Source organism: Peteryoungia aggregata LMG 23059, assembly GCF_030814435.1.
Lineage (GTDB): Bacteria > Pseudomonadota > Alphaproteobacteria > Rhizobiales > Rhizobiaceae > Allorhizobium > Allorhizobium aggregatum.
Genome location: NZ_JAUSUW010000011.1, coordinates 1 through 57,383, shown reverse-complemented (window position 1 = coordinate 57,383; position 57,383 = coordinate 1). Strand labels below are relative to the sequence as shown.

Sequence of the window (57,383 nt, the reverse complement as noted above, 5' to 3'; positions counted from 1 at the left end):
GCGAGCGCGTTGACGAAGCCGGTGATGACCGAGCGCGAGACGAAGCGCATGACCCGCCCGAGCTTCAGGAAGCCGGCGAGGATCTGGATGAGACCCATCAGGATGGTGGCGGCGAAGAGATATTGCAGCCCGTGTTCCTTGACCAGCGTCACCATGATGACGGCGGTGGCAGCGGTGGCGGCCGAGATCATGCCGGGACGCCCGCCGACAAAGGCGGCGACGCAGGCAATCGCAAAGGAGGCATAGAGGCCGACCTTGGGGTCAACGCCGGCGATGACCGAGAAGCCGATCGCCTCTGGGATGAGGGCGAGCGCCACGACGATGCCAGACAGGATATCCCCACGGATGTTGGAGAACCACTCGCGGCGGTAGTTGATGAAGGTTTGCATTGTTGATTTTTCACAGTTGTTGCAACGGTCCGAGCAGGTCTCGGTCCTGGAAGGGGCAATGGGTTGCGTTGCTGTGTTGTCTGGCGGATCGGCGGCCAGAAGAGCCACCCGGGGTTTCACCGGGTCCTTGTGGATGGCTTTCGTGTAGCCGAAAGCCTGCGGCGGCGCAACAATAGCGGGCTGCCTTGCAGACACCGCTGCTCGCCAGAGGCGGTGCAAAACAAGAAAGGCGGCCCTTGCGGAGCCGCCTTTCTGCCTCGGGAGGAGCCGCCCGTCAGGGGCGGTAGATCTGGTCGAAGACACCGCCCTCGCCAAAATGCTCGGCCTGCGCCCTGCTCCAGCCGCCAAACAGCGGGTCGTCGATGGTGACGAGATCGAGCTTCGGCAGCGCCGGGCCGGAGCCCGATGGCACGAGCTCGGGGCGCGACGGGCGGTAGAAGTGTTTGGCCGCGATCTGCTGGCCTTCCGGCGAATAGAGATATTGCAGATAGGCTTCGGCCTCCTTGCGTGTGCCCTTCCGGTCGACATTGTGGTCAACCACGGCGACCGGGGGTTCGGCGAGGATCGAGCGCGACGGCATGACGATCTCGAAGCTATCGGCGCCGAATTCCTCGCCGGCGAGATAGGCCTCGTTTTCCCAGGAGATCAGCACGTCGCCGATCTCGCGCTGGGCAAAGCTGGTGAGCGAACCACGGGCGCCGGTATCGAGAACCGGGACGCGGCGGTAGATCTCGGCGACATAGGCGCGGATCTTCTCCTGGTCGCCGGAAAACTCCCGGTCGGCCCAGGCCCAGGCGGCAAGATAGTTCCAGCGGGCGCCGCCTGATGTCTTGGGATTGGGGGTGACGATCTGCACGTCGCCCTTGACCAGGTCACCCCAGTCCTTGATGCCCTTCGGATTGCCCTTGCGCACCAGGAAGACGATGGTGGAGGTATAGGGGGCGGAATTGTTGGGCAAGCGCTGGCGCCAATCCGGCGCAACCAGCTTTGCACGCTCGGCGATGATGTCGATATCGCTCTGCAAAGCGAGCGTCACGACATCGGCGTCAAGCCCTTCGATGACCGCACGGGCCTGACGGCCCGAGCCGGCATGCGACTGGTCGATCGTGATGGTCTCGCCCGTCTGGGCCAACCAGTGACGGGCGAAGGCGGCGTTGTAATCCTGGTAGAATTCACGCGTCGGATCATAGGACACGTTGAGAAGCTCTGTCCCTTTTGCCGGCATCACCAGACCGGTCGACAGGCTCAGGCCAACCAGGAATGCTGCAAGATGTTTTCCCATGCCCGTCATCGTCGGTGCCTCCTCGCTGGCGTTAACGATTTTAGACTACCGAACAGGTCGTCTTAGTCAACGTGGCCGCGAAAATAGCAAAACGGTTCTCCACGCGCCCCGCATCAGCGATACGGGCATGCTCCGCCCTCGGGTCATGTCGGGCAAGCGCTTCTGCCGAAACCCGCTTCCGCAGAATTTTATGAATGAGGCCCGAGGAGGCGGACGGGCGAGACTCGCCGCTGCAGAAAAGATCGGCATATGCCTCCGCATCGCGCCTCAGAAGGAGGCAGTTTCATCCCCGCCCGGACCGCAATTCCTCCCCCGAACAGCCCCTCCGGCGATGAAACAACAGTCACAAAAGGGTGATTGCAATAAAAAACGATCGTTGTTCACCATAGTTAAATAGTAGCAAACTTCCGACCTAACCCATTGTTTTCATACACCACAAATTTCAAGTGCCAAACAGGATACCGGGTATTTTCACCGAACCAATCAGTTCGATTGCGCGCAAAGGGCTATTGCATTCCCAATCAGAATGCGCCAAATACATCTCATCGAACCGAGCAGTTCGATTTGCACGGTTCAAAAAAGGTACACGACAATGAAGTTCATCGCAGCAGCACTCCTCACATCCCTCGCAGGCGCTTCGGCCGCTTTCGCGCTGGAGCCAGTCCCGGGCTCCATCACCTATGGCGGTGCGCAGCCAAGGCTCGAACAGGCACCGGCCGGTTCGAACTTCTTCCACACCTTCTATCTCAACGGACACGAAGTCCATGAGATCTACAAGGTGAATGCAGACCGGTCCGTCGCGCTTGTCTCCCGCACAGTCGCAAACGACTGACGCGGGGCACAGGACGGCCCTCCCCCCGCCCTGAAAGACTGACCACAGACAGCATACCCCCAGACAGCAGACCATAGACAAATCACAGACAAACCACGACCAACAACACAATCATGAGCTGAATACGAAGCGTATCGCTCAATCCAGAATAAGGAAACAAGACCATGAAGACCATCATCTCTGCCGCCCTCATCGCCCTCGCTGCCGGCACGTCTGCCTTCGCCGCGATCCAGCCGATCCCGGGCTCGCTCACCTATGACAACGCAAACGTCCAGCTCGAAAAGGCTCCTGCCGGTTCGACCTTCCTCCACACCTTCGCCAATGGCGACGGCCGTGATGTCCGCGAAGTCTACAAGGTCAATGCCGACAAGTCGGTCACCCTGGTGACCCGCTCGGTCTCCAACGCTTCCTAATCGAAGCATCCCAACTCGCGCCTCCCAAGACGCAAAACCATCCAGCGGCAGGCTCGCCCCTCTCCCCCGGCTCCGAGCCGCCGCCCCAAAACGCACACAAGGAACACGATCATGAAGACCATTCTCTCTGCCGCCCTCATCGCCCTCGCTGCCGGCACTTCTGCCTTCGCCGCCATCCAGCCGATCCCGGGCTCGCTCACCTATGACAACGCCAATGTCCAGCTCGAAAAGGCACCTGCCGGCTCGACCTTCCTCCACACCTTCGCCAATGGCGACGGCCGTGATGTCCGCGAAGTCTACAAGGTCAATGCCGACAAGTCGGTGACCCTGGTGACCCGCTCGGTCTCCAACGCTTCCTAATCGAAGCATCCCAACTCGCGCCTCCCAAGACGCAAAACCCTTCGGCGGCAGGCTCGGTCCCCTCTCCCCCGCCCCACTGAGCCGCCGCCACACCCAACGCACACAAGGAACACGATCATGAAGACCATTCTCTCTGCCGCCCTCATCGCCCTCGCTGCCGGCACGTCTGCCTTCGCCGCGATCCAGCCGATCCCGGGCTCGCTCACCTATGACAACGCAAACGTCCAGCTCGAAAAGGCACCTGCCGGTTCGACCTTCCTCCACACCTTCGCCAATGGCGACGGCCGTGATGTCCGCGAAGTCTACAAGGTCAATGCCGACAAGTCGGTCACCCTGGTGACCCGCTCGGTCTCCAACGCTTCCTAATCGAAGCATCCCAACTCGCGCCTCCCAAGACGCAAAACCATCCAGCGGCAGGCTCGCCCCTCTCCCCCGGCTCCGAGCCGCCGCCCCAAAACGCACAAAAGGAAACAAGACCATGAAGACCATCATCTCTGCCGCCCTCATCGCCCTCGCTGCCGGCACGTCTGCCTTCGCTGCGATCCAGCCGATCCCGGGCTCGCTCACCTATGACAACGCAAACGTCCAGCTCGAAAAGGCTCCTGCCGGCTCGACCGTCCTGCACACCTTCGCCAATGGCGACGGCCGTGATGTCCGCGAAGTCTACAAGGTCAATGCCGACAAGTCGGTGACCCTGGTGACCCGCTCGGTCTCCAACGCTTCCTAATCGAAGCATCCCAACTCGCGCCTCCCAAGACGCAAAACCATCCAGCGGCAAACTCGCCCCTCTCCCCCGGCTCCGAGCCGCCGCCCCAAAACGCACAAAAGGAACACGATCATGAAGACCATCATCTCTGCCGCCCTCATCGCCCTCGCTGCCGGCACGTCTGCCTTCGCCGCGATCCAGCCGATCCCGGGCTCACTCACCTATGACAACGCAAACGTCCAGCTCGAAAAGGCTCCTGCCGGCTCGACCTTCCTCCACACCTTCGCCAATGGCGACGGCCGTGATGTCCGCGAAGTCTACAAGGTCAATGCCGACAAGTCGGTGACCCTGGTGACCCGCTCGGTTTCCAACGCTTCCTAATCGAAGCATCCCAACTCGCGCCTCCCAAGACGCAAAACCATCCAGCGGCAGGCTCGCCCCTCTCCCCCGGCTCCGAGCCGCCGCCCCAAAACGCACAAAAGGAACACGATCATGAAGACCATCATCTCTGCCGCCCTCATCGCCCTCGCTGCCGGCACGTCTGCCTTCGCTGCGATCCAGCCGATCCCGGGCTCGCTCACCTATGACAACGCAAACGTCCAGCTCGAAAAGGCTCCTGCCGGCTCGACCGTCCTGCACACCTTCGCCAATGGCGACGGCCGTGATGTCCGCGAAGTCTACAAGGTCAATGCCGACAAGTCGGTCACCCTGGTGACCCGCTCGGTCTCCAACGCCTCCTGATTATCCAAGGGTGCGTGGTGGGCCTCGGGGCTTCGGCCCCGGGGCCTTTTTTGTTCTCTGGAAACGTGAAAGCCCCCGGCGGGATCTCCGCTCAGTGGGGAGTATCGCCGGCATTTGCGGCGGCATCGGCCAGACTGGTCGTCAACAGCACGGCACGGGTCTCGTCGGCCACGCGGGCGAAGACGCGGCGGATCTCGCAATCGGTCTCGCCGTCGCAATCCTCGCAGGGGCGATAGGCTGTCAGCGACAGACACGGCAAGGGCGCGACGGGGCCGTCGATCAGGCGCAGCACTTCGCCATAGGTGATGTCGCTCGCCGGCCGCAGCAGCAGATAGCCGCCCTGCTTGCCGCGCCGGCTCTCGACCATGCCGCCACGTTTCAGATCGAGCATGATCTGCTCGAGAAATTTCTTCGGGATTTTCTGCTGTTCGGCAATCTCGGGGATCTGGATGGGTTCGCCCGGCTCGGCGCGAGCGAGAAGTGTCAGCGCCCGGAGCGCATATTTGGCTTTCTGCGTGATCATCCGGCTTATCCTGCGGCCTGCGGCTGCCCGCTTGCTGGGCAGGCCATAGCGCAAATCGCCGGCGCGTTCAAATGGCAAGAACGGGCAGCCCCGACAGGAATTGCCGCGAATTACTCCGCTCATGGAGATATTTGCTCACCCGCGCCGTTTGCGCGGAAGGCGTTTTCTATCCTGCCAGGCACCTTTCCGGGATAATGCCGCCAAGAGCAGGGACCTTATGATGACCATTGAACATTCCCGACACTTGGCGGCACAACTGGACCAGCAGTTGGCCTCCGTCGATCTGACAGAACGCCTGCGCATCGTCGCGGGTCTCGACGGCCGCTCCGTCTTCACCACGTCGCTCGGCATCGAGGATCAGGTGATCACAGCGGCCATCGGGCTCGCGGGGCTGCCGATCGACGTCTCCACATTGGAAACCGGACGCCTGTTCAAGGAGACGGTAGACCTGATCGCCGAGACGGAGGAACGCTTCGGCGTGGCCATCCATCGCTTTCACCCGAAGCAGGACGAAATCGACGCCTATGCGGCGAAGTATGGCGTCAACGGCTTTTATGAAAGCGTCGAGGCGCGGCATGCCTGCTGTCATGTGCGCAAGCTGGTTCCCTTGGCAGAGGCGCTTTCCGGCGCCCGCTTCTGGATCACCGGTTTGCGCCGCTCGCAGTCGGGCAACCGAGCTGCCACACCCTTTGCCGAATATGACGCCGAGCGCGATCTGATCAAGGTGAACCCGCTGGCCGACTGGTCGCTCGAGGACATCAACACTTACGTCGAGGCCGAGAGCGTGCCGGTCAATCCGCTGCATGCCCGGGGCTATCCGTCGATCGGCTGCGAGCCCTGTACGCGCGCGATCAAGCCGGGCGAGCCGGAACGCGCCGGGCGCTGGTGGTGGGAGAATGACGAGAAGCGCGAATGCGGGTTGCACGTGCCGGAGGCGGCAGCGTCTTCGGTGCCGACGCCGGCTTGAACTGGAACGAGAATTCACCCCCCTCTGTCACTTCGTGACATCTTCCCCACAAGGGGGGAGAGCGGAGCGCCAGACAGCCGCCTTCCTGCCGATATGGGGCAAGAGCAGCGGCAACCGTTCTCCCCCCTTGTGGGGGAGATGCCGGCAGGCAGAGGGGGGTGCCACGAAATGCCATCGCTAATGGCCATCAAGGCAGACAGAAGACCATGCACACACACACATCCGAATTCGATCCGCATTCCAAGGATCCCGTCACCAAGCCGCCGCTCGATCCGCATCTGAAGGCGCTGGAAAACGAGGCGATCCACATCTTCCGCGAAGTGGCGGCCGAGTTTGAAAAGCCTGTGATGCTCTATTCAATCGGCAAGGACTCGTCGGTTCTCCTGCACCTGGCGCGCAAGGCCTTCTTCCCCGGTCGCGTGCCCTTCCCGCTGATCCATATCGATACTGGCTGGAAGTTCCCGGAAATGATCGCGTTTCGTGACGCGACGGCGGAGAAGTTCGATCTTGACCTGATCGTGCATACCAATCCGCGCGGCAAGGAAGAAGGCATCGGCCCGTTCAGCCATGGCTCTTCCTATCATACCGACGTGATGAAGACGGAAGCGCTGCGCCAGGCGCTCGACGCCGGCAAGTATGACGCAGCCTTTGGCGGCGCGCGGCGCGACGAGGAAGCCTCCCGCGCCAAGGAGCGCATCTATTCCTTCCGCACGCCCGACCACAAATGGGATCCGCGCAACCAGCGTCCGGAACTGTGGAACATCTATAACGGCATGATCCGCCGGGGTGAAAGCGTGCGCGCCTTCCCGCTGTCGAACTGGACCGAAGTCGACATCTGGCGCTACATCCAGGCTGAAAATATCGAACTGCCGCCGCTCTACTATGCGAAGAAGCAGAAATACGTCGAGCGCGACGGCATGCTGATGTGGGCTGGGGATCCGCGCTTCGAGCCGCTTCCCGGCGAAGAGATCCAGGAAGGCATGTTGCGTTTCCGCACACTCGGCTGCTGGCCGCTCACCGGCGGCATCCGCTCCCATGCGACGACCCTCGACGAGGTTATCGCCGAACTCGAAATCGCCACCGTCTCCGAACGCCAGGGCCGCGCCATCGACCGCGACCAGGCCGGATCGATGGAAAAGAAGAAGCGCGAAGGATATTTCTGATGACTGCTCCTGCCACTCTCGCCGTCGTCTCCGACGCACCTCACACCGAAGCCGCACCGGTCATTCGCGACTCGCGTCCCCTTCGTCTCATCACCTGCGGCTCCGTCGATGACGGCAAGTCGACGCTGATCGGGCGTCTGCTCTGGGATACCAAGGCCGTCAAGGAAGACCAGGCGGCGACCCTGCGCCGCGATTCCGGCCAGCAGAACGATCTCGGCCTGCCGGATTTCGCGCTTCTGCTCGATGGCCTCCAGGCCGAGCGCGAACAGGGCATCACCATCGATGTCGCCTATCGCTATTTCGCCACCGACCGCCGCTCCTTCATCGTCGCCGACACGCCCGGCCATGAGCAGTATACCCGCAACATGGCAACCGGTGCCTCGACGGCGGATCTGGCGATCCTGCTGGTCGACGCCCGCGCCGGCCTGCTGGAACAGACCCGCCGCCATGCGACCATCGCCTCGCTGATGGGCATCAAGCAGTTCGTGCTGGCGGTGAACAAGTTCGACCTCGTCTCCTACGACAAGGCCGTGTTCGACCAGATCAGCACCGAATTCAAGGCACTGGCGCTGACGCTTGGCGTGCGCCAGGTGACCGCGATCCCGATGTCGGCGCTGAAGGGCGAAAATGTCGTCTATTCCGGCAAGTCGGTCATTCCGTGGTATGAAGGCCCGACGCTGGTCGAGACGCTGGAACTGGCCACGCTACGCTCCGGCCAGTCGACAGGCTTCCGCCTGCCCGTGCAGCGCGTTTCGCGTCCGGGCGAAAGCTTTCGCGGCTATCAGGGCACGGTGGCCGGCGGCGCGGTGAAGCCCGGCGACAGCGTCGCCATCCTGCCCTCCGGCCAGGTGGCCAATGTCAAGCAGATCGTCACCTTCGACCTGGTGCGCAATGCGGCCGTCGCCGGTGACGCGATCACGCTGGTGCTCGACCGTCAGGTGGATGTGGCGCGCGGCGACATGATCGTTTCGCTCGACGCCCAGCCGCAGACGGGGCTCTCCTTCGACGCGCAGCTTGTTGCGCTGCAGCCGGACGGCATCGTGCAGGGCAAGCGCTACTGGCTGAAGGCTGGTTCGCGCCGCCAGCGCGTCCAGGTGGAGCCGGTGCAGCAGCTGGAACTGAAGACCGGCAAATGGCTGCCCGCCGAGATGCTGCAAATGAATGCGATCGGCAAGGTGCATCTTTCCTTCGACGAGACCGCGATCTTTGATCCATACGAACAAAACCGCGGCACTGGCGCCTTCATCCTGATTGACCCCGACACCAACAATACGGTGGCCGGCGGCATGATCACCGCAAGGCGCAGTGAGCTTGGCGGGCTGAACGCCCATGAAGGCCGGGTAATCCTGTCGCTGCCATCAGATCTTGCCGAGCAGCTGCTGGCGACCGAGCTTCTGGCCAACCGCCGCGACGAAGTCGAGACGCGCCGCCTGACAACGGCTGCCGCCCGGCAGTTGCTGGACGACATCGACGGCTAAGGCCTGAGAAACCCGTCTCCGATCCGACGGCCCGCCTCGCGCGGGCCGTTTGTTGTTTGCCTGCAAGACACGGTGCAGTGGGTTTTCTTCTGAAAACCTTACGCTAATATGGCGATGTATCTGTGCTGGGGTTCGCATGCGTCGAGACGAGAATGGGAATGGCGAGACCCTGCTCTCTCTCGCTGACACACTGGCCGAAAGCGGGTTGTCGAAACTTGTGCTGCATGCCTGGGAGCGGCGTTACGGCTTCAAGCCGGCCAATCGCAGTGCAAGCGGACGACGTTTTTATACAGCAGGTCAAGTGGAGCGGCTGCGGCAGCTAAAGACCTGCAGCGATGCCGGTTACCGGATCGGAGCGCTGATGCCGCTGACGCCCGAGGCCCTGTTGCGGCTCCATGAGCAGGTGACCGCCACGCAGGGGATGGCGGAAATCGTCGAAGCCGCAGAGGCCCTGGACAACGACACCCTGCAGCACATGCTGCAGGCGCGAGCCGAGGCTCAGGACCCGGAAACCTTCATCCGTCGCACCGCCCTGCCGCTCATGCACGAGATCGGTGCCCGCTGGGCAGCCGGCCGCCTCTCGATCGCGGCGGAACACATGACCACGGCACAGATCAAGCGGATCCTCGGCAGCATGTTCGATCGATGCGTGCCGCCCCCCCGGGATGCCCCACGCCTGATCGCCACCACGCCCGAGCGGGAGGAGCACGACATCGGCGCGCTGATCGTGACGCTTATCGCGCGGCTGCACGGGTGGAACGCCCTGTTTCTCGGCGCCAGCCTGCCCGCCGAGGAAGTGGCAGAGGCAGCCCATCGCCGGCAGGCGCGCGTTGTCTGCCTCAGTGCGCTGACAGGACGGGGCAAAGCTCTGGAACGGCATCTGCTCGATCTCAGGACAAAGCTGACGGCAACCATCGGCATCTGGATCGGCGGCTATGCCTATAGCTCGCTGCAGCCGATTGCGGGCACAACATTCCTCGCCGATCTCGACGCCTTCACTGCAGCGCTCTCCGAGGAAGCCAGCATGCTGCCTCTGGCGGTCTGAGGATCACGCCTCACCTTACCAGACACCACATCCATCGGAGAGGCATCACGCCTGCCTTGCGGTGGAGCCGCGTTGAACAAGCTGGTAGCCAAGGTCGACCAGCTTCGGCGGCGGTGCGCCACTGCCGGCCGCACGGATGATCATATCGACGGCACGGTAGCCAATCTCGTAGCGCGGCACCCGGACCGAGGTGATCGCCGGGAAGGCGAAACCGGCATAGTCGAGATCGTTGAAGCCGCAGATACCGAAGTCCAGGGGGACGGAGAGACCACGACGCTGACATTCGAACAGCGCGCCGAGCGCAATGTCGTCATTGTGGCAGAAAGCGGCATCGGCATCCGGAAACTCAGCCTTCAGGCGGCCGAGCAGATGACAGCCAAGGCCGACGCTGCTCTGGCTGTCGATCGACAGCACCAGCGCGGGATCGAAGAGCCCGGCCTCCTCAAGCACGGCCTGATAGCCTTCGAGACGCCGGCGGGCGCGGAAATCCCAGGCCCCACCCAAGAGGGCGATCCGGCGATAGCCGCGTTCCAGCAGATGCCGCGTGGCCGTTTCGGCGGCGAGCCGATGATCGATGCCGACGGCCATGTCGGAGGGTTGACGGCTGACATCCATGATCTCGACGACCGGACAGGGCGCTCGCCGCAACAACTCATCGATGGCGAGATCACCGATCTGGCCGACATGGATCAGACCCGCAGGGTTCTGGGAGAGAAAGAAGCGCAACAGCCGGAGCTGATCCTCGGCATTGGTGTCGGAACTTGCATATTGGATGCGCAGATCTGATGGGCGTACCCGGTCCTCGATGCCGCGGATCACGGCCAGGAAGGAATGGCTCGTGAGTGCCGGCGAAACAACACCGATGAGGCCGCTGTTCTTGCTGGCAAGGGCCCTTGCCGCAAGATCCGGCACATACCCCATATCCTCGACCACCTTCAGGATGGCTTCCCGAAGCGGAGGCGACACTTTTTCCGGATCGCGTAGCGCCCGTGAGACGGTGATCGCGCTGACACCTGCATTCTGCGCAACGTCCGACAGCGTGACCTTGTCCTGACGCTGCCGACGCCTTCTCGTTCCTGGTATCATGCCCACCGAGCCCGCCGACTACAATCCATGGTGGAATATCACAAATCAGACAAATGTAACCCGCAACACTCCCATGCAAGTGAAGATAGCCTAATCTTTTTTTGTTAGCAATGATTTGCGGCGAATATTAACGGTTTGCCACAGGTGGCGGCGATGACTATTCACTACCATTGTTTGCAATCAATACAACTTGAGGCTTGAGATGCGGGTAGATCTGGCAAATCCCATAGGTGGGGGAACGCAGGGATACAATGCGCACAGATCCGCCTAGCCCAAACATCATGGTGATGAATTTCAGGAATTTTTCGGGATTTTCGGGAGACTAGACTGGTCGGAGTGGAGTGATTCGAACACTCGACCCCCACGTCCCGAACGTGGTGCGCTACCAGACTGCGCTACACTCCGTGACCAGCGGCGCCTCTATAGACCAGCGATTTTCGTTGCACAAGCGTGGAAACGCAAATTCGCGGAAGAAAGTTGAAGTTTTCGTGACGGACCGCCGCATACTACTGATTTCACTGGGGGAATGGCCGAAGCCTGATGTCGGGCCGCAATCGATCTGCAACGATCGCAGCAAGCGGAACAGGGAACAGAAGTCGGCGGTGCTCGTTGCGCAGATGTCACCCACAACAATTTTGCACGCGGATGCGCACCGGTACGTTTCTTGCATCGCGATTTCGCAGTAAAGCAGTCGCGGGACAGAGACCGCCAGGGCTGCAGACAAACGGATGCTGGCACTTCCCATTCATGGGGTTCAGGGACAATGACAATGAATTTGCGGACAAGCACCACAACGGGACTGATCGCGGCGCTTTGCCTGGCAGTTGCCGGCTGCACCACGACGGGCACACCGAAAAACGAGATCGAGACGCGCTGGAACGGCCAACAGGCAGGCGCCTTCTTCGCCAAGTTCGGCCCGCCGGTCTCGGATGCCGCCTCGGGCGCTTCGACGCTCTACACCTGGCGCGGTGGCTTCAACACCCGCGTCGTACCCGCGACCTACGAGGACCTCGGCGACGGTAAGAAAGGCAAGCTTCTGACCCGGGCACGGACGGAGTATCTGCGCTGCGAGGTACAGCTTACCGTATCGTCCGACTATATCATCCGTGGGGTGCGCACGGTGGTCGATCGCCCGGGTACGAACGGTGGCAAGAGCTATTGCGCGGAATTCCTGACGGCCAGCTGAAACCCTCCGTCAGCAAGATCAGAGCCTCCGGCCGAAAGGTACGGGGGCTTTTTCATGTCTGCAGACGGAAGATAGTCACATTAATGGCGCTCTGGGGACTGCTGTCCCTCGCCGTCCGGGCCTCATGCCCCCGGGACGCCCGGTCGAAGGCGAATACGGGAGAGCGCCGTGGATGACGCCCTCCCCGATACGCAATACAGAAACCGAGCGCTTCGCGACGCATTACCTTGGTGGAAGCGAGTTCTATATACAGAGATCAAGGTTAACAGTTGGCTTACAGCGCAAAGAATTTATGGTTAACTTTCAGTGACCTAGCCGGAGACGTCCGAATCGGTCACCCGCCCTCCACCAAAGCTCGAAAAGCCTTGAAAACCAGCGCACGCAGCGTTTCGTGATCATCTCAGCACTTGACGATGTTCTTGTTTTGTTCAAGATCGTCGCCATGACCCGGACAATCGACACACTCGGAAAAGCGCTGCGCCATAACATGCTGGTGGTCGCCACCTGTCGCGACTGCCAACGCCAGGCGCGGTTCACGGCATCCGATCTCGCCAAGTTCTACGGCCAGGGCCGCGACCCCCATTCGCTGAAGTTCCGCTGCACCCATTGCGACAACAGGAACTGCAAGGTGACGATCATGGACAATCCCTATGATCGCACGCCAGAGACGGTGGTCTGGCGACCGGTGAAGATCAGGCTGTGATACGCCCGAGGGGCCGGCAGCGAAGCCTGAGGAGCATGACCTGCCGATCAACGCAGGACCGGATAGCCGGCAGCAATCGCGACCTGCTCATGCTCAAGCAGGATGTCATAGGCCCCTTCCTCCAGCACGAGCACGTCCGTCAGCCCAAGGGTCGCGCGCGCATCGGCAAGCTCCGGGGCGGTGATTGCGGCGCGCAAGGCGGCGCGGAGGCCGGCAAGCTCTCCATCCGTGGCGGAGAGCCGGGTAATGAAGGGAAGATTGGGGCCGGACGGCGTCTCTGCGAGGATCGCGAGCCCCTCCAGACGCTCCGGGGCGTGGCGGTGCAGGAGATCGTAGGTGATGCAGTCGATGGCCGCGAGATCGGCATCGCCGCAGCGCACGGCCGCCATGCTGGCCAGGTGGCCGCCGGTCTCGAGCAGACCTGAGAAAAACGGCCGCCCACCGGCATGGGGGGCGACGGCGGCGCGCAGGAGATTGTAGCCGGAATTGCTGCCCTGCTCGTTGAGCGCGACCCTGAGACCAGCGCAGGCGGCAAGGCTCGCCGGAGCATCCTTCGCCCGCGTGACGATGACGCTGCGCATGGTTGGCCCGTCGCAGCCGGGTGCAACATAGACAGGGGTGGCAACGAGACGCACCCTGCCCCTCAGGTGCTTGACGAAGGGAAAGCCGCAGGTCTGGGCGATGAGCAGGCGCGGATCGAGCCAGGCCTCATGATGGGGCATTTCTTCATCGAGGTTCTCGGGCACGCCGGAAAGGCCCTGATCGCGCAGATGGTCGCGCAGGAAGACCCAGACTGCCCGTTGCGCCTGGAGCACCACTGATGGTGCGACATACATCGCAAGGCTTGCGAGCCTCGTCTCTGCCGCGCCGCTCAGGAGTGCCTCGGATGGGTGGGGCGGTCATGCTGGCGGAACAGAAATCGGCGGGCGACATCGAGATAGCCGCGATAGACCAGCCCGCCGTTCAGGCGCACGAGGAAATCGCGATGCCGCTCGTAGATGCCGGGCAGCATGTACCAGGGCAGTGCCGGCACACGGTGATGCAGCACATGCAGGTTGTTGTAGAGGAACAGCAGACCGAAGAGCGGGCTCCTCTCGACGATGGCCGTCCGCTCCTCGTGGTTGTCGGCAAACCGGTGCTCCGCATAGGAGCGCAGGCGCGAGAGCGCCGTGCCGCAATAGACGAAGCCGAAGAAGAAAAGCAGGAAAGGCATGTCGCAGACGACGAGCACCCACCAGAGGACTGCGGCGACGCCGAGCACGTGCCAGACCCAGAGACGACGGCTATCGCCCTCGCCGCGGATCACCTTGACGGCCTCATGCCAGAGGAAAGAGCCGAGGATGATGGCGGGTCCGACCGTCAGGCGACCGATCAGCGTCAGGTTGAATTCGCGCAGCGTGCGGCCGAACCAACCGAAGCGATCCCAGTCCTGGCTGGTGAAATAATAGGATTCCGGATCCTCGATCGGATCGGTCAGGTGCTCGTCGCGGTGATGGGCGAGATGGCTCTGCTTGTACACATGATAGGGCAGCCAGAGCGAAATCGGCGGGACGCCGATTGCATCGTTGATCCAGACATGGCGGGTCGGATGATTGTGGATGACCTCGTGCTGCAGCGAACCGTGCCAGGCAATCAACCAGGCCCCTGCTGGCACCAGGATCAGAAGCGGGATGTCGCGCCAGAAATATGTGACGGCAAGAAAGCCCCCGTAGATCAGAAAGGCCAATGCGACGGTCGGCCATTCGATGCGCGCGATGCGCGGTATTGCGATCTCACCCTCGGCAAGATGTGCCATGCAGTCCCCGTAAACGAATCCTCATGGAAGGACAGATTAGCTGATTTGTGCGCGATGCGATGGAGTAAAAGCGGCGCGGGACGGCGCGAAAACAGCAGAAAACGGCGCATATCTGCCAAAAAAGGCAGTCCCCTGGCCGGAAAGGCCGCGAGGTGGCATGCAAAGGGAGCGGGCCAGACACGCCGATCGCGACGATTGCCACTGTCGGGCTAATCGGCTAGAGCGAAAGCTTCCTCTGTCCGTCAAATTTAAACCGGTGATGTCGAACGCCCCATGGTTGCAGATGCCAAGAGCCATCTTGAGGTTTTCCTCGAGAACAGAGCGGCCCTGGTGGATTATGCTGCCCGGCTGCTGGGCTCGCGCGACCAGGCGGAAGACATCGTTCAGGACGCGTTTCTGCGGCTGAAACCGGTGGACAGCGAGGACTACACCCCGCGCCAGGTGCTCGCCTATCTCTACAGCATCGTGCGCAACCTCGTCTTCGACGCGATGAAGCGGCGCACGATCGAAGCCCGCGGGCGCGAGGTCGATCCACCCTTCTGGATCTTGCCGCAGGATCCCGGCTCGCCGGAAGAGTCGGTTCTCTTCGCTGACCAGGCACGGGTCGCCTCCCGGGCACTGGACGCGCTGCCGCCCGAGACCCGCCGCGCGATCGAGCTTTACCGGATGGAAGGATGGACACTGGAGGCAATCGCTGCCGAGTTGAAGATCTCGGTGGCGACGGCCCACCGGATGATCCGCGGCGGCATGGTGAAGATCGCGCTGTCGCTGGACAGGGCCACGCACTGAATTCATGACGGGCAAAAATACCGGGGGACGCATGAAAAAAAGCAGCGGGTCAATCGTATATCCAGCAGCCACAGATGAGTTCGCCGCAGATGCGGGCACGTCTTGCGGCCACGCCGGGTGCTGCCCCGACGCGGCGGCGCAACAACGAAGCAATCAGGGAACAGCCGGCCGGTGAGCGTCACGGATCAGCCACAACAGCAGGACGAATTGCTTCTCGAAGAGGCGATGGACTGGCTCATGCGTCTGCGCGATGCGCCGACCGACCCTGAACTCATCACCGAATGGGAGAGCTGGCTGCAGGCCTCCGATGCCCATGCGGCCGCCTGGACACGGATCTGTCGCACCTGGGCGGCGCTTGGCGAGGGGCCCACAGCATCGCCGGCCCCGGACGTACGCAGTCCAACGCATCAGGCACTGCAAAGGGCAACGGATGCGGAGCGGCACCAAAGGGCGCAGTTCCCGCGCCGCAGCTTCGGGCTCGCAGCCGCCGCCCTGCTCTCCATCGTGATCGTCGCCTCAGTCTTCGGCCCCGACCTGCGGATCCGCATGGAGGCGGATTTCCGCACCGGCACCGGCGAGACCGAGATGGTGACGCTCGCCGATGGATCGCGGGTGACGCTGGCACCTCAAACGGCGCTGGCCGACGATTTCGACGGCCTGTCCCGCCAGGTGCGGCTGCTTTCGGGCGAAGCCTATTTCGAGGTCGAACGCGATGCGGAACGGCCATTCGTGGTCGAGGCCCGGGATGCTTCGGTGCGCGTGCTCGGCACCGCCTTCAGCGTGCGCGACACGGGCCAGGGAACACGCGTCGAACTCGCCCATGGCGCCATCGCGCTCAGTGTTCAGGGTGCGGCCAACGGCGACGAGATCGTGCTTGCCCCCGGCGATGTCGTGACCGTCGACCGCCGGCAGGGCAAGGCGGAACGCAGTCATGTCGATCCCGGCGAAATCGCGCTCTGGCGGGAGGGCCGCCTGTCGGTCACCGATCAGGCATTCGCCGATGTGGTGGGCCTCATCCAGCGCCAGCACGACGCCTGGATCGTCGTGGCCGACAGCAGCGTGGCGTCGCTGCGGGTAACAGGCCTGTACGATCTCGACGATCCCGACAAGGCGCTCTCGGCGCTGGCCGCACCCTTCGGATTGAAGGTCCGGGCCGTTTCACCCTATCTGCGGGTGATCTCTCAATATTGAAATTAACATTTAATTTCATAGCCTTGATTGTTTTTTCGCGAATTGATCGCAAAAAGATGAATGTTGTCTGAAAAACTTGTCTTTTTCACTCGTATTTACCCTTGAACGCGGCCATGAGCCGGTTTCTGTATGGGGACGAGTATGACTGCTACGAGACTTTCCACGGATCGCGACGCCTTGATCAGAGCTGCGTCGCGCCGCCTTCTGACCACAACAGCCTGCGCCCTGGCGCTTCTGGCGGGGCCCTCCAGCCTGCCCGCCCTGGCGCAGACGGCGGTCGAGACCGCCGCGACGCGGACCTATGACATTCCGGCACAGCCGCTCGCCAATGCGCTGAAGGCCTTCGGCCGGCAGTCGGGTCTGCAGGTGTCGCTGGCGGCAGAGGCTGCCCGTGGTGCGAACTCGGCCGCCGTTTCCGGCAGCCTGACGGCAGATGCTGCCCTGGCCCGCCTGCTTGCCGGCACCGGCCTCACCTATCGCATCAGCAACGGCATTGTCGTGGTCGGCGACCAGTCGTCTGCCGCCACCGGTGGCGCACCGGCTGCTGACGGATCGACCACGATCGGCGAGATCACCGTGACCGGTCAGGGCGCGGCCACAAGCGTCAGTTCGGTCAATATCGGCGCCGAACAGCTCGAAGCCCGCAATCCGGCCAGCATCGCCGATGTCTTCCGCGACGAGGCGGGTGTGAGCGTCGGAAGTTCGATTCCGACCTCGCAGAAGGTCTATGTCAACGGTCTGGAAGAGACGACGCTGGCGGTCACCATCGACGGCAGCCGGCAGAACAACCGCGTCTTTCACCACAATGCCACCACCCTGATCGACCCCTCGCTGCTGAAGGCGGTTGATGTCGACGCGGGTATCGCACCCGCCGATGTCGGGCCGGGCGCCTTGGCCGGCTCGATCGCCTATGAGACGAAGGATGTGAAGGACCTGCTGACCGAAGACGGCTTCGGCGGCATGGTGTCGGAAACCTACAATTCGAACAGCCAGACATTCACCACCGGCCTCGGCGGCTGGGCGATGCAGGACGGCTTCGAATTCCTCGGTTTTGTGAACTACGGCAAGGGTGACAACTACGAAGCCGGTAATGGCGACGAGGTCCGCGGAACCGAAACGAACCTTCTGAGCGGGCTCGGCAAGTTTGCCTATGAGGCCGAGAGCGGCGACCGCTTCGAGATCAGCCACGAACGGGTCCGCGATGATGCTGAGCGACCCTATCGCGCGAACGCCAGCGTGGTCACGACGGGCCGCACCTGGGAGCCTCCCTACCGCAACTACAAGATTGACCGCGACAACACCGTCTTCACCTATACGGACACGACGCCGGAAGGCTGGTGGGACCCGACGGTGCGGCTGGCCTACAGCCATAGCTCGGTTGATACGCCGATCTTCTACGACGACTTCGATGCCAGCACCGACTACACATCCTATGACGGACAGGGCGAGAGCGGCAGCCTGAACGGCAAGTTCGAGAACAAGTTCGCGCTGGAAAACGGCAACATCGTCGCCGGTCTGGACTTCTACCGCGACAAGATCGAACTCGACACCGAACGCGATACTGAGGATGCCACCGAACGCGCCCGGAACGTCGGCATCTATACCCAGGTGCGGATCGAGCCCCTTGATGCCATGCGGCTTTCCTTCGGCGGGCGTGCCGACAAGCAGTGGTTCGAAGGCACGACCGGCGAGAAGTGGGACCACTCCGGTCTCAGCGGCAATGCCTCGGTTGAATATGACCTGACGAGCTTCCTGACGGCCAAGGCCGGCGCGAGCCATGTCTGGGCGGGTATTCCGCTTGCGGAAGCCTTCATCATGAACCCGAACTGGAACTATGGCGTAGAGGGGCCGGAGGTCACGACCGCCAACAATGCCACCGCCGGTCTGGAGTTCCACCATCAGGGCTTCACAGCCGAGGGCAGCCTCTTCCGCAGCATGATCCAGGATGCGCGCGTCGCGAAATGGGCCGCTGCTCGGTCCAACCTGAACTACGATGTCGAGACCTGGGGCTTCGAAGTGGGGGCAGGCTATGACTGGACCGACGGCTTCATCAAGGTGAAGTATGCCAGGATCAACGCCGAGATCGACGGCAAGCCTGCTGATTCCGACACGGGCAGCTATCTGACCACACCGGTTGGCGACATCATCACCGTATCGGCCGCTCACACCTTCAGCGACTGGGGCCTCACCGTCGGCGGCGACATGGAATTTGCGCCGGAATTCGAAGACGGCGCGAACACCTATGCGGCCTACGAAGTGGTCAATCTCTACACCGAGTGGAAGCCGGAACAGCTGCCGCACATGACCTTCCGCGCAGAGGTGCAGAACCTCTTCAACGAGACCTATGCGAGCCGTGCAACCTACGGCCAGGAATTCGACAACGTCGATGAGCTCTACGAGCAGGGCCGCACCTTCCTGCTCTCGGTCAAGGCGACCTTCTGATCAGACAAAACAGCCCTTCGCCGGGGAACCGGCGGAGGGCTTTTCTGTATCGAGTGACGAGGACAACCTCGATGAGCGAGTTGGAACCCAAGCGGGATTTCCGCCACGGGCTTCGCGGACCGGATATTCGGTCGACCGGAGCGTGGTCATGATGGCGCGCGCCCAGGCCCATACGCCGTGCGATCCGCATGCGATCGCAGCCGTTGCCACATTCCAGAGTTTTGCCAATTGCTACATCCGGGAAATCGATGCCGGATGCGCCGCCTGCATGGCACTCGATGGCTGCGAGCGGCGCTGCCTCGACTGGTATCTGTCGGGGCCGAGGCTGCATCTGCGGGCAGTGCTCACCAGCGAAAGCCAGGTGGGGCCCAAGGCTTTCGGGGCACTTTTCAGCCGGCATTCCGGCGAACGGGGCTGGCGGGAGATCGATCCGCTCTGGGCGGTGCAATGCCTGGTGCAGGATCTCGCCGAAAAGACCAAGCATGAGAGCCGACCAGGTGCGGGGCTGGAACTGATGCTGCGGACGCTGCAGAGCTGTGCGCGGATCGCTGACCTTGCCGCACAGTCGGCGGCACAACCTCTCGACAACCGGCCGCAGGGTTTCCTCGAAAGCGAGCAATCGCTCACCTTCGGGCACTGGATGCATCCCACGCCGAAGAGCCTCACCGGCATGAGCGACTGGCAGTCGGCGGTCTACGCTCCCGAGGGTGGCGGGCGTTTTGCGCTCACCTATTTCGCCGCACCGCGCGATAGGGTGCGGGCCTGCTCGGTCGCGGGTGATCTCAATGCGATCGTGGGCGCAATGGCGGGCGATCTGCTCCATGAGGGCGCGCTCGGCGACGACGAGATGGTCTTGCCAATGCATCCGCTCCAGGCCGAAGCGCTAATGCTTCAGCCACGCATCCAGGCGCTGATCGAGGCAGGTCTCTTGCGTCCCCTTGGCAGTGGCGGGGTCCCGTTCACCGCGACATCTTCGGTGCGCACCGTCGCCTCCGACGACTGCGACTGGATGCTGAAATTCTCGCTGCCGGTGAAGATCACCAATTCGCTCCGGCTCAACCGGGCCCATGAGCTGGAGGCCGGCGTCGTCATGGCGCGGCTGGTCGACCTGCTCGACATCAAGACCCGGCTGCCGAAGCTCGGCTTCCTCCGGGATCCCGCCTATCTCACGCTCGATCTGCCGGGATCGAGCGAAAGCGGCTTCGAGGTGATCCTGCGGGAGAACCCCTATCGCGGCGACAGGGGCGAAGGCGTGGTCAGCATCGCGGCGCTGACGGCACCGGCCCTTCCCGGTCGACGCCAGAGGCTTGCGGCACTCATCGAGCGGCTGGCGGGAGAGGCGGGACTGGCGAGGACCGAGGCCGCACATCAGTGGTTCGATCGCTATCTTGACTGCGCGGTCACCGCGCTTGTCCGGCTCTATGACGAGACGGGCATCGCGCTCGAAGCCCATCAGCAGAACATGCTGGTCGATGTCTCCCAGGGGTGGCCATCGAAGGTCGTTTACCGCGACAGCCAGGGCTTCTATCTCTCCGAGCGGCATCGCCCGACGCTGACAAAGGCTCTCCCGGAATTGGCCGAGGTCGCCGACCTCTTTTATCCCGACGCGGAGATCCGCCGGCGCTTCGGCTACTACCTTGTCGTCAACCAGGTCTTTGCTGTGATCCACCGGATGGCCGCCGAGGGGCTTGCCGACGAAGCCTGCCTGCTCACCCGGTTGCGCGGCCATCTGGCGGCGCTGAGCAGGACATTGCGCGGCAGCGGGCTCGATTTCGTCCGGCATCTTCTCGACGAAAGGACGATCACCACCAAGGCCAATCTCGGCGTGCGCATCGCCGGCATCGACGAGCTCGAAGGTGGGGCGGGAGCCTCGCTCTATCGCGAAATGCCGAACCCGCTGCATCCCGCCAACCTCAAGACCGCGAGGCTTACCGATGCCCTTGCCTCTTGATCTTCCCGGCCAGCCGGAGGAGCGCGTACTCCGGCAACTCGTTTCGGCCCTGCTTTTCGAAGGCGTGGCAGAGGTCGACGATCCCGGTTCGAACGACGGCACGACGCGGCTTGTCATCGGCAGCGGCGAGGCCCGGGCGCGGCTGCATCAGGGGCCGTTTGGACGGACGCGCATGGCGCCAGGCTCGCTGCAGCTGCGCTGCCCGCAAACGCGCGCCTGGACGGCCGGCGCGCTCGATCAATTGGTCGATCTTGTCCCGGCACCGGAGACGGCCCGGCTGACGCTGCTCAAGGAATTGCAAAGCACGATCGTCTTTCTGGCGCAGGACAGCGCCCTGCCGCAACCCGGTGACCGCCGGTCGCTGCCCTTCGACCGGCTGGATTGCGCGCTGTCCGAGGCGCATCCCTATCATCCCTGCTTCAAGTCACGCACCGGCTTCACGCTGGAGGATAACGCCCTTTTCGGCCCGGAGGCCGCCCGGCCCTTCCGGCTGCATTGGCTGGCGGTCGCACGCGCGCATGTGCGCGAGGCCCTGCCGACTGCCGTGGAAACCTTCTGGCGGAAGGAGTTGGGCGAGGCACATGCGGCCCGGCTGTTCTCGCGGATGAAGTGTAGGGGCGTTTCGCTCGACAGCCATGCGCTTGTCCCCTTGCATCCCTGGCAGTGGCGGCATCTGAAGGACGGGCTGCTGGCCGACTGGATCGCCGACGGACGGGTGGCCTCGCTTGGCGAAAACGGCGATCCCTATCGGGCGACACAATCGATCCGGACGCTCATCAACCATGCTGATCCTACCCGCGCGCATGTGAAGCTGCCGCTCGACATCGTCAACACCTCCTCGATGCGCGTGCTGGAGCCGCATTCGATCGTCACGGCACCGCATCTCAGCCGCTGGCTTGCCGGGCTCGTTGCGGGCGACGAAAGTTTCCGCAGCCGCTATCCGCTTGATATCCTGCAGGAATATGCCGGAATCCGCGTCGATGCTGATGGCGCGCTCGACGGCAAGCTCGGGCTGATGCTGCGCGAGAGCCCAACACTCCTGCCCGGTGAGCAGGCGGTGCCGTTCAACGCGCTGATGATGCTGGAGACGGACGGCAAGCCGTTCATCGCGCCCTTCATCGCGCGGCATGGTCTCCTGCCCTGGCTGCACCGGATGCTGGAGGTGGCAGTCCTGCCGGTCTGGCATCTGATGGTGCATCACGGCGTGGCGCTTGAGGCGCATGGGCAGAACATGATCCTCGTGCTGCGCCATGGCTGGCCGGAACGGCTGATCCTGCGCGATTTCCACGAGAGCGTTGAATTCTGCCCGGCACTGCTGAGGCGCCCGCAAGACCTTCCGGATTTCGCGGCCATCGACCCCGTTTACGACGGGGCGCCGTCAGATGCCTATTACTGGACCGACCATGCCAATGAGCTGCGCGAACTGGTGATGGACTGCCTGTTCATCTACTGCCTGACGGAGGTCTCGCTGTTGATCGAGACGGCCTATGGCCTTTCCGAGCAGGCCTTCTGGGACCTGGTAGGCGAACTGCTCGACAGTTACGGCGAGCAATATCCCGACAAGGGGCGACTTGCGCTCTTTGCCCATGACAGCACGGAAATTTCGACGGAATCGCTGCTGTCGCGCAAGCTTTTCCGCGACCGCAGCCTCTATCGCCACCGGGTGCCCAATCCGCTTGGGCTCAAAGAAAGGAGCGACCAGCCATGATCCTGATCGACGGGACCTTCCATAGCCAGACCGAGATCGACGCCAAGGGCGAAGCCTTCCTTGCCGCAACCGGGATCGCGGACCCGCGCCTCAGCGTCGCCGTCTGCCTAAGCGAGACGGTAGACTGGCTGTCGGCCTTCTTCGCCATCAAGCGGCTCGGGGCAAGCATCCTGCCGCTTCTGCCCGGCACGCCGCTGGCCACCGCCCGCAAGCTTGCCAAGGAGGCAGGCTGCCACCGGCTCTATCACGGCGGCACGACCGCCGAATGGCTGGGCGAGCCCGACGACGACAGCCCGCGCGGGCGGCTGTTGCAGATGAGCTCCGGCACCACGGGGGCTGCAAAATGCGTGGCGCGCGGATGGGACGATATCGAGCGGGAGCTGGAAGACTATGTCGGCTTCTTCCGCGAGCCTCAGGACATGACGCCCGTCATCGCCTGCCCGACCACCCATTCCTACGGGCTAATCTGCGGGCTTCTGGTCGGCTTGAAGCGCGGACGCGTGCCGCATGTGGTGAACACCGCCAATCCCAAGCATCTGATCAAGGTTTTGCACGAAACCGAGCGGCCGATCCTCTATTCCTCGCCGGCCATGCTGCACACGCTGGCGCGCTTGTTGCCGGCCGGCGAACAGGTGCATGCGATCATGACCTCGGGCACGCTGTTGCCGGAGAGCTGGTTTTCCACCATCCGCGCCAAGGCCGAGCGCTTCTACCAGCAATATGGCTGCTCGGAAGCCGGCTGCGTGGCGATCAACAGCGACCTCACCCATCCCGCCGACATGGGCCGCATTCTGCCGCGTTTCTCGCTGGCTGACAGCGGCATGGCGGATGCGCCGGTCGAGATCGTGCTGGATGGGATCACCAGGATCGAGACCAGGGATCTCGGTTATGTCAGCGCCGACGGCATGCTGGTCTTCATCTCGCGGCTCGATGACACGGTGAATGTCTCGGGCCTCAACGTCTATCCCCGCGATGTCGAAGACCAGGCGATTGCCGTTGACGATGTCACCGATGCGGTTGCCTTCCGCGTGCCCGACAGTTTTGCCGGCGAGCGGGTGGCGCTGGTCTATTCGGCGAACCGGATGATGGCGTCATCCGAGCTGCGCGAGCGACTGATCACCGTTTTACAGCCGCATCAGGTGCCGATGCATCTCGTGCAAGTGGCCGAGGTGCCGCGCCAAGCGAATGGCAAGATCAGCCGCCGCGAGATCGCGAGGCGCTTTTTGGACGGAGACTTCAACGATCAGAAGGAGTGCGCCTCGTGACCCGAAGCGACATCATCGACGCCATCGCCAAGGTGCTGGCCGGGCCCATGCAGCATCGGCATATGGAGGCGTTTTCGCCGGTGGCGCGGCTCAACCAGGATCTCTATCTCGATTCCGTGCTGATCCTGCAGATCTTCCTCAATCTCGAGCTCGAACACGGGCTGATGGTCGATGATGCCGTGATCAGCCGTAAGGACGTGGTTACGGTCGCCGATCTCGCCGATCTCTTCCTGCCTGAAGACGACGCGGCGCCCGCCGAGCCGGAGCCTGCCGCAGAGCCCATGCCGGAATTCGAAGGCGGGGTGCATGGCGAGGACTATTACGACATCAAGGTCCACTGCTTTGTCAGCTGCCTTTGCGATGGCTTGAAGCGGCGCGGCATCGACCACCGGCCCTTCTATTTCGGCATCTGGGATGCGCCCTTCGGCATCAGCCCGCGCCACGAGCTGCTCTATCACGACGCAACCGTCAGCCATGAGCCCTTCCGCCTCTGGTTCGAGCGGCTCTACCGCGCGCCCGTGACACCCTGGTACGACCATTCCCGCTCCAAGGACGAGAACATCGCGACCTTCCTCGATCTGCTGGAAAAGCGGCGGGAAACCGAGGGCGTGATGGTGATGCTCGACCTCTTCCACCTGCCGGAGCGGGAGAACAAGTTCAACCAGAACCCCTTCCCGCATTACCTGATGCCGGAAATGACCGACGACCCCGATGTCTGGTTCATCCGCGACCCCGACTATCGCTGGGAAGGGCCGATCGAACGCGCGAAGGTGCTGAACGCGATTGCCCAGCCTTCCGTCGCCGGCGGCTATCATTTCGATCGCGCCGACTTCCAGCCGGCTGCCGATGCCGATGTCGCGGCCTATCTGAATACCTGCCTGATCCGCGACCGCAACCCGCTGATCGACGCGCTCCGATCGATCCTCGCCGCCCATGTCGAAGGGCGCGACGGGCTGACGCTCTCGGATCTGACATCGGGGCTTCGCGAACTGCCTGTGCTCGCCATCCGCAAATATGCCTATGAGCATGGCTTTGCCTTCATCTGGCGGGCGGCAAAGCTTGCCAACAGCGAGTTCGAGCACTGGTGCACCGAGATCGAGGCGCTGCATCAGGAGCTGAAGAACATCCATTTCGCCGCGATGAAGCTCGCCCAGACCGGCGACCGGCGGCTGATCGAGGACGTGACGCGCCGGCTCGACCGCGCAGACCGCTTCGAGACCTCCATCAAGACCCGGCTGGGCGCTGCCTTCGACGCCTGGAGTGCCGGTTTTCAAGACACAACGGCTCCGCGCCTGAAGGCGCTGGGCTGATCAATGACCATCTGACATCTGGGAGAAACGACCATGACCATCCGACCCTTTACCCGCCGCGCGTTGCTTGCCGCCGGCCTCACGCTTGCCGCCCTGCCGGCGCTAGCGCTCGATGTCGCGACCTATGCCGGCAAGGTTACCGTCGAGGGCACGCCGTCGAAGGTGGCCGTCTTCGACATTGCCGCCCTGGACACGCTGCTGGCCATCGGCGTGATGCCGGCGGGCATTCCGGAAAACCTCTATCTCGCCGAACTCTCGGACCTGAAGGGCAAGGCCGAGGTTGTCGGCGACATCTTTGAGCCCAATCTCGAAGCCCTGAGCGCGCTTGCGCCTGACCTGATCATTGTCGGCGGCCGCTCCTCCGGCAAGGAAAAGGAAACGGTGAAGGTCGCGCCCTCGCTCGACATGACCATGGACGGCGTCGATGTGGTCGACCAGGCGCGAGAGCGGGCCACGACCTATGGCGCGATCTTCGGCAGGCAGGCAGAGGCCGAGAAGGCCGTTGCCGATTTCGACGCAGCGCTTGCCCGCGCCAAGGCCGCCGTTCAGGGCAAGGGCAAGGGCCTGATCCTGATGACCAACGGGCCGAAGATCACCGCTTACGGGATCGATTCTCGCTTCGGCTGGGTCCACAAGGCGCTCGACCTGCCGCCGGCTGTCGAAGACGTCGAGGCCGCCACCCATGGCGAGCCGGTCTCCTTCGAGTTCATCGCCAAGGCCAATCCCGACTGGCTGCTGGTGCTCGACCGGGCCGCCGCCATCGGCGCCAATGACCAGAATGCCAAGGCAACACTCGACAATGCGCTGGTCGCCGAGACCAAGGCCTGGAAGAGCGGTCAGGTGATCTATCTGCCATCGGCGGACTTCTACATCGCAGCCGGCGGATTGAAGGCCACCGAACGGGTGCTGGCCACGATCGAGGCCGGTTTCTCCGCCAGCCAGTGATGTCTGCCATCGCTGATACACCACATCGCCGCGTGATGATTGGCGCCGGGCTCTGCCTGGCGCTTCTCGTCGTGTTGAGCCTTGCGATCGGCGTGCAGGAGCTGTCGCTCTCCGGCACTGACAGTGCGATGCCCTTTGCCGATCTCATGGCCATCAGCCGGCTGCCGCGCACGCTCGCTGCCGTGCTCTGCGGTGCGGGGCTGGCCGTTGCCGGCCAGATCATGCAGACGCTCACGCGCAACCGTTTCGTCGAGCCCTCGACGGCGGGCACCGCCCAGAGTGCAGCGCTCGGCATCCTGATCGTGACGCTGTTCCTGCCCGCCGCCGGCCTTGGCGTGAAGGCGCTGGTCGCCAGCGGCTGTGCGCTTGCCGGCACCGCACTGTTCCTCGCCACCGCCCATCGCCTGCCGCCGGAACAGCCGCATCTCGTACCGCTTTTCAGCCTCGTCTATGGCGGCGTAGTCGGGGCTGCCGTCACCTATGTCGCCTGGCAGACCGATCTCCTGCAATACCTCGACATCTGGACCAATGGTGAATTCTCCGGCGTGCTGAAGGGCCGCTATGAGCTGCTGTTTGTCGCCGTGGTCATCGTCGCGGCGGCGATCCTGATTGCCGACCGGCTGACGATCATGGCGCTTGGCGAGGACCAGGCGACCAGCCTCGGCATCGATTATCGCCGCATGACCCAGATCGGCTTAGTGCTTGTCTCGGTCATGTCGGCGCTCTCGGTCGTCGTGGTCGGGCTGATCCCCTTTGTCGGCCTCGTCGTGCCCAATCTCGTGTCGCGTATCTCGGGCGACAATCTGCGCGGCACGCTGCCGCTCGTGGCGCTGGGCGGGGCAATCCTCGTTCTCGCCTCCGACATCGCCGGTCGCCTCATGCGCTTTCCTTACGAGATCCCCGTCGGCACCGTGATGGGCGTCATCGGGCCTGCCGTCTTCCTCTGGTTCATCCTCAGGGAGCGCCGCGATGCGTGACCGGATCGTCATCGGCCTCCTCCTCTGTCTTGCACTCTTCGCCATCACCGCCTTCATGACGGTCAACCTGCGCGGCAATATCGCCTTTGCGCTGGAGCTGCGCGGCATCCGGCTTGCGGCGCTGGTGACCGTTGCTGTTGCCATCGCGCTCTCGACCGTCACCTTCCAGACGATCACCGGCAACCGCATCCTCACCCCATCAATCATGGGTCTCGATGCGCTCTACCAGTTCGGTCAGGCGGCCCTCGTCTTTGCGCTGGGCGGGCTGGGTTATGTCTCGCTCTCGCCGCATTTGAAATTCGGCATGGAGGCATCCGCCCTGATGCTGCTCGCCATGCTCATCCTCTGGCCGGCGCTGAAGAGCCGGATGGACCTGACACTGATGCTGCTCGCCGGCGTCGTCATCGGCGGGCTTTTCCGCAGCCTGACCAATCTCCTGGCACGGCTGATCGACCCGCAGGAATTCGCCGTGGCGCAGCGGGCGATGTATGCGAATCTCTCCGCGCCGAACACCGACCTGCTCGCCATCGCAGCGCTCGTCACGATCCTGGCTGGCGGCTTCCTCTTCTCGCGCCGCCATCTGCTCGATATCGCCGCACTCGGACGCGACACGGCCATCGGCCTCGGTCTCGACTGGAACCGGGTGGTGCTGGTGCAGCTCATCACCGTGTCACTGCTGGTCGCCGTCTCCACAGCACTCGTCGGCCCCGTCACCTTTTTCGGCCTGTTGATCACAGCGCTTGCCGAACGGCTCACATCCTCGCGCAGGCACGCTTCCGTCTTCGTGGTTGCCATGCTTCTCGGCGTCATCGTGCTGGTCGGCGGGCAGACGCTGTTGCAGCACGGGCTTGGCCAGGCCGGCACGCTCTCTGTCGTCGTCGATTTCCTCGGCGGCCTTGTCTTTATCCTGCTTCTGTTTGCGAGGCGCACACGATGATCGAAATCCAATCCGTCAGCCTCACTCGCGAGGGCCAGCGCGTGCTCGACGGCATCGACCTCGTTCTGCCCAAGGGTGGCCTCACCGCCCTGGTCGGCCCGAACGGGGCGGGCAAATCCACCCTGCTCTCGCTTGCCGCCCGGCTGTTGCCGCTGCAGCAGGGATCCGTCACCATCGACGGGCTTCCGGTCGGCTCGACACCCGGCAAGGTGCTCGCCAAGAAGCTCGCGATTCTGAGGCAGGATTCTGGCCCGCCGCCCCGCGTCAGCGTGCGCGAAATGGTCGGTTTCGGCCGTTTTCCGCATAGCGGCGGGCGGATGACGGCGGAGGACAAGGCGATGGTCGAGGAGGCGCTTGCCCGTTTCGAGCTCGAAGGCCTTGCCAACCGCTCGCTCGACCGGCTCTCCGGCGGTCAGCGGCAGCGGGTGATGGTGGCGATGACCTATGCGCAAGGGACGGACTATATCCTGCTCGACGAGCCCTTGAACAATCTCGACATGTATCACGCCCGCCAGCTGATGCTGGAGCTGCGCCGGCTCACCGACGAGACCGGCCGCACCATCGTCATCGTGCTGCACGACATCAACCATGCGTCTGCCAGCGCCGACCGGATCATCGCGATGAAAAACGGCCGGATCGCAGCCGATGGGACGCCTGACGCGATCATGCGCTCGGAAGTGCTGGAAGCCATCTACGGCTTTGCCGTACCGGTGATGGAGACCGGCGGCATGCGGCTGGCGCTGCAATATGCGCAGCGGTGAATTGCTGGCCCCGGCAGTCATGGCATGGGGATGGTGGTCCCCGCTGCTTGTGAACTTCCGCTATAGTTGATACTGGCGTTCATCTTTTGATCAATGAGTGTCGCCAGCCGCGCCCGCTGTTCGTGGCTGCGACGCCCGCCCCATGGAATTTCACATGCGCCTCTTGCTGATCGCCGTTTTAACGCTGCTCTGCCTATCGTCGCCATCGGCAGCGGCCCAACCCGGCTGGGATCCGCGCATCGCTACAGGCCAGCTGGACAATGGGCTGCGCTATTTCCTCTATGACAGCGGCAAGGACACCGATCCCTTCAACATCCGCCTGATCGTGCATGCCGGCTCGGTCGACGAGCCGGTGCCGAGCGGCATTGCACATATCCTCGAACATATGGTGTTCCAGACGAATGCAGCACGCGGACGCTCCATGCATGAGGAGATCGAGGCGCTGGGCTGGCGGACCGGGGTTCAGATCAATGCAGTGACGCGGGAGGCGGAGACGCAGTTCATGCTGCGCACGCGCCCGGACGACGCCCTCGATCTTGCGGGTTCACTGCAGTTCATGGCCGATCTGGTGATGAAGCCGGCGCTTGAGGCAGAGGACTGGGAGAAGGAACGCTTCGTCATCCTGGAAGAACTGCGCCAGACGGTCAGCGTTGCCGATAGGGTCAGCCGGCTGAAGAAGGCCGCCCTGCGCACCGGATCGCGCTATGTCGATCGCCCGACAATCGGCACCCATGCCGGCATATCGCGCACCTCGATCGAGGAGATCCGCAGCTTCTACCAGAGCTTCTATCGCGCCTCGAACATGACGCTGATCGTCTCGGGCCGCGTCGACAAGGAGACCGCACGGCAGGCTCTGGAACAGGCTTTCGCCTCGTCACCCAGGCTTGCCGCACCGGAGCGAGACTACCGTATCCTGCCGCTGAAGCAGGATCTCAGCATCCACCGGGTGCAGGATGAGCAGGGATCAAGCTCGCAGGCCACCTATGCATTCCGGTTGCCGATGCCGAACCGGCTGACGCAGACCGGTCAGCTGGCCTATCTGCAGCAGTATTTTCTGACGAGGCTGATCCTCGACGCGGTGCAGGAGCAAGCGCCGTATCACGCAGCCGTCACCGAAAACCTTGGCTTTGCCGCACAGGAAACGACCGAGGAACGGCTGATTCTTGCCTTCAACGCGCGCACGGGGAACCATGCCGCCGCGACCTCCGTGCTTCTGGAAACCGTCGAGCGTCTCAAACGCGAGGGGCTGTCGCGCGATGGCTTCGAGGCGCTGATGAAACGCGCCCGGACGGTCAACGACAACAACCGGGAAGCGGCCGAGAGCCGCACCTATGCCGAATGGGAGGACCGCATCGCCTCGGCAGTTCTCACCGGCTCGGTTGTCGATGATCCCGCAACCCGCACGGCGCGCACCATCGCTCTCCTTGACCGTATCACCTTCGAGGGGCTGAATGCCCGTCTGCGGGAGATGCTGGATGCCAAAGACCGGGTGCTGTTCTACCAGGCGCCGGGCGGCGTTGCGGTGATGCTGCCGAGCGTGGCCTCGGTGGAGGCGGAACGGGCGCGCTGGGCAGCCATGGCGGAGCTTCCGCCGCGAAAGCTGTCGAAGCCCGAACCGGAGATCGAGGCAAAGGCGCCCGCCTGGCCCGGCGACCGCAAGGTCGACAGGTCAGGGCGCATCACAGCCGAAAGCCGCGCCACCGATCCCGATGTCATCGAGTGGCGATTGTCGAACGGCGACACGGTCGTGTGGCTGGTGCGCGACACGCCTGACGGAAAGGTCTACCTCTCCGGGCAGTCGCATCCCGGTTTCCAAAACACACGTTTCGGCAGTCCTGCCTCGCAGGCGGCGCTGCAACTCTTCACCCAGAGCGGCTTTGCCTTCTGGAGCCAGACGGAAAACGATCTCTGGGCGGCGGAGCAGTCGCCGCACTGGAGCATCGCACTCAAAGCAGAGCATCTCGACGCCGGCATCGCCGCCGATCCCGCCGCACTCCCGGGGCAGCTCGAAACCTATGCTGCCATGATCGCCTTCGGCGGCGTGCGGACAGAGGCGGTCGATGCCCTGCGGGCGCAGATGGCCGGCGAGCGTCCGGATCCGGTGGCCGCACGGCGTTCGGAATTGCTCTATGGCACGCCCGAGGTCGCCGACGACCTGCAGGCGCTGACACGGTTGACGCCGGACGAACTGAGCCGGATCGCGCGTACCCATTTCGAGCAGCCGGTCACCTGGTATGCGGTCGGCCCCCAGCCCGGACCTGACATCCGCGACAGCTTTGCTGCGGTGATCGGCGCCGTGCCGCGGTCGGCATCTCTGACGGCGGATGTGGCACTGCAGCGGCCCGGGCGGCATGAAGCCAGGGTCGAGGTGTTCTCCGATGACCGGGCGCGAGTGGAGATCTCCCTGCATGCCGGGCTCGACTGGACGCCGGAGGCGAGCTTCGTCATCTCGACGCTGACGCCAATCGCGCAACAGAGCCTGAAGAAGACACTGCGCAACGAACTCGGCGGCATCTACAGCCTCGAATTCGAGCTGGAGGTGGACCCCGAGCAGGATCGCGTTCTCGGCACGCTCGCCTTCTACTGCGCGCCGGACCGGACGGAGGAGCTGACACAGGCGGCACTTGCCGTGCTCGACCGCATGCCCGAGATCGCCCGGCAGGCGGATGTCGCAAAGATCCGGGCCGACATCGCCTTTGCCGAAGGCAGCCGGCTTACCGATCCCAACACTTGGCTGCGCCGGCTGGCACTCAGCTACCGCCGCTATGGCGACGCCGGCTATCTCCGGCGCATGCTGGGCCTGGGCGACAGGATCACGACGCAACGGCTGGAGGCGCATGCGCGCCACATCTTCCAGACAGACAATCTGGCCATCCTGACGAAGATGCCGCTCGCCACCGCAGTCGACGTGCAATAGGCCCTTCGGCGGGACGGGCCGGCGGTCAGATTTCGTAGATCGGGATCTGCACCGTGATTCTGGCACCACCCTGCGGCGCCATCCCGAACTGCAGGGTTCCGCCATGCGCCTGAATGAGGCTCTTGGCGATGGCGAGGCCAAGCCCGGCTCCGCCCGTATCGCGGCTGCGTGAACCTTCGCCGCGCACGAACGGCTCGGTAAACAGAGTGGCCTGCTCCGGAGAGATCCCTGGCCCGTCGTCCTCGACGCAAAGCACCGCATAGGTCTGGTCGATGGCGACCGAGACGCGCGCCCTGTGTCCGTATTTGACCGCGTTGTCTATCAGGTTGCCGATCACCCGTCGCATCGAGAGCGGGTCTGCCAGGACCAGCGGCTGGCGCGCGCCGGTTTGATCCGTGAAGCTGACGGAGAGGCCGATCAGCCGTCGGTCATTGCTTTCTTCACGGGCGAGAACGGAGAGATCGACGAGCTCCTGCGGCAGATCTCCCGCTCCGACCTGCGCTGCGAGCAGCGCATCATCGAGCATTCTGATCATGTCGGAGATGTCACTGACCGCTCTCTCCCGCTTTGCCTCATCCGCAATTGCATCGACGCGAAGCCGCAAGCGCGTGGCGAAGGTGCGGACATCATGCGAAATCCCGGCGATCATCGTCATCCGGGACCGCAACAGCTGAGACAGCCTTTGCTGCAACTGATCGAAGGCGACGACCAGCGCCTTGATCTCTGCGCTTTGCCGTCGGGTATCGGGAAGCGCAATCGTTCCGCCATTCAGGTCGATGCGGTCGACGGCACGCGCCAATTCGCCCAGAGGCTTGATCTCGCGGTAGAGCGCCAGCAGCGCCATGAGTGCCGCAAGCGTTCCCGTCAGGCCGGCGGTCAGGCCGATCGGCAGGCCAAATGCAGTGACGAGCACCGGCGACGTGTTCCTGACAACAAGTGTTTCGCCCGTTCGCATGCCGATCCGAAATTCCAGCATTGTCTTGTCGCGCCAGGCGATACGCGGCATGTCGCCGCTCGATGCCGGCACTTTATAGATGGCGGCTACGAGCGACCGGCCTCCACCAAGGGCATCCCGATATCGGTCTATCAGTTGCTCATCGACAGCTCTCAACGCCTCGCCTGCCTGTGGCTGGTCTGTGGGCGAGACGACCGAAAGGGACAGGACTGGTGCATTGAGGGCGGACAATAGCGTCGCGCGCTGCTCGGGACGGGCAAGTTCCACCGCCTCGACAATGGCGGCCAGGCGTTCGGGCGAAGGGCGAAAGCTCTCCTCCTCCCAGTTCTTACCAAGATAGGCGCCCATGACCATCAGCAGCCACAGGATCAGCAGCAGAACGAGGATGATTGCGATCAGGCGCCGGGCGGGCGTAACCGAGGCCATCAGGGCAACTGCTGCACGATGCCGGTGAACAGATAGCCCCCGTTTCGCACCGTGTTGATGAGGTTGGAGCCAGGGCTGGCCGTTTCGAACTTGCGTCGCAGCCGCGAGATCAGCACGTCAACGGTGCGATCAAACGGATCGGCGGAGCGACCGTGAATCCAGTCGAGGATCTGGTCGCGTGTCAAAACCCGCCGGGGACGGTTGAGAAAACAGGCCAGAAGATCGAATTCCGCATTGGTCAGGATCAGCTGGACGCCGTTCGCATCCACCAGCTGGCGCGCATCGAGATCGGCGATGAAGTTGCCGAAGGCCAGTCGTCGAGGCGGATCGATGATGGCAGGGCTTCGCATATTGGCGCGGCGCAGAAGCGCGCGCACGCGCGCGATCAGTTCGCGGGGGCTGAACGGTTTGACGAGGTAGTCGTCGGCCCCCATTTCAAGTCCGACGACGCGATCGATTTCATTGCCCTTCGCCGTCAGCATCAGGATGGGAACGGTGTCGCCCGCCCGCAATCTGCGGCAGATCGAAAAACCGTCTTCGCCGGGCAGCATGACATCCAGAATGATGAGGTCGGCGCGGGATCTGGCCAGCATGTCATCCATCTGGCGGCCATTTCCCGCTTCGGCGACGGCAAAGCCTTCGGCACCGAGAAGCTCCGCCAGAAGTGTGCGGATCTCGCTATCGTCTTCAACAATCAGGATCGATGACCGGGGCATGTCCATGCCTGTTATTTTTGTGGGCGCGATCGGCAAATGCAAGCATCTTCTCAATTTTTACAATCGCTTGCATGCCGTTTACAAATTGAAACAAAACGACACATGCCGTTCGAACGCGGTTCACGTCAGGCGCTTACATCTGCCGCAGCGATCCGGGTAACCGGTCGCACATCTGGAACCATGCGGAGATGCTCGATGGTCAATATTCTCAGATTGGCGGCGCTGGCGGTGCCGATGTTCGCGTTGACGGCTCTGCAGGCCGGGGCCTGGACGCGTGATGCTCAAGTTTATGGGAGAGGCGGTCAGGCCTCGATCCATGCCACCGGCACCTGCGCCGGCCATAGCTGCTCGCGCCAGATCACGCGGACAGGGCCATATGGCCGAAGCGTGACACGGCAGGGCAGTGCGTCATGCGCGTACGGGATTTGCACCGGTTCGACGACAACGACCGGCCCGAATGGCGGCTTCATCACGCGCGATGTCACGGCCACGCGCTGATCATCGGCAGGCGTTTGGAATTTTATCCTTGGATTTCATCAGGAGATTTATGATGCAGCACTTTAAACAGCCGGTCCTCGGCTTTCTGGCGGGGCTGGCAGCGATGGTCCTGGCAATTCTGCCAGGCGAGGCTTCGGCAGCGATGTCGGCCATTTCGAAGACCAGCGTCAACATGCGGGCGGGGCCGAGCACCGGATATCCGGTTGTCGTCGGCCTGCCACCGCACGCATCGCTGACCGTCTATGGCTGCACCGCAAACACCACCTGGTGTGACGTTTCCTGGGGCCGTGAGCGGGGCTGGGTCTCGGCGGGCTACATTCAGGTCTTCTACCAGGGCGCACCTGTCGTCGTGACCCCGGCCATTGCCCCGACGGTGGGCATCACGGTCGTGACGTTCAGCCAGTCCTACTGGAACACCTACTATGTCTCCCGTCCCTGGTACGGCCAGTGGAATGTCTATGCGGCACCTCGCCCCTATCCACCGCGTCCCGGCGTTGCCGTCGGGGGCTGCAACGATAGCGGTTGCGGCGCAGCTGTCATCCGCCCGGGCCGCGCCGCCGCAGTTCATTGCTCCGAGGGAACCTGCAGCGGAGCCTCGGTCAATCGCGGTCCCTATGGCCGCACCTGGGTGCGACAGGGTTCCATTTCCCGGGACTGACAAGGGATTATCGCACATTCCCTTGCCAAAGAGGGGCAGATCCGCCGATCTTGCCCCTTGCATCATGCTGCAGGCAGGCTAATACATGACCCGCATTGTCCGGATTTGAACAAGACCGGACTGCCGCCTTTTGCCTGCAGGTCCGCCACCCGATGAACATCGACGTACAAAAACTGGACGACGTGTTCCTGCGGATGCGGCAATCGCTCTATCGGGCGATCCTGCGCATCGTGCGCGATGCGGCCGAGGCCGAGGAGTTGACGCATGACGCCTATCTGCGGGCGCGGCGGGCGCTCGATCAGGCAACGCCCGGCAATCTCGAAGCCTTTCTCTGGCAGACGGCGCGCAATCTCGCACTCGACCACCTGCGCCGTCGCAAGGTGCGCTCGCTGCACGAAGAGCGCGATCTGGAGGCAGCCGATGCCGTGGTGGTCGCCGATCCGCAACCGAGCATCGAAGACCAGGCGATCCAGCGCGACATGGTCAAGGCCTTTAATCGGGCGCTGCTGACGCTGCCGCCGCGGGCCCGCTCGGCCTGGTGCCTCAGCCGGCTGGAGGGGCTTGCCTATCCGGAGATCGCGAAACGGCTCGGGGTCTCGCCCAATACCGTGTTCAACGACATGAAGATGGCCATGGCCGTGCTCCTGGAAATCCGGGAGAAGATGGACCGATGAGCTGCGTGTGGAGGAATAAAACTGCAATTTTTGGGAGGAGAACCGATTTGAAACGTCATCTATCATCATGCTCCATTTCAGCGGAAGGCCGTCATGCGCGCACTGACTGACGACGAGAATGAGCCACGTTTCCGGCATCCCGACCCCGTGACCGACCAGGCGCTCGAATGGGTGCTGAGGCTGCAGGCGAAGGAGGAGGACCGGGCCGCGCTCAATGCGTGGCTGGCCGAAGGGGCGGACCGGGGCGCGGCGCTGTCGCGGGTTCTTGCACTCTACGACTGTCCCGCTCTCACCGTTGCGACCGCACAGACGGCGGCTGCATCGGAGCCTTCCAATGCGTCCACGCACCGCACGCCCGCTGCCACCCGCCGTTTCGGGTTCGTGCCGCTCGCGCTTGCCGCTTCGCTGGCTGCCGCCATCATCGTGCCGCTGCTCGGCAGCGACTGGCTGCTCCGCTTGCGAGCAGATCATCGCACGGGCGCCGGCGAGATCACCACCATCGACCTGCCCGACGGCTCGCGGATGCAGATGAACAGCCAGACGGCGGTGATCCTGGACTTCGACAATGGCCGAAGGGCCGTGCAGCTTCTCGGGGGCGAGGCCTATTTCGAGGTGGCACATGACGCGACCCGGCCCTTCACCGTGACCGGCGGCTTCGGCACGGTGCGCGTGACCGGGACTGCCTTCGACGTGGCGCGTGGCGCGGATGCGGACGTGGTGCATCTGGACAGCGGGCGTGTGACGCTGACGCAGGACGGGACGACCTCGGCACCGGTCGCGATGACGCCGGGCCAGACAGCAAGCATCGATCGGGCACGGATCGCATTTCTGGCGCAGGACGATGGCGACAGCCGGCTTGCCTGGCGCGAGGGGTGGATCGAGCTTTCGGCCGTGCCGCTTCGCACGGCGCTGGACGAGATCGGTCGCCACACGGATCGCACCATCGTGACGCTGCCGGGGGCAGCCCTCGACACGCCCGTCAGCGGCAGTTTCCGCATCGCCGACGCGGACGCAGCCATCGACAGCGTGGCAACCGCAGCGGGGGCACGCATCGAGCGCTTGCCGGGTGGCATTTTATTCATTCGCTAACTTATCAAGTTTTTTTGTGAGACCGGCCGGGCTGACACGTCATCCCCATCAGAGCCGACGCGCATGATGCGCGGCGGTGGGGTGACAACAGGGTGACAAGGGCTTCCGGCCCGGGAATAAAATGGCAGAGCGTAGAGTATCTCTCGGCAAGCGCAGGCTTGCCATGTTCATGGTGTCCACGGCGCTGGTTTCGATTTCGGCCAGTGCATTCGAGGTTCGGGCGCAGGATGTCGGGGCAAGCCCCGCGGCAAGCGGGCCACAGGCGATCTCGATCCCCGCACAGCCGCTCAATCAAGCCCTCAGGGCCTTTACCCGGCAGACGGGCTGGCAGGTGGGTTATGCCGCAGCCCTCGTCTCGGGCCGCACCTCGGCCACTGTCGCCGGTGAAACCGATCCGCTTTCCGCCTTGCGCGCCCTCACTGCCGGCGCCGGCATCGAAATCCGCGTCACCGGCACCCGCACCGCATCGCTGGTGGCCGCAGGCACGATCGACGAGGCGGCAGCGGCCGGCACGACCGTGCTGGAGGAAATCACCGTTTCGTCGTCAGGCGGCGGCGTGAAGCTGGGCACGGAGAGTGCGGCGGATACGGGGACAACGGTGATGGATTCGACGCATGTCGGGATCCGCACGAGCAGCGGGGACGCCAACAGCTTCCTGCGTGGCTTGCCGAACATGCAGTACCAGGATGACACCAATGACGAGGCCGGTGTCGAGAGCCAGGCGATCCTGAACACCCGACCGCAGGAGGTTTCAATATCCGGCGGACGCACGTACGAAAACAACTTCATCCTGAACGGAATCGATATCAACACGATCACGGGGACGGAAGAGCCGTATAACCAGAGCAGCCAAGGTGAACTGTCAGACGACGATGCATCTTACAATGCCGATCGTGTCTATGGCCTGCATTCGCAAACGGTGTTTGTGCCGACAGACTTTGTCGATTCCGCGACGGTCATAGACAGCAATGCATCGGCCCGATACGGCTCCTTCCAGGGTGGTGTTGTCGAATATACGCTGAAGGAGCCGGCCACCGACCGGCTGAGAGCCACGGCTTCCGTTGACTACCAGAACGATGCCATGGTCGACTATCAACTGGCAACGGAGGACGCCACCAATCCGAATAATGTCAAGACGCCAGAGTTCTTCAAGAAGAAGTCGGCCCTTTCCGTCACCGGTCCGATCACCGACAACATTGCCGTAATCGGGCAATACAGCGTAACGGATGCCTGGACCAACAAGGCCAAGGACTACATCTACGGCGACGAGCTCGTTGAGTCGGAATCAAAGAACCAATTCTATCGGCTGCAGGCCAACGCAGAGACGGACTTCGGCCTGTTCAAGCTGGAGGGGATTCACACCGATTACCATCAGGACTTCCAATCAGGCCTTTATCGCGACCTCGAAATCGATACAGCGACCCAGAGTTATGCCGGAAGACTGCAGAACACTTACGAATTCGAGGACTTTTCGCTCGGGGGCATTCCGCTTTCCAATGTGTCACTGACCAGCAAGATTACGGCGTCGAAGTCGGATACACTCAACCTTAGCGGCGACGATATCGTGCGGAACTGGCAATCGACATTCTTTCGAACCGTTGGCGGTGTTCGAACGAATGTGTTTACGTCCAGTATGCTGGACTGGTGCCGGGTGGACCCTACCTCGACAGAAAGCGCCGCCTGTCGCGAAGGTGGGATGGGGTCAGAGCGCCGCCAGGGACAGGAGCGCTATACATGGTCGCAGGATCTCTCCGCCGATGTCTTCAACGGCTCAATGAAAGCCGGCTACGAGTTTGGTTACAGCGAGGCTCGGCGGCTGCGGGCCAAGGACTATGTCAATTACACCTACCGTACGATCCCGTCCTATGCAGCCGGCACACTGAATCTGTGGCAGAATGGGAACGGAGTCACATCCTTCACCTGCAACACGACCGAGGAATGCTACGCAGAGCAGTTTGCTTCGGGCAAGGGCGTCTGGAAGGCCTTCGACATCAAGGCCCAGATCATGCAGGCCAACAGCTATTTCGAACTGGATCAGACCTTCGACTGGCTGAACATCCGGCCCGGCTTCCGTTTCGACTATGACGATTACCAGGGCAACCTGAATATCGCGCCGCGTTTGGTGGCGACGGTCACGCCGATCGAGGATTTCAGCATTTCCGGTGGCTATAACCGCTATTATGACGCGGCGAACCTGGCTTATGCGATCCGCGACCAGCAGCCGCGCACGATAAACTACAACCGCAATCCGACCATTACCGGTGACGTCGGCGACTTCACCACGACCCCGACACAGACCTACTATTCCTTCGACGCATCGAACCTCAATACGCCCTATACGGACGAGTTCACCGCCGCTATCCACTTCACCGATCCGTTGACGGAGGGAGCCTGGCGCCTTCGCTACATCCATCGCAATTCGCGCGACCAGTATGCAACATCGAAAGCAAGCACGACCGAATATGTGCTCACCAACGGTGCCGATGGCTCCTATGATTCGGTCACGGCAGAATATGCCAAGGAACTGCCGACGGCGGCCTGGAACCCGGCGGATAATTCCGCCCTTTCCGCCTCGATCACCTGGGCCGACAACAATGTGTCCTCCAATAGCTATTTCGTTGAGGATGACGATCTGGAGGAGCGGATTTCCTACAAGGGGCAATCCTATACCAGGGCGGGGTTCAACGTGGTCACCGGCAATATGGACATCCCCCTTCGTGGTCAGGTCGGTCTGTCCGGCAGCTTCTTCGACGAACGGCTCACGCTGGGGCTGACTGCAAACTACAATTTCGCCTATGACGGTGTGAGCGAAACCGGCGACACCGAGGACATCGACGGCATCCAGCACGAGATCTGGGAGGACAAGGCCTTCGACGCCGTGCTCACGGTCGATCTCAGCGGTTCCTACAAGGTCGCCTCGATCGACGAGCACGGCATGACGCTGAACTTCAAGGTGGTCAACCTGTTCAACGAACTGGGCAATGCCACCTCTGAAAGTGGACAGCCCTGGGTCATCGGCCGCACCCTCTGGGTGGGCGCTTCGGCGGAGTTCTGATCCGCACCGCATTCCAGTCGCATCCCGGCCACCTCCCGGCCGCCCCCGGCGCGCTCCCGTTTCCTGCGGGGTGCGCCGGTCGTTTTTCCGCAACGGCTCATTGCCCTGCCCGCTGCCTGTCGATGGTCATGCTGATGTCATCCGCCGATGGCAAGGCAGAGGCGCGAATGGGAGACGCGAGCCTTGCCGAGCCTGACCCTCACTGCCGTTTCGAAACGCTTCGACAGCGTCCAGGTGCTGGATGCGGTATCGCTGTCCATTGCCGATGGCGCCTTTCTCGCCCTGCTGGGGCCATCCGGCTGCGGAAAGACGACGCTTCTCAGGCTGATTGCCGGGCTTGAGGTTCCCGATGGCGGCGAGATCCGCTTCGATGAGCAGGTGGTGGCTGGCCGGACGGCCTTCGTGCCACCCGAAAGGCGCCGGATCGGCATGGTGTTCCAGTCCTATGCGCTGTGGCCAACCATGAGTGTGCGCGGCAATATCGAATTCGGCCTGAAGGTCGCGGGACTTGCGTCGGCGGAACGGGCAGCGCGGATCGATGAGGTGCTGGAGGTTGTCGGATTGCGCGGCCTCGGCGACAGGCGCCCGCATGAGCTGTCCGGCGGCCAGCGGCAGCGGGTGGCGCTTGCCCGCTCGCTCGCCACTCGGCCGAAGCTTATCCTGCTCGACGAGCCGCTCGCCAATCTCGACGCCCATCTGCGCGAGGCCATGCTTGCCGAGTTCCGCCGCATCCACAGCCTGACCGGCGCCACCTTCGTCTTCGTCACCCACGACCAGGACGAGGCCATGGCGGTCGCGACCCATGTTGCTGTGATGGACCGGGGCCGGCTGCAGCAGATCGGGACGCCCGAGGACCTCTACCGCCGGCCGGCCTCGCCGATGGTCGCCCGCTTCATCGGACGCGGACGAACATTGCCGGTGCGGGTGGTAAAGGCCGATGGCGGCCGCAACCGGGTCATGCTCGGCCAGCAGCTCCTCGATCTGCCGGGACAGGCACCGGTCGGCCATGGCTGGCTGTCATTCCACGCCTCGGACCTCAAACGCGTGCCGGAAGGCGGAGAGTTGAAGACAGAACTGGTCGGCCAGGTCTTCCAGAACGGCGCCTTCCTGAGCCATTGCATGCCAACCGAAATCGATGGCGACGTCGTCAGCCTGCCGCTTTCCGAGCGGCTCAAGCCCAGCACGCCGGTCGAACTCACCTTCACGGGCGGCTGGGTGATCGGAGATGGACAGAGGGCTTGCGACGCGGGCGTGACCCGGCGGGTCGAGACGGCGGCCTGACGCCGCCCGCCGCTCCTCGCCGCGCGCCCGTCGATGGATCTCAGCGCGGACCCGGGGCATCAGACGTTTCACTGTCATGGGAAGATCATCCAAACGTTGTGCTGTCGTCATCTGCCTGCGTTAGGCGGGTCGCATCGCCCGCCGGCTTCGGCAGGCGCTCCCCTATCGTCCGGGCCGGGACCGCAGTCGCGGCATCCCGCCCTTGTCAACGAGGTTCCCATGTTCATCCGTACACTCGTCGCCACCACGATCCTTGCCGGTCTCGCCTTCACCGCACAGGCAGAGGACACGATCACCGTCTATACCTCGCAGCCGCAGGACCAGATGACCCAGGTCATCGAGGCCTTCAACGCCGACCATCCGGAGATCAAGGTCGAGCTGTTCCGCTCCGGCACCACCGAAGTCATGGCCAAGCTGCAGGCCGAATATGCCGCCGGCAACAGCCCGGCCGACGTGATCCTGATCGCCGACACTGTCGCGATGACCCAGTTGAAGAACGACGACCGCCTGCTCGCCTTCACCGATGCCCCGGTCGAGGGCATAGACCCGGCCTTCATCGATGCCGACAAGACCTTCTTCGGCACCAAGGTGATCACCACAGGCATCGTCTACAACACCGATCTCGTGAAGACCGCGCCGACCAGCTGGAACGACCTCCTTGCAACCGACGCGGCGAAAAGCCTGATCATGCCGAGCCCGCTCTATTCGGGTGCGGCCGTCATCCATGTCGGCACCATGACCCAGCAGCCGGATTTCGGCTGGGCCTATTACGAGAAGCTCGCCGAGGCCGGCGCCGTTGCCGGTCAGGGCAATGGTACGGTCATCGAAGCCGTGGCGCGCGGCGAGAAGGCCTATGGCATCATCATCGAATACATGGCGCTCAACGCCAAGAAGAAGGGCTCGCCCGTCGACTTCGTCTTCCCGAAGGAAGGCGTGAGCTCGATCACCCAGCCGGTCGCGGTGCTCAAGGGCTCGGATGCCGTCGAGGCTGCCAAGACCTTTGTCGCGTGGCAGCTGTCGAAGGCCGCCCAGGAACAGGCAACCGCCCAGGGCTATTTCCCGATCCTGCCGGGCGTCACCCAGCCGGAAGGCTATCCGGCGCTTTCCACGCTGAAGATCCTGCCCGCCGACAGCGGTGCCATGCTGAAGGCTGACACCGAGAACAAGGAAAAGTTCGCCGAACTGTTCGGCGGCTGATCCCAGAATGCACAAGCCGCGTGTCTCGGGAGGCGAGCATCTGCTCGTCTCCCTTCTCGTTCTCTATGTCGCGGTCACGACGCTCTGGCCGCTCGCCCGGCTGTTTGCCAGCGCCTTCCAGCCCGGCGAAGACGGTGCGCCGCTCGGACTGATGGTTGCCACGCTTACGGGCCGCTCGACGCTTTGGGCGCTCTCTGGCACGCTGCAGACCGCGCTGCTCTCGGTTGCCGTTTCGACCCTTCTCGGCGTGGCGCTCGCCTTCGCCGTCAGCCTGCTCAAGCTTCGGACCCGCGCGGCGCTGACCTTCCTCATCCTGATGCCGCTGATCGTGCCGTCGCAGACCATGGCGCTCGCCTGGATCGAGCTTTTCGGCGCACAATCGCCGATCCTGAAACCTCTCGGGCTTGCGCCAGCGCCGGGCTCGACAAATCCGCTCTACTCGATCGGTGGCATCGCGCTCGTCATGGGCATCGAGCACATGCCGCTCGTCTTCATCGCGGTGCGCGCCGCACTGCGGGCGCTGCCCGCCGATCTCGTCGAGGCGGCGCGCATTCTCGGCATTCCGCCGCGCCGCATCGGAACCGGCATCGTGCTGCCGATCGTCATGCCATCGGTGCTGGCCGGCAGCCTGATTGCATTCACTGCGGCGATCGGAAATTTCGGCGTGCCGGCGCTGCTCGGCATTCCCGGCCGCATTTCGGTGCTGACAACACTGATCTACCAGCGGCTCAACGGCTTTGGCCCGGCTGCGGCCGGCCAGGTGGCGACGCTGGCTCTGCTGCTGGCGCTGATGGCGGCGCTCGCCATTCTCGCACGCAATCTGGTTGTCACCCGGATTGCCGTGCCGCTTCCGGCGGGGGCGCCCTTCGTGCCGCGTCGGCGGGCCCCCATGACAGAGATCCTGCTCTGGCTCGTCGTTCTGATCCTGTCGCTGGTGCCGCTTGCGGCGCTCACCATGACAGCGCTCCTCCCGGCGATCGGGGTTGCCTTCGGGCCCGACACCGTGAGCCTGGACCAGTTCCGCGCCGTTCTGGACAACCAAGCCGTGCGGCGGGCATTTGCCAATTCCCTTATGCTCGCCGGTGTGACAGCCGTGATCTCGGCACTGGTCGCCGTTCCCCTCGCCTTCTTGTGCGTGCGCCGGAAAAACCCTGTTCTGAGGCTGCTCGACATCGTCATCGAGGCACCCTGGGTCGTTCCCGGCACGGTCGTGGCGCTCGGCATGATCCTCGCCTTCCTGAGACCCCTGCCGCTGCTCGGAGTGTCGATCTACGGCACCATGGCGATCCTCATCATCGCCTATCTCGCGCGCTTCCTGCCGCTGGTGCTGCGCCCGGTGGCCGCCGCGGCGCAATCCGCCGACCCCTCGCTGGACGAGGCAGCCCGGGTGGCCGGCGCCGGGCTCATCCGCCGCATCCTGTCGATCTTCCTGCCCGGCATCCTGCCGGCGGCCGCAGCCGGGGCGATCCTGGTGGTGATGACCGCGCTGAATGAACTGACACTCTCGGCGCTTCTCTGGTCGTCCGGCAACGAGACGATCGGGGTCATGGTCTTTGCCCTGCAATACGAGGGCAACTCGACCGCAGCCGCCGCCGTCGCGGTGCTTTCCACGCTCGTGGTGCTGATGCTTGCGGCACTCGCCACCGCAGTCAGCCGGTGGCTACCAGGGGGCACGCTGCCATGGCGCGACTAAGCAGAGGGGCCGCCGCCGGGACCTAAACCGCCTGACGCTCATGGCTCAGGGAAGCTAGACTTCCGGAGAAAAGCTTGGCTGGGGCGCCAGGATTCGAACCTGGGAATGTCGGTACCAAAAACCGATGCCTTACCGCTTGGCGACGCCCCAACATGATGCGGAGAGCGTGAGGCTGCGCCGCAAATCGCCGCCTGATTAGCAAAGCGAAAGCCGGGCGGCAACACCTGTCGTCTCGCCCTCCTTAAGTTTTTCCCGGAGCGAGGCTGTCTGGCCGTGTTTCCTAGCCCGGCACGGTCGGCACTTCGCGCTTCAGATCCGGCTCGTCATGGATGAAGGTCAGCTGAAGCGTCGCCATGCACTCCGTGGCGGCATCGCGAAGATCTCCCGGATCTTGCAGGGGATCGACCATGATGCCGCCCTCCTCCAGCGCCGCGACCAGTACGGCAAAGGCGCCAGCGGGCAGGGTCAGGCGGATCGTGTTCATCAGGTTCGAATACATGCGTACATCGTCGATCCAGCCGCCGATGCGGTTGACGGTGTCGAAGACGAAGCTCGTTGCGGCCCGGCGCTCGACGCGGGTGACCGCCGTCAGCATGACGATGGACATGGCGAAACCTCTCCCTGTCATGTCAGAGTGCATCCGGCTGCGGTGACAAATCAAGCCCGCTGTGGAATAGGCATCGGACATGCGCTTTGCCGCGCAGGGCGGATGACGGGCATGAAGAAACAGAAGCAGTCACACAGGAAGACAGGGCGCAGCCCTGCGAGCGGCGGACGGGCGAAGGCCACCGGTCCTGGAAGCGGCGGCGCGGCCACCGGTCCACGACATGAGCCGCCCTCCCTGCTGCCCCCCGCCGGCCAGGGCGAGACCGCTGCGGCCCGTTTGCGCGCCGGTGTCGGAACTGCGGCCTTCCGGATTGCCTTCCTGATCTTCCTCGCCGGTGTGTCGACCGTCGCGATGTCGCTTGCCATTCCGCATGAATTTGCCTTCTTCGAGCTCGGCTATCTGTTTACGCTGTCGATCTACGATCTGGTGCTCGCCATGCTCGGCCTGTCGGTCACCATCGGCATGGCGGAGCGGCGGCACGAGGTTCTCGCGATCGTGATCGCCTTCCTCGGCGTCATGGCGCCGATGCTGCTCTTTTTCGATCCGATCTTTCATGCAATCCTGCAGAGCCCGCTCGGCCACGAGCTCTTCCTGATCGCGCCAATCGCGGTGATGCTGTCGGGCGTGGTGCTGTGGCTGCCGCCCTCTCTGCGGCGGTTTGCAGCGCCAGTCGCGGCAGCCGTGGTCGGATTTTCGCTGTCGCTGTTCATCGGGCTTGACGATTTCGGCATCGGGATCAAGGAGTTCGCATTGGCCGCCGTGATTGGTGCGCTGTGGATCCTCCTGGTGCCCGGCCTGATGCTCCGGCCGTTCCGCGGCAACTGGCTGACCATCCCGGCGCGGATCATCGGCTCCTGGCTGATGGTGATCGCCGTCATCGTCACCGTTTCGCTTTATGTGCCGCTTTCGCCCGATGCCCCGCCGCTTTCCGACCCGACGCTGCCGGATGGCGGCGCGACCCTGGACGCCCCCGCCCTGCCGCCACTCGATCCGGGGATCGAAGACGGACTGATGGAGGCACCCGGCGGTTTCGGCAGCCCGCCACCGGATGGCAGCCTCCCAGGGCCGGAACTGGGCGACAATCCGCTGCTCGGTGGTGGACGCAATACCCAGCCTTGAGGCCATCTGCCTAGCTTTGCCTGTCGACGCCCTCCCCGCGAGCCGTTACACCTTGGCGAAACCTCTCCTGATTCCGGTTGATCCGCATGCATGTCCGCTATGACCGTCCGGTGTCCCGCTCCGCCTTTCTTGCGCGGCGGCTGGCGCTTTTTGCGCTGGTCATGCTCGTCGTCGTGGTGGTGGCGCATCGGTTCGGGCCGCTCACGACGCCTGACTTCGTGATGCTGGTGCTGGTTTGCGCCGTGCCGGCGGCGCTTTCCGTGCCGCTGGCGCTTCTGGGCCTCGCCCGGCTCTGGCAGATCGGGGCGCTGGGGGGCGTGGCCTCCGCCTGGGCGCTGGTCTTTGCCGCCCTTCCGCTTTCGTTGCCGGGTTACGGCTATTACCTCTCCATCACACAACCTGCGCTCACCGAGGTGGCAACGGATCTTGCAGACCGGCCGGCCTGGGTTTCGCAGCCGGCGGCGGAGCAGCATTTCCTGCCGCGCCCTGCCCTTGCTGACGATGCCGGTGCGGCACAACTGGCCGCCTATCCGGGGCTGAACGGACGGCGCTACGAAGGCGCAATCGACCGCGTCTATGAGGCGGTGCGCAAGGTGGCCGCGCAAAACCGGCTGGTGCTGACCGCAAGCCGCGGCGAAGAATATGGCCTGCCGGCGCTGGAGCTTCGCTCGACGACGGACACGCCGGCCGAGCCGGGGGCGGCGACCGAAAGCGCCGCACCCGCGACGGCGGACGAGGCCCTGCCGGAAAGCGGCCCGCTGCCCTCCGCGCGACCGGAGCCGAGCCTGCTGGTGCCGCTCGATGACGGCGAACCGGAGGGCACGGCGCGGCTGCAATTTGCCACCCGCACACTGGTGCTGGGGCTGCCTTTCGATGCTGTCGTGCGGCTGCGCGAGGAGGCGGAGATGACGCTGGTCGACATGCGTGTGGCCTCCCGCTACGGACCGCATGACCTGGGTATCAGCGACCGGATCGCCGAGGATTTCCTGCATGCGCTGGATGCGGAACTGCTGGGGGTTGCCGGCAACTGAGACGTAGGCCGTCGCGAATTCTCAGCCTCCGCCAGCGCGGCCCCCCCTCTGTCACTGCGTGACATCTCCCCCACAAGGGGGGAGAGCGGAGCGTCGCGTGTGGCGCCTCCCTTTACCGCCAAAAGGGGCAACAGGCTGGCGGGGTCGCCACTCTCCCCCTTGTAGGGGAGATGTCGGCGAAGCCGACAGAGGGTGGTAATCCAGGTGGTGCGGAGGGCGGGGCCAGCCGAAAGCTAGAACGCTCAACCCGGCCGATATTCCCCCGACAGCCTGGGAGGCCCATCCGTCCCAATCAGGCCCTTGTCGACGAGATCCTCGATATGGGCGAGCACGGACAAGGCAGCCGCCCCATGCAGGCGGGGGTCCGTGGTGGCGTAGATGACCTTGACCATGTCCGCAATCAGCCGGTCGCCCTTGCGGATGCGCTCCAGCACGGCGCGCTCGCGCAGGCGGCGATGGGTGCGCAGCGCCCGGACAAAGGCCTGGGGCTCGGTGACCGGGCCGCCATGGCCGGGGAGATAGAGGCGGTCCTGCCGCTCCAGCAGCCGGTCGAGCGAGACCATGTAATCGCCCATGCCGCCATCCGGGGGCGCAACGATGGAGGTGGCCCAGGCCATGACATGATCGGCGGAAAAGAGGATGCCGGTGTCTTCGAGCGCGAAGGCGGCGTGGTTGGCGGTATGGCCCGGCGTGTGGACGGCGGTGAGGCGCCAGCCGTCGCCCTGGACTGTCTGGTCATCCGCGAGAGCCAGGTCGGGGACGAAATCGGTGTCGGCGCTTTCGGCAAAGGGGTTCACCTCGCCTTCGAACAGCGGGCGCGACGGCCTGTGCGGACCTTCGGCGACGATCACGGCGCCGGTTGCAGCTTTCAGGCGGCGGGCGAGCGGGGAATGGTCGCGGTGGGTGTGGCTGACGGCGATATGGGTGACGTCCCGGCCCTTCAGGGCCACCATCAGCGCGTCGAAATGCGCGTCATTGTCGGGGCCGGGATCGATGACGCAGACGGATTTTTCGCCGACGATATAGGTGTTGGTGCCGTGGAAGGTGAAGGGGCTCGGATTGGGCGCGGTGAGCCGCTGGACACCCTCGGCCACGGATACGGCCAGCCCATGCTGCGGCTCGAAGGTGGTGACGAAGTGCGGCACCGGCTGATCGTCACCCAAGCTCATTTGTACTCGATCTCGATGAAGCTCATCGGCTGATCGCCGCCATTGACGACATTGTGCTCGACGCCCGCCTCACGGCGATAGGCCTCGCCGGCTTTGCTCGTGACGCGGCGCTCGCCGGCGGAATCCTCGATCAGGAAATGGCAATCGGTGAGCGGCACGACGACATAGCCGAGGCCATGGGTGTGGTGGCCGGTCGCGGCGCCGGGTTCGAAATCCCAGCGGGTGATGCGGGTGACGGCATCGTCGAGCACTGTTGTCGGGATGGCGGGCGGACGGGCGGAATAGCCGGGCATGGGGGGACTCCGGAGGGGACGAGAGCGCGCGGGCGTGCGGTGTCCGGACGTTAGCCCCTGGCCGGCCCCGGGGCAATCGCCCCCTGGCAAAAGCGGATGGTTACGCGCAGCCCCTGCGATGTGCAGGTCGCGGGCGCGTATGGTCCGGTTCTTCCGGCGACGGAACCGCCCTCCTCCCCACCATTCACTGCAAATGCTTGAGTTTGTCGGGATTGCGCATGACATAGATGGCGGTGATGGCGCCGTCCTCGATTAGCAAAGCCGTCGTCTGCAACTCGCCGTCCGCCTCGCGGGTGACAAAGCCCGGCAGGCCGTTGACGAGGCCGACACGCAGGAGGGCTGACCCCACAGGCCAGATCTTGTCCGAGAGATAGGTGTGAACCTTCATCACCGCCTCGTGGCCGAGGATCGGTGCGATCGCGGCCTGCCGCTTGCCGCCGCCATCGGAATGGAGGGCGACATCAGCCGCCAGCATGGCGGAAAGTGCGGTCATGTCGCCGCTGCGCGAGGCGTTGAAAAAGGCTTCCGCCATTTCCAGCCCGCGCTTGGCGTCGACGGTGTAGCGGGTTCGTGCTTCCCGCACATTGCGGCGTGCCCTGGCTGCCAGTTGGCGACAGGCGGCAACATCCCGGTCCAAGGTTTCGGCGATTTCCTCAAATGGCAGGCCGAAGACATCGTGCAGCAGCAGGGCTGCCCGCTCCAGCGGGGACAGCCGCTCCAGCGCCAGCATCAGCGGCAGGGTCACGTCCTCTGGCTCGTCCTCGTCTTCCACCACCGGTTCCGGTAGCCAGGGGCCGATATAGGTCTCGCGCTTCAGGCGGGCGGATTTCAGCTGGTCGAGGCAAAGCCTTGTGACGATGCGGCGGAGGAAGGCCTCGGGCTCGCGGATCTCGCGGCGATCGGCCCTCATCCAGCGGATGAAGGCCTCCTGCAGCATGTCTTCGGCATCCGTGACCGAGCCCAGCATGCGATAGGCGAGCCGCATCAGCTTGCGCCTCAGGGGATCGAAACTCGCTGCCGCATCTGTGTGCTCGGAGGATAACATCAGGCGGCCACGCCTTGAGCCCGGGTTGCCGGTGTCTCGATCCAGAGGCCGAAACCGACGGCCAGCCTGTTCCAGCCGTTGATGACATTGATCATCAGCGTCAGCTTCACCTGCTCCTCCTCGGTAAAGGCCGCCTGCAGATCAAGGCGCGCCGCCTCCTGCGGATGCCCCGTCGACAGCGTGGTCAGGGCTTCCGTCCAGGCGAGGGCCGCCCGCTCGCGCTCTGTATAACACGGCGCCTCGCGCCAGGCGGATAGCAGATAGATGCGGTCCTCCGTCTCGCCCTTGGCCCGGGCTTCGGCTGTGTGCATGTTGATGCAGTTGGCGCAGGCATTGAGCTGGGACGCACGGATCTTGACGAGTTCGATGAGGCTCGGCTCAAGGCTCGCGGCGATGTCGGCCGAGACGGCCGTCCACTTCTTCATCAGAGCGGGCGCGGCTGCGAAAGGATCGAGTGTTGCGGTCATGATGTCGGTTCCTTCTGTTGGGTACGAGATCATGACGAGCGGGGAAGCGTCAATGTGACATGGGTGGGGATTTTTGTGGGGTGTTGGACGGGTCATGATATTCTGTGTGCAGCGTCAGAAGGGATCATCATGTCCAGACATGAGACAGTGACCGTCACATTGCCGACAGGTCTCTTCGATTTCATCCGTTCCACGGTGGCGCAGGTCCATCATCGAACGATGGCCGTCACCGCTTTCATGTTTCAATTCTTTGGTTGTTGACATCGAATCGGGAGACCCAAGAGTTCTTGGACAAGTCGATGAATGTTTTGGCATCCTCAAACTGCTCACCGTAAACGTCAGTAGCTAGAATTTGAGCATTGTCGATGCTGCAATCTTCGAATGCTACTCGGCCAAAAAATCTAGCAATGATGGCAGTCTCAGCAAACTTGCAGCCTTCGAACGACACGTCCCCGAAAACCCCATCTTCAAACGTAATTCTTGAAAAATCTGCTTTGAGAATTCGCACCTTGTGCAGATAGATGCCCCGGAGCGTCAGCCCCTCCTCATCGGCTTCCAGATCCAACCATCTCTGCCTTAGTAGTGTTCGGCTCACGGCAGACAAAGCTGCCATGACCACGAAGTCCGTAGCGGGCAGCATTTCTGGGTAATTGAGGGCATTCTGCATTGGTTCGGTGATCGATGCACATCGTTCGTGCAAAAACTGACGAAGGGTACGCATCACTGGCTCCTGATACTCTTCTGGCGCCTCTCTCGCCACGATTGAAAGCAGTTCGATACCTCCGAGCTTGGAACTATCCGCTGAAGCGCCCAGCAGTTCGACCCCCTTTTGATAGCGGTTGGCGACTGCAGCACGCTGATTCACGCGATAGCTGCGCAAAGCAAGATACGCAGCAGTAAGGGCAATCAAAGTGGTTACAAGACCTAGCGCAATATCAAGGACACTCTTCGTGCCTATCCAAAACTCATATGCTGCCCGCCCTTCAGCATTAGAAAGCGAGCTCACGACAGCGCTATGCTTAAAATAGTCCGCGATAATGAACAGTAATCCCACAGATATGAAGATGTTGGGAAGCCAGTGGAATCTGCGTCTGCCCCGGTAGGAGGTCAACCTCCTACCCGCCTCTGCCCATCTAATGACGGCATTTAAAGTGGCTTGACGAAACCTCTCGAAAATTTTCATGCGAAATACTCCCGACAAGGTGATGCCTCATATCTACCCTGTATGCCAAGCATACAGGGTTTCTAGGCCCTCACCCCGCCACATCCGCCGTCAGCGAAATGCCCAATGCCTTCATCACCGCAAGCGTGGTCTTGAGCGTCGGATTGCCCTCGCTGGAGAGCGTCCGATACAGCTGCTCCCGCGAAAGCCCCGACTCCCGAGCAATGCCGGCCATGCCCCTGGCGCGGGCGACGACGCCCAACGCGTGGGCGATGTAGGCGGCATCGTCGGTCTTCAGGGCCTCATTGACGAAGACCGAAATCGCTTCCGGGGTATCGAGGTCTTCCGCCGGATCGTAGTCGGTCAGGATTTCAGTCATCTGTCTCTCTCCAGATCCGTGCCAGGCGTTTCGCGATCTCGATGTCTCTGACCTGGCTGCCTTTGTCTCCGCCGCAGAGCAGGACACGCACGAATTTTGGCATGCCAGCACAGATATGCGGGACCACTCTAGCTGTTTTCGGAAGCGCGGTTAATCTGGTCTGATTGTAACTGGGCTTGCAAACATCCAGAGGGCACAAAAAATGCGCACGTTGGCCTTGTTCGTACTAGCGGGAATTTCGGCTTTCTCGCTTTGGCGTCTTGGGGACGTCGAACGCGAACGCTATGCGCTCATCCTTGGCATGTGCCGCAACCAGAGTACTCTCGGTCTCGATGCGAATTGCCTCGAAACCGTCGAACCACGCGAAAGCCGCCTCTGGGACATCTACTACGGCTTAGCCCAATAGATCACATCTGATGCCTCAGAGGGCGACAAGCTCAGAACCTTGGTTGAACACCTGCCTCACGCCTTCGCCTTGATCGCCGCCTGGGCCGCCGACAGCCGCGCAATCGGCACCCGGAACGGTGAACACGACACATAATCCAGCCCGACATCCTCGCAGAAGTGGATCGAGGTGGGGTCGCCGCCGTGTTCGCCGCAGATGCCGAGTTTCATGTCAAGCCTCGTTTTGCGGCCACGTTCGGCGGCGATGCGGATGAGTTCGCCGACGCCGTCGAAATCAAGCGATACGAAGGGGTCTTTGACGATGATGCCCTTGCGCTGGTAGGTCGGGATGAAGCGGGCGGCGTCGTCGCGGGACATGCCGAAGGTTGTCTGGGTCAGGTCATTGGTGCCGAAGGAGAAGAATTCGGCGGCCTCCGCGATGATATGGGCGCGGATGGCGGCGCGCGGCAGTTCGATCATCGTGCCGACGAGATAGGAGATCTCGAGTTTCGCCTCGCCCATGACTTCGGTGGCGACGCGGTCGATGACGGCTTTCACGTAATCCAGCTCGCCGCGAAGGCTGACCAGCGGCACCATGATTTCCGGCACGACAGGGGCACCTGTCTCGCGGGCGGCGGCGACGGCGGCTTCGAAAATGGCGCGGGCCTGCATTTCGGCAATTTCCGGATAGGAGATGGCAAGCCGGCAGCCGCGATGGCCGAGCATCGGGTTGAATTCGTGCAGGGCGTCGATGCGGCGGCGCATGAAGCCGGGTTCGAGGCCCATGGCATTGGCCACTTCCTCGATTTCCTCGTCCGACTTCGGCAGGAATTCATGCAGCGGCGGATCGAGCATGCGGATCGTCACCGGCAGGCCATGCATGATGGTGAAGAGCTCGGTGAAGTCAGAGCGCTGCATGGGGAGCAGCTTGTCGAGCGCTGCGCGACGACCCGCCTCGTCTTCGGCGAGGATCATCTCGCGCATGACATGGATGCGGTCGCCCTCGAAGAACATGTGTTCGGTTCGGCAGAGACCGATGCCTTCGGCGCCGAAGGAGCGGGCGGCGCGGGCATCGCCCGGCGTGTCGGCATTGGTGCGCACCGTCATGCGGCGGGTGGCGTCTGCCCAGACCATCAGCTGGGCGAAATCGCCCGAGAGTTCCGGCTGGAGCATGGGCACCTCGCCCTTCAGCACCTGGCCGGAGGAGCCGTCGATGGTGATGATGTCACCCTTGGTCAGCGTCACGCCGAGACCGATCAGCTTTTCATTGCGCAGGTCAACGCGCATGGTGCCGGCGCCGGAGACGCAAGGGATGCCCATGCCACGGGCGACGACGGCCGCATGGCTGGTCATGCCGCCACGGGTGGTGAGGATTCCTTGCGCGGCATGCATGCCGTGAATGTCTTCGGGGCTGGTCTCGACGCGCACCAGAATGACCTTGCGTCCCTCGCTTTCCGCCTCGACCGCCTCTTCGGCGGTAAAGACGATGGCGCCGGTCGCCGCCCCCGGCGAGGCGGGCAGGCCCGAGCCGATCACGTGGCGGGCGACGCGCGGGTCGATGGTCGGGTGCAGTAGCTGGTCGAGCGAGGAGGGCTCGATCCGCAGCACCGCCTCTTCTTCCGAGATCAGGCCTTCCGAGACCATCTCCACGGCGATCTTCATCGCGGCCTTGGTGGTGCGTTTTCCCGAGCGGGCCTGCAGCATCCAGAGCTTGCCGCGCTCGATGGTGAATTCGAGATCCTGCATGTCGCGGTAATGCGCTTCGAGCCGGTCGCAGATGGCTGAGAATTCGGCAAAGGCCTCCGGCATCAGCTTTTCCAGGGACGGCTTGTCGGAACCACTGTCGATGCGGGCGGCTTCGGTGATCGATTGCGGCGTACGGATGCCGGCCACCACGTCTTCGCCCTGCGCATTGACCAGGAATTCGCCGTAGAGCTCCTTGGCGCCCGTCGAGGGATTGCGGGTGAAGGCAACGCCGGTGGCAGAGGTCGAGCCGAGATTGCCAAACACCATGGTCTGGACGGTAACGGAGGTGCCCCATTCCTCCGGGATCGAATGCAGCAAACGATAGGTCTTGGCGCGCGGGTTCATCCAGCTGGCAAAGACCGCGCCGATTGCGCCCCAGAGCTGGACATGCGGGTCCTGCGGGAAAGGCAGGCCCAGTTCCTGGTCCAGCACGTCCTTGTAGAGGGTGACGATATGCTGCAATTCCAGCGCCGAGAGATCGGTATCGAGTTCGTGGCCGAGACGGGCCTTCTCGTCTTCGAGGATTTCCTCGAAGATCTCGTGGTCGAGGCCCATGACGACATCGCCATACATCTGGATGAAGCGGCGGTAGCTATCCCAGGCAAAGCGGGCGTCGCCCGAATGGTGGCCGAGCGCCTCGACGGTGTGGTCGTTGAGGCCGAGATTGAGGACGGTGTCCATCATGCCGGGCATGGAGGTGCGAGAGCCGGAGCGGACGGACAAGAGAAGCGGATGACTGGTATCGCCAAAGGCGCGGCCCGTGGCGGCTTCGATGCCTGATATGCCCTGGAGAACCTGGGTCTTCAGGTCGTCGGGAAGCGTCCTGCCGTTCTTGTAGTAGAAGCTGCAGGCATCTGACACGATCGTGAGGCCGGGGGGCACCGGCAGGCCAAGCGCTGCCATCTCGGCAAGATTTGCACCCTTGCCGCCCAATTGATCGATTTCGGTCCTACTCCCCTCGGCCTTGCCTCCACCGAAGGTGTAAACCCATTTCCGCATAGCCTTCTCCACCCGAACAGGCTTTATTTTCCATCGTTTACAGCAAATGTGACGGAATGAAAACGTGCGCCTGTCAAGATCATGCTGCAATGCATCATAATTGCGGCAGGTGTCGCATTGAAGGCTCACACAGTTGTGAAAGACTGTTGAGAGACGTGAGAAGCAGGCCACAGGGCAACATTGTAAGCAGGACCCACAAAGCACATGGCAAGGGGACCGAAATGACGATCCATTGGACGCGGCGCCAGCTTCTGCGGCTGGCCGGGACGGCAACATTGACGGGCGCGCTGACCGGCGCCTTGAGGGCGGAGGGGATCGAGATCCAGACCGTGCTTCCGGCAGCCCAGACGCCGCAGCTGCCCTTCGGTCTCACCCGGCCGGTACATGTCGGCGAGGTCTGCCTGCGGGCCAAGGATGTGGCAGGGCTGAAGACCTATTACACCAGCATGCTGGGGCTCGAAGTGCTGAAGGATGCGCCCGATGCGGTGACGCTCGGGGCCGGCGGGACGCCGCTCCTGCATATCCTTGCCCGACCGGATGCGACGCCCGAGGCGCCCGGCCAGGCCGGCCTTTATCACACCGCCTTCCTGATGCCCGACCGTGCCGATCTCGCGCGCTGGCTGGTGCATGTGGCCCGCAACCAGTTTCCGCTCACCGGCTTTGCCGATCACTCGGTGTCGGAGGCCGTCTATCTCACCGATCCCGAAGGCAATGGCGTCGAGGTTTATAGCGACCGGCCGCAGGAGACCTGGCTGTGGGCCGGCAACACGGTGACCATGGGCAGCAAGGAACTCAATATCGACGACATCTTCATCAAGACAAAGACGCGCACCGACCGCGACGACTATACGGCCGTGCCGGCCGCGCTGCGCATCGGCCATATCCATCTCAGGGTCGGCGGGCTGGAGACGGCGCGGGCCTTTTATGCCGACGGGTTTGGCCTCGATGTGGTGGCCGGCAGCGACCAGCGCGGCGCGACCTTCCTGTCGTCGGGTCGCTACCATCACCATATCGGCGCCAATATCTGGGAAAGCCGGGATGCCGGCCCCAGGCAGGAGGCGATGACCGGGCTCGACTGGTTCTCGCTGCACACGAATGATCAAGCGATCCTTGATGCGCGCCGGACGGATCTTCAGGCCAAGGGCTTTGCCGTCAGCGCCATAGACGGCGGGTTCGAGGCGCTGGATCCCTGGGGTACGCGGGTCCGGCTGGTTCGGGTCTGACGATCCTGAGCCGCGCTGATGTTACAGGGTCATCACGCAATGCAATAAACGGTCACGGAAAATGACCAGACAAATCAATCGAGGTGATGCGCTGAGCGCCAGCGTTTGCTAGTGGGCATTCTAGTAAATTGTAATCCGGAATCAAAAATGACCCTGACCAGCCCGGTTTCCTTGACGCAGATCCCGCATAACGGCCTGTACCGCAAGGGCGATGTCTTTGTTCTGTTCGGCGAATTGTTCGGTCGTGGTTATGTGACCGGCCTTCTCGATCAGGCGAAAAAGGCCGGAATGGAGATCATCGGGATCACCGTTGGTCGCCGCGACGAGAACAACAAGCTGCGCCCGCTGACCGACGAAGAGCTCGCCCAGGCGGAAGCCAATCTCGGTGGCCGGATCATCAACATTCCCGCCATGGCCGGCTTCGATCTCGATGCGCCGGAAGGCGAACCGACGCCGACGGACCTTCTGTCCTCGCTGACGCTCGAAAACTGGGAAACGGAAAAGCTCGACTGGGCGCATATTGAAAAGTGCCGCCAGGTGGGCGTGTCCCGCTTCCAGGATGCCGTTGCCAAGATCATGGCCGAGCTGGAAGGCATGATTGCCTATGGCAAGAATGTCCACTTCGCCCACACAATGGCTGGCGGCATTCCCAAGGCCAAGGTCTTCCTCGTTCTCGCCAACCGCATCTACAAGGGCCGTGGCGCCCGCCACATGTCCTCGCAGGTGCTGCTCGACAGCGATCTCGGCAAGCTGATCCTGCAGAATTTCGATGAAGTTTCGGCCAATACCTTCCGCCACCTGATCGAAGGCAGTGCTGCGATCCGCGCCCGCATCGAAAAGAGCGGTGGCCAGGTTCGTTATTCGGCCTATGGCTATCACGGCACGGGCATTCTGATCGGCGACGAATATCGCTGGCAGACCTATACGAACTACACCCAGGGCTATGCCAAGATGAAGCTCGAGGCGATTGCCGAAGAGGCATTTGCCTCCGGCATCAAGGCGACCGTCTTCAACTGCCCCGAGATCCGCACCAATTCGTCCGACGTCTTCGCCGGCATCGAACTGCCGCTTCTGCCGCTGCTCAAGGCCTTGAAGAAGGAAAACGGCGGCGCGCGGGCCGAGAAGGTGTGGGCTGACTGCGAAGCCCTTCTGGTCGAGGGTGCGACTGTTGACGACGTACTCACGAAGATCGCGGACTTCCAGGCGAGCGACGTGATGATCCCGTTCTACGACTTCAACAACTGGCCGATGCCCAACAGCCAGGGCCAGTCCGACATCACCATCGGCACCTCGGCCGAGATTGCCCAGATGCACAAGGACAGCAAGGCGCTGATCTCGGACTATCTGAGCGTGCTCGTGGTCGAGGCAACCGGCGCGCTGATCTTCGGCGAAGTGGCTGATCCCTCGGCGCCGGTGCTCTGGCTGAACCATGACATGGTTGCGCGGCAGATCAATTCGGCTGGTTGAGCGGGTCAGTCAGTAGGCAGTAGCCAATAGGATTGTGCCGGGAGCTTTGCTTCCGGCATTGTCTTTTCGGTGGATCGTCATCCTCGGGCTTGTTGTTCGGCCCTGATACATAGCTGACAGATGTTCGTAGACATGCCTGACACTTTCCGGATCGGTTCTGGGAGGTGACGATGGCTTGGGAGACAAAG

General features: G+C 63.2%; 54 protein-coding genes, 2 tRNA genes and 1 other annotated feature (1 of these 57 running past the window's edge). Of the genes, 38 read left to right on the top strand and 18 right to left on the bottom strand.

Features of this window, described 5'->3' with window-relative positions; translation table 11 throughout:
* Together J2045_RS17605 and J2045_RS17600 are read right to left on the bottom strand one after the other, a co-directional pair.
* Positions 1-389 carry the start of a SulP family inorganic anion transporter gene (locus J2045_RS17605; protein WP_307375112.1) on the bottom strand. It extends 1,099 nt beyond the left edge of the window, so the window shows 389 of its 1,488 coding nt (coding positions 1-389); it begins with the start codon at positions 387-389; the stop codon falls past the left edge of the window.
* Between the two features lie 74 nt (positions 390-463).
* Positions 464-519: a sequence feature (sul1 is cis-regulatory element that is thought to sense ions involved in sulfur or methionine metabolism; They are found in Alphaproteobacteria), on the bottom strand.
* Between the two features lie 144 nt (positions 520-663).
* Positions 664-1,680, bottom strand: a complete 1,017-nt coding sequence (locus tag J2045_RS17600; protein WP_307375110.1) for a sulfate ABC transporter substrate-binding protein — start codon at positions 1,678-1,680, stop codon at positions 664-666.
* Positions 1,681-2,263: 583 nt separating this feature from the next.
* Between J2045_RS17600 and J2045_RS17595 the strand changes: the two genes are divergently transcribed.
* The 7 genes from J2045_RS17595 (at position 2,264) to J2045_RS17565 (ending at position 4,723) form a co-directional block, all read left to right on the top strand.
* Positions 2,264-2,503, top strand: a complete 240-nt coding sequence (locus tag J2045_RS17595; RefSeq protein WP_166599615.1) for a hypothetical protein — start codon at positions 2,264-2,266, stop codon at positions 2,501-2,503.
* A gap of 164 nt (positions 2,504-2,667) precedes the next feature.
* On the top strand, positions 2,668-2,916 hold the full coding sequence (locus J2045_RS17590; protein WP_166600994.1) for a hypothetical protein: 249 nt from the start codon (positions 2,668-2,670) through the stop codon (positions 2,914-2,916).
* Positions 2,917-3,027: 111 nt separating this feature from the next.
* Positions 3,028-3,276, top strand: coding sequence for a hypothetical protein (locus J2045_RS17585; RefSeq protein ID WP_307375108.1), 249 nt, complete (start codon positions 3,028-3,030; stop codon positions 3,274-3,276).
* A 117-nt stretch (positions 3,277-3,393) separates the two neighbouring features.
* Positions 3,394-3,642 carry a hypothetical protein gene (locus J2045_RS17580; protein WP_307375108.1) on the top strand — a complete coding sequence of 83 codons (249 nt, stop codon included), beginning with the start codon at positions 3,394-3,396 and terminating at the stop codon, positions 3,640-3,642.
* 112 nt (positions 3,643-3,754) lie between these two features.
* Positions 3,755-4,003, top strand: coding sequence for a hypothetical protein (locus tag J2045_RS17575; RefSeq protein WP_307375106.1), 249 nt, complete (start codon positions 3,755-3,757; stop codon positions 4,001-4,003).
* Positions 4,004-4,114: 111 nt separating this feature from the next.
* Positions 4,115-4,363, top strand: a complete 249-nt coding sequence (locus J2045_RS17570; protein ID WP_166600994.1) for a hypothetical protein — start codon at positions 4,115-4,117, stop codon at positions 4,361-4,363.
* 111 nt (positions 4,364-4,474) lie between these two features.
* On the top strand, positions 4,475-4,723 hold the full coding sequence (locus J2045_RS17565) for a hypothetical protein (protein ID WP_307375106.1): 249 nt from the start codon (positions 4,475-4,477) through the stop codon (positions 4,721-4,723).
* Between the two features lie 91 nt (positions 4,724-4,814).
* Here J2045_RS17565 and J2045_RS17560 read toward each other — a convergent pair whose 3' ends face one another.
* Positions 4,815-5,246 carry an RrF2 family transcriptional regulator gene (locus tag J2045_RS17560; protein ID WP_166600995.1) on the bottom strand — a complete coding sequence of 144 codons (432 nt, stop codon included), beginning with the start codon at positions 5,244-5,246 and terminating at the stop codon, positions 4,815-4,817.
* 220 nt (positions 5,247-5,466) lie between these two features.
* On the opposite strand from J2045_RS17560, the gene J2045_RS17555 reads away from it, so the two are divergent.
* The 4 genes from J2045_RS17555 to J2045_RS17540 all read left to right on the top strand — a co-directional run bounded on the left by J2045_RS17555 (position 5,467) and on the right by J2045_RS17540 (position 9,899).
* The gene (locus J2045_RS17555) at positions 5,467-6,213 is read left to right on the top strand and encodes a phosphoadenylyl-sulfate reductase (protein ID WP_307375381.1); all 747 of its coding nucleotides are present in this window, start codon (positions 5,467-5,469) and stop codon (positions 6,211-6,213) included.
* Positions 6,214-6,419: 206 nt separating this feature from the next.
* Positions 6,420-7,376: a sulfate adenylyltransferase subunit CysD gene (cysD, locus tag J2045_RS17550; RefSeq protein WP_307375104.1), complete on the top strand. Its 957-nt coding sequence runs from the start codon at positions 6,420-6,422 to the stop codon at positions 7,374-7,376.
* Positions 7,376-8,854: a sulfate adenylyltransferase subunit CysN gene (cysN, locus tag J2045_RS17545; RefSeq protein ID WP_307375102.1), complete on the top strand. Its 1,479-nt coding sequence runs from the start codon at positions 7,376-7,378 to the stop codon at positions 8,852-8,854. The genes cysD and cysN overlap by 1 nt, the downstream gene beginning before the upstream one ends.
* Before the next feature lie 136 nt (positions 8,855-8,990).
* On the top strand, positions 8,991-9,899 hold the full coding sequence (locus tag J2045_RS17540; protein ID WP_307375100.1) for a MerR family transcriptional regulator: 909 nt from the start codon (positions 8,991-8,993) through the stop codon (positions 9,897-9,899).
* Positions 9,900-9,944: 45 nt separating this feature from the next.
* Here the strand turns inward: J2045_RS17540 and J2045_RS17535 are convergent, their stop codons facing one another.
* Both J2045_RS17535 and J2045_RS17530 read right to left on the bottom strand, forming a co-directional pair.
* On the bottom strand, positions 9,945-10,985 hold the full coding sequence (locus J2045_RS17535) for a LacI family DNA-binding transcriptional regulator (protein ID WP_307375098.1): 1,041 nt from the start codon (positions 10,983-10,985) through the stop codon (positions 9,945-9,947).
* A gap of 328 nt (positions 10,986-11,313) precedes the next feature.
* Positions 11,314-11,390, bottom strand: a tRNA-Pro gene (locus J2045_RS17530).
* A 364-nt stretch (positions 11,391-11,754) separates the two neighbouring features.
* Between J2045_RS17530 and J2045_RS17525 the strand changes: the two genes are divergently transcribed.
* Positions 11,755-12,171 (top strand): hypothetical protein, encoded by a 417-nt coding sequence (locus J2045_RS17525; RefSeq protein ID WP_307375096.1) that lies wholly within the window; start codon positions 11,755-11,757, stop codon positions 12,169-12,171.
* A gap of 442 nt (positions 12,172-12,613) precedes the next feature.
* Positions 12,614-12,874 carry a hypothetical protein gene (locus J2045_RS17520; protein ID WP_307375094.1) on the top strand — a complete coding sequence of 87 codons (261 nt, stop codon included), beginning with the start codon at positions 12,614-12,616 and terminating at the stop codon, positions 12,872-12,874.
* Positions 12,875-12,921: 47 nt separating this feature from the next.
* On the opposite strand, the gene J2045_RS17515 is transcribed toward J2045_RS17520, so the two are convergent.
* Complete coding sequence (locus J2045_RS17515) at positions 12,922-13,710, bottom strand: phosphate/phosphite/phosphonate ABC transporter substrate-binding protein (protein ID WP_307375092.1); 789 nt, start codon at positions 13,708-13,710, stop codon at positions 12,922-12,924.
* Between the two features lie 35 nt (positions 13,711-13,745).
* Positions 13,746-14,669 (bottom strand): fatty acid desaturase, encoded by a 924-nt coding sequence (locus tag J2045_RS17510; protein ID WP_307375090.1) that lies wholly within the window; start codon positions 14,667-14,669, stop codon positions 13,746-13,748.
* Positions 14,670-14,942: 273 nt separating this feature from the next.
* Between J2045_RS17510 and J2045_RS17505 the strand changes: the two genes are divergently transcribed.
* From J2045_RS17505 to J2045_RS17450, 12 genes are all read left to right on the top strand, one after another.
* Complete coding sequence (locus J2045_RS17505; protein WP_307375088.1) at positions 14,943-15,458, top strand: sigma-70 family RNA polymerase sigma factor; 516 nt, start codon at positions 14,943-14,945, stop codon at positions 15,456-15,458.
* Between the two features lie 171 nt (positions 15,459-15,629).
* Entirely contained in the window at positions 15,630-16,649 is a 1,020-nt protein-coding gene (locus tag J2045_RS17500) for a FecR family protein (RefSeq protein ID WP_307375086.1), read from the top strand.
* 141 nt (positions 16,650-16,790) lie between these two features.
* Positions 16,791-19,091, top strand: a complete 2,301-nt coding sequence (locus J2045_RS17495) for a TonB-dependent receptor domain-containing protein (protein WP_307375084.1) — start codon at positions 16,791-16,793, stop codon at positions 19,089-19,091.
* 148 nt (positions 19,092-19,239) lie between these two features.
* On the top strand, positions 19,240-21,042 hold the full coding sequence (locus tag J2045_RS17490) for an IucA/IucC family protein (RefSeq protein ID WP_307375082.1): 1,803 nt from the start codon (positions 19,240-19,242) through the stop codon (positions 21,040-21,042).
* Entirely contained in the window at positions 21,026-22,750 is a 1,725-nt protein-coding gene (locus J2045_RS17485; protein ID WP_307375080.1) for an IucA/IucC family protein, read from the top strand. The genes J2045_RS17490 and J2045_RS17485 overlap by 17 nt, the downstream gene beginning before the upstream one ends.
* Positions 22,747-24,015: an AMP-binding protein gene (locus tag J2045_RS17480; protein WP_307375079.1), complete on the top strand. Its 1,269-nt coding sequence runs from the start codon at positions 22,747-22,749 to the stop codon at positions 24,013-24,015. The genes J2045_RS17485 and J2045_RS17480 overlap by 4 nt, the downstream gene beginning before the upstream one ends.
* Positions 24,012-25,325, top strand: coding sequence for a DUF6005 family protein (locus tag J2045_RS17475; protein ID WP_307375076.1), 1,314 nt, complete (start codon positions 24,012-24,014; stop codon positions 25,323-25,325). Before J2045_RS17480 ends, J2045_RS17475 begins: the two co-directional genes overlap by 4 nt.
* Positions 25,326-25,358: 33 nt before the next feature.
* The gene (locus J2045_RS17470; protein WP_307375074.1) at positions 25,359-26,270 is read left to right on the top strand and encodes a siderophore ABC transporter substrate-binding protein; all 912 of its coding nucleotides are present in this window, start codon (positions 25,359-25,361) and stop codon (positions 26,268-26,270) included.
* The gene (locus J2045_RS17465; protein WP_307375072.1) at positions 26,270-27,247 is read left to right on the top strand and encodes an ABC transporter permease; all 978 of its coding nucleotides are present in this window, start codon (positions 26,270-26,272) and stop codon (positions 27,245-27,247) included. Before J2045_RS17470 ends, J2045_RS17465 begins: the two co-directional genes overlap by 1 nt.
* Positions 27,240-28,184: an iron chelate uptake ABC transporter family permease subunit gene (locus J2045_RS17460; protein WP_307375070.1), complete on the top strand. Its 945-nt coding sequence runs from the start codon at positions 27,240-27,242 to the stop codon at positions 28,182-28,184. Before J2045_RS17465 ends, J2045_RS17460 begins: the two co-directional genes overlap by 8 nt.
* Complete coding sequence (locus tag J2045_RS17455; RefSeq protein ID WP_307375068.1) at positions 28,181-28,945, top strand: iron ABC transporter ATP-binding protein; 765 nt, start codon at positions 28,181-28,183, stop codon at positions 28,943-28,945. The genes J2045_RS17460 and J2045_RS17455 overlap by 4 nt, the downstream gene beginning before the upstream one ends.
* 154 nt (positions 28,946-29,099) lie before the next feature.
* Positions 29,100-31,862 carry a M16 family metallopeptidase gene (locus J2045_RS17450; protein WP_307375066.1) on the top strand — a complete coding sequence of 921 codons (2,763 nt, stop codon included), beginning with the start codon at positions 29,100-29,102 and terminating at the stop codon, positions 31,860-31,862.
* Between the two features lie 25 nt (positions 31,863-31,887).
* On the opposite strand, the gene J2045_RS17445 is transcribed toward J2045_RS17450, so the two are convergent.
* Positions 31,888-33,243 (bottom strand): sensor histidine kinase, encoded by a 1,356-nt coding sequence (locus J2045_RS17445; RefSeq protein ID WP_307375065.1) that lies wholly within the window; start codon positions 33,241-33,243, stop codon positions 31,888-31,890.
* Entirely contained in the window at positions 33,243-33,965 is a 723-nt protein-coding gene (locus J2045_RS17440; protein ID WP_307375062.1) for a response regulator, read from the bottom strand. Before J2045_RS17440 ends, J2045_RS17445 begins: the two co-directional genes overlap by 1 nt.
* Positions 33,966-34,154: 189 nt before the next feature.
* Between J2045_RS17440 and J2045_RS17435 the strand changes: the two genes are divergently transcribed.
* From J2045_RS17435 to J2045_RS17400, 8 genes are all read left to right on the top strand, one after another.
* Positions 34,155-34,457, top strand: coding sequence for a hypothetical protein (locus tag J2045_RS17435; RefSeq protein WP_307375060.1), 303 nt, complete (start codon positions 34,155-34,157; stop codon positions 34,455-34,457).
* A gap of 52 nt (positions 34,458-34,509) precedes the next feature.
* Entirely contained in the window at positions 34,510-35,115 is a 606-nt protein-coding gene (locus J2045_RS17430; RefSeq protein WP_307375058.1) for an SH3 domain-containing protein, read from the top strand.
* A 152-nt stretch (positions 35,116-35,267) separates the two neighbouring features.
* Complete coding sequence (locus J2045_RS17425; protein ID WP_307375056.1) at positions 35,268-35,789, top strand: RNA polymerase sigma factor; 522 nt, start codon at positions 35,268-35,270, stop codon at positions 35,787-35,789.
* 93 nt (positions 35,790-35,882) lie between these two features.
* A complete protein-coding gene (locus J2045_RS17420) occupies positions 35,883-36,878 on the top strand; it encodes a FecR family protein (protein ID WP_307375053.1) in 996 nt (331 codons plus the stop codon).
* A 121-nt stretch (positions 36,879-36,999) separates the two neighbouring features.
* Positions 37,000-39,933 (top strand): TonB-dependent receptor, encoded by a 2,934-nt coding sequence (locus J2045_RS17415; RefSeq protein ID WP_307375051.1) that lies wholly within the window; start codon positions 37,000-37,002, stop codon positions 39,931-39,933.
* A gap of 183 nt (positions 39,934-40,116) precedes the next feature.
* Positions 40,117-41,214, top strand: coding sequence for an ABC transporter ATP-binding protein (locus tag J2045_RS17410; protein ID WP_307375049.1), 1,098 nt, complete (start codon positions 40,117-40,119; stop codon positions 41,212-41,214).
* Positions 41,215-41,433: 219 nt separating this feature from the next.
* Positions 41,434-42,411, top strand: a complete 978-nt coding sequence (locus tag J2045_RS17405; protein ID WP_307375047.1) for an ABC transporter substrate-binding protein — start codon at positions 41,434-41,436, stop codon at positions 42,409-42,411.
* A 7-nt stretch (positions 42,412-42,418) separates the two neighbouring features.
* Positions 42,419-44,104 (top strand): ABC transporter permease, encoded by a 1,686-nt coding sequence (locus tag J2045_RS17400; RefSeq protein ID WP_307375046.1) that lies wholly within the window; start codon positions 42,419-42,421, stop codon positions 44,102-44,104.
* 75 nt (positions 44,105-44,179) lie between these two features.
* Here the strand turns inward: J2045_RS17400 and J2045_RS17395 are convergent.
* Both J2045_RS17395 and J2045_RS17390 read right to left on the bottom strand, forming a co-directional pair.
* Positions 44,180-44,254 (bottom strand) — tRNA-Gln (locus J2045_RS17395).
* Positions 44,255-44,384: 130 nt separating this feature from the next.
* The gene (locus J2045_RS17390; RefSeq protein WP_307375045.1) at positions 44,385-44,711 is read right to left on the bottom strand and encodes a hypothetical protein; all 327 of its coding nucleotides are present in this window, start codon (positions 44,709-44,711) and stop codon (positions 44,385-44,387) included.
* A gap of 111 nt (positions 44,712-44,822) precedes the next feature.
* Between J2045_RS17390 and J2045_RS17385 the strand changes: the two genes are divergently transcribed.
* Positions 44,823-45,830 carry a hypothetical protein gene (locus J2045_RS17385; RefSeq protein ID WP_307375043.1) on the top strand — a complete coding sequence of 336 codons (1,008 nt, stop codon included), beginning with the start codon at positions 44,823-44,825 and terminating at the stop codon, positions 45,828-45,830.
* 86 nt (positions 45,831-45,916) lie between these two features.
* Positions 45,917-46,861, top strand: coding sequence for a DUF1499 domain-containing protein (locus J2045_RS17380; protein ID WP_307375041.1), 945 nt, complete (start codon positions 45,917-45,919; stop codon positions 46,859-46,861).
* A gap of 242 nt (positions 46,862-47,103) precedes the next feature.
* Here the strand turns inward: J2045_RS17380 and J2045_RS17375 are convergent, their stop codons facing one another.
* The 6 genes from J2045_RS17375 to J2045_RS17350 form a co-directional block, all read right to left on the bottom strand.
* A complete protein-coding gene (locus tag J2045_RS17375) occupies positions 47,104-48,030 on the bottom strand; it encodes an MBL fold metallo-hydrolase (RefSeq protein ID WP_307375039.1) in 927 nt (308 codons plus the stop codon).
* Positions 48,027-48,323: a cupin domain-containing protein gene (locus J2045_RS17370; RefSeq protein ID WP_307375036.1), complete on the bottom strand. Its 297-nt coding sequence runs from the start codon at positions 48,321-48,323 to the stop codon at positions 48,027-48,029. Before J2045_RS17370 ends, J2045_RS17375 begins: the two co-directional genes overlap by 4 nt.
* A gap of 184 nt (positions 48,324-48,507) precedes the next feature.
* The gene (locus J2045_RS17365; RefSeq protein WP_307375034.1) at positions 48,508-49,368 is read right to left on the bottom strand and encodes a sigma-70 family RNA polymerase sigma factor; all 861 of its coding nucleotides are present in this window, start codon (positions 49,366-49,368) and stop codon (positions 48,508-48,510) included.
* Complete coding sequence (locus tag J2045_RS17360; RefSeq protein WP_307375032.1) at positions 49,368-49,835, bottom strand: carboxymuconolactone decarboxylase family protein; 468 nt, start codon at positions 49,833-49,835, stop codon at positions 49,368-49,370. The genes J2045_RS17365 and J2045_RS17360 overlap by 1 nt, the downstream gene beginning before the upstream one ends.
* Positions 49,836-50,070: 235 nt before the next feature.
* The gene (locus J2045_RS17355) at positions 50,071-51,018 is read right to left on the bottom strand and encodes a hypothetical protein (protein ID WP_307375030.1); all 948 of its coding nucleotides are present in this window, start codon (positions 51,016-51,018) and stop codon (positions 50,071-50,073) included.
* Positions 51,019-51,088: 70 nt separating this feature from the next.
* Positions 51,089-51,376, bottom strand: a complete 288-nt coding sequence (locus tag J2045_RS17350) for an addiction module antidote protein (protein WP_307375028.1) — start codon at positions 51,374-51,376, stop codon at positions 51,089-51,091.
* Positions 51,377-51,578: 202 nt separating this feature from the next.
* Here J2045_RS17350 and J2045_RS17345 point away from each other — a divergent pair, with 202 nt between their 5' ends.
* Positions 51,579-51,782: a hypothetical protein gene (locus J2045_RS17345; RefSeq protein ID WP_307375027.1), complete on the top strand. Its 204-nt coding sequence runs from the start codon at positions 51,579-51,581 to the stop codon at positions 51,780-51,782.
* A gap of 56 nt (positions 51,783-51,838) precedes the next feature.
* Here the strand turns inward: J2045_RS17345 and ppdK are convergent, their stop codons facing one another.
* A complete protein-coding gene (ppdK, locus tag J2045_RS17340; RefSeq protein ID WP_307375025.1) occupies positions 51,839-54,505 on the bottom strand; it encodes a pyruvate, phosphate dikinase in 2,667 nt (888 codons plus the stop codon).
* 227 nt (positions 54,506-54,732) lie between these two features.
* Between ppdK and J2045_RS17335 the strand changes: the two genes are divergently transcribed.
* Positions 54,733-55,728: a VOC family protein gene (locus tag J2045_RS17335; protein ID WP_307375378.1), complete on the top strand. Its 996-nt coding sequence runs from the start codon at positions 54,733-54,735 to the stop codon at positions 55,726-55,728.
* Between the two features lie 153 nt (positions 55,729-55,881).
* Positions 55,882-57,195, top strand: a complete 1,314-nt coding sequence (locus J2045_RS17330; RefSeq protein WP_307375376.1) for an enoyl ACP reductase FabMG family protein — start codon at positions 55,882-55,884, stop codon at positions 57,193-57,195.
* Positions 57,196-57,383: the final 188 nt, after the last annotated feature.

Coding starts and splice junctions, on each gene's coding strand:
- J2045_RS17345 (WP_307375027.1), top strand. CDS start 51,579: ATGCGCACGTTGGCCTTGTTCGTACTAGCGGGAATTTCGGCTTTCTCG.
- J2045_RS17380 (WP_307375041.1), top strand. CDS start 45,917: ATGCATGTCCGCTATGACCGTCCGGTGTCCCGCTCCGCCTTTCTTGCG.
- ppdK (WP_307375025.1), bottom strand. CDS start 54,505: ATGCGGAAATGGGTTTACACCTTCGGTGGAGGCAAGGCCGAGGGGAGT.
- J2045_RS17405 (WP_307375047.1), top strand. CDS start 41,434: ATGTTCATCCGTACACTCGTCGCCACCACGATCCTTGCCGGTCTCGCC.
- J2045_RS17415 (WP_307375051.1), top strand. CDS start 37,000: ATGGCAGAGCGTAGAGTATCTCTCGGCAAGCGCAGGCTTGCCATGTTC.
- J2045_RS17385 (WP_307375043.1), top strand. CDS start 44,823: ATGAAGAAACAGAAGCAGTCACACAGGAAGACAGGGCGCAGCCCTGCG.
- J2045_RS17560 (WP_166600995.1), bottom strand. CDS start 5,246: ATGATCACGCAGAAAGCCAAATATGCGCTCCGGGCGCTGACACTTCTC.
- J2045_RS17555 (WP_307375381.1), top strand. CDS start 5,467: ATGACCATTGAACATTCCCGACACTTGGCGGCACAACTGGACCAGCAG.
- J2045_RS17365 (WP_307375034.1), bottom strand. CDS start 49,368: ATGTTATCCTCCGAGCACACAGATGCGGCAGCGAGTTTCGATCCCCTG.
- J2045_RS17580 (WP_307375108.1), top strand. CDS start 3,394: ATGAAGACCATTCTCTCTGCCGCCCTCATCGCCCTCGCTGCCGGCACG.
- J2045_RS17495 (WP_307375084.1), top strand. CDS start 16,791: ATGACTGCTACGAGACTTTCCACGGATCGCGACGCCTTGATCAGAGCT.
- J2045_RS17515 (WP_307375092.1), bottom strand. CDS start 13,710: ATGTATGTCGCACCATCAGTGGTGCTCCAGGCGCAACGGGCAGTCTGG.
- J2045_RS17540 (WP_307375100.1), top strand. CDS start 8,991: ATGCGTCGAGACGAGAATGGGAATGGCGAGACCCTGCTCTCTCTCGCT.
- J2045_RS17465 (WP_307375072.1), top strand. CDS start 26,270: ATGTCTGCCATCGCTGATACACCACATCGCCGCGTGATGATTGGCGCC.
- J2045_RS17455 (WP_307375068.1), top strand. CDS start 28,181: ATGATCGAAATCCAATCCGTCAGCCTCACTCGCGAGGGCCAGCGCGTG.
- J2045_RS17390 (WP_307375045.1), bottom strand. CDS start 44,711: ATGTCCATCGTCATGCTGACGGCGGTCACCCGCGTCGAGCGCCGGGCC.
- J2045_RS17490 (WP_307375082.1), top strand. CDS start 19,240: ATGATGGCGCGCGCCCAGGCCCATACGCCGTGCGATCCGCATGCGATC.
- J2045_RS17585 (WP_307375108.1), top strand. CDS start 3,028: ATGAAGACCATTCTCTCTGCCGCCCTCATCGCCCTCGCTGCCGGCACT.
- J2045_RS17370 (WP_307375036.1), bottom strand. CDS start 48,323: ATGCCCGGCTATTCCGCCCGTCCGCCCGCCATCCCGACAACAGTGCTC.
- J2045_RS17565 (WP_307375106.1), top strand. CDS start 4,475: ATGAAGACCATCATCTCTGCCGCCCTCATCGCCCTCGCTGCCGGCACG.
- cysD (WP_307375104.1), top strand. CDS start 6,420: ATGCACACACACACATCCGAATTCGATCCGCATTCCAAGGATCCCGTC.
- J2045_RS17535 (WP_307375098.1), bottom strand. CDS start 10,985: ATGATACCAGGAACGAGAAGGCGTCGGCAGCGTCAGGACAAGGTCACG.
- J2045_RS17480 (WP_307375079.1), top strand. CDS start 22,747: ATGATCCTGATCGACGGGACCTTCCATAGCCAGACCGAGATCGACGCC.
- J2045_RS17375 (WP_307375039.1), bottom strand. CDS start 48,030: ATGAGCTTGGGTGACGATCAGCCGGTGCCGCACTTCGTCACCACCTTC.
- J2045_RS17595 (WP_166599615.1), top strand. CDS start 2,264: ATGAAGTTCATCGCAGCAGCACTCCTCACATCCCTCGCAGGCGCTTCG.
- J2045_RS17470 (WP_307375074.1), top strand. CDS start 25,359: ATGACCATCCGACCCTTTACCCGCCGCGCGTTGCTTGCCGCCGGCCTC.
- J2045_RS17350 (WP_307375028.1), bottom strand. CDS start 51,376: ATGACTGAAATCCTGACCGACTACGATCCGGCGGAAGACCTCGATACC.
- J2045_RS17445 (WP_307375065.1), bottom strand. CDS start 33,243: ATGGCCTCGGTTACGCCCGCCCGGCGCCTGATCGCAATCATCCTCGTT.
- J2045_RS17600 (WP_307375110.1), bottom strand. CDS start 1,680: ATGACGGGCATGGGAAAACATCTTGCAGCATTCCTGGTTGGCCTGAGC.
- J2045_RS17485 (WP_307375080.1), top strand. CDS start 21,026: ATGCCCTTGCCTCTTGATCTTCCCGGCCAGCCGGAGGAGCGCGTACTC.
- J2045_RS17400 (WP_307375046.1), top strand. CDS start 42,419: ATGCACAAGCCGCGTGTCTCGGGAGGCGAGCATCTGCTCGTCTCCCTT.
- J2045_RS17570 (WP_166600994.1), top strand. CDS start 4,115: ATGAAGACCATCATCTCTGCCGCCCTCATCGCCCTCGCTGCCGGCACG.
- J2045_RS17420 (WP_307375053.1), top strand. CDS start 35,883: ATGCGCGCACTGACTGACGACGAGAATGAGCCACGTTTCCGGCATCCC.
- J2045_RS17355 (WP_307375030.1), bottom strand. CDS start 51,018: ATGAAAATTTTCGAGAGGTTTCGTCAAGCCACTTTAAATGCCGTCATT.
- J2045_RS17440 (WP_307375062.1), bottom strand. CDS start 33,965: ATGGACATGCCCCGGTCATCGATCCTGATTGTTGAAGACGATAGCGAG.
- J2045_RS17525 (WP_307375096.1), top strand. CDS start 11,755: ATGAATTTGCGGACAAGCACCACAACGGGACTGATCGCGGCGCTTTGC.
- J2045_RS17450 (WP_307375066.1), top strand. CDS start 29,100: ATGCGCCTCTTGCTGATCGCCGTTTTAACGCTGCTCTGCCTATCGTCG.
- J2045_RS17590 (WP_166600994.1), top strand. CDS start 2,668: ATGAAGACCATCATCTCTGCCGCCCTCATCGCCCTCGCTGCCGGCACG.
- J2045_RS17510 (WP_307375090.1), bottom strand. CDS start 14,669: ATGGCACATCTTGCCGAGGGTGAGATCGCAATACCGCGCATCGCGCGC.
- J2045_RS17460 (WP_307375070.1), top strand. CDS start 27,240: ATGCGTGACCGGATCGTCATCGGCCTCCTCCTCTGTCTTGCACTCTTC.
- J2045_RS17505 (WP_307375088.1), top strand. CDS start 14,943: ATGGTTGCAGATGCCAAGAGCCATCTTGAGGTTTTCCTCGAGAACAGA.
- J2045_RS17430 (WP_307375058.1), top strand. CDS start 34,510: ATGCAGCACTTTAAACAGCCGGTCCTCGGCTTTCTGGCGGGGCTGGCA.
- J2045_RS17425 (WP_307375056.1), top strand. CDS start 35,268: ATGAACATCGACGTACAAAAACTGGACGACGTGTTCCTGCGGATGCGG.
- J2045_RS17435 (WP_307375060.1), top strand. CDS start 34,155: ATGGTCAATATTCTCAGATTGGCGGCGCTGGCGGTGCCGATGTTCGCG.
- J2045_RS17520 (WP_307375094.1), top strand. CDS start 12,614: ATGACCCGGACAATCGACACACTCGGAAAAGCGCTGCGCCATAACATG.
- J2045_RS17360 (WP_307375032.1), bottom strand. CDS start 49,835: ATGACCGCAACACTCGATCCTTTCGCAGCCGCGCCCGCTCTGATGAAG.
- J2045_RS17575 (WP_307375106.1), top strand. CDS start 3,755: ATGAAGACCATCATCTCTGCCGCCCTCATCGCCCTCGCTGCCGGCACG.
- cysN (WP_307375102.1), top strand. CDS start 7,376: ATGACTGCTCCTGCCACTCTCGCCGTCGTCTCCGACGCACCTCACACC.